At 58.7% G+C, this 54,792-nt stretch carries 57 protein-coding genes and 1 pseudogene; 38 read left to right on the top strand and 20 right to left on the bottom strand.

The features are described from left to right. Positions 1–7: 7 nt before the first annotated feature. Positions 8–850: a hypothetical protein gene (locus AC3WK5_RS15160; protein ID WP_256585158.1), complete on the top strand. Its 843-nt coding sequence runs from the start codon at positions 8–10 to the stop codon at positions 848–850. A 258-nt stretch (positions 851–1,108) separates the two neighbouring features. Here the strand turns inward: AC3WK5_RS15160 and AC3WK5_RS15155 are convergent. Continuing rightward, positions 1,109–1,276: pseudogene (locus AC3WK5_RS15155) on the bottom strand (IS4 family transposase); the annotation flags it as partial. A gap of 98 nt (positions 1,277–1,374) precedes the next feature. On the opposite strand from AC3WK5_RS15155, the gene AC3WK5_RS15150 reads away from it, so the two are divergent. Then, positions 1,375–1,776 (top strand): VOC family protein, encoded by a 402-nt coding sequence (locus AC3WK5_RS15150; RefSeq protein WP_103315916.1) that lies wholly within the window; start codon positions 1,375–1,377, stop codon positions 1,774–1,776. A 270-nt stretch (positions 1,777–2,046) separates the two neighbouring features. On the opposite strand, the gene AC3WK5_RS15145 is transcribed toward AC3WK5_RS15150, so the two are convergent. Further along, a complete protein-coding gene (locus AC3WK5_RS15145; RefSeq protein WP_103315915.1) occupies positions 2,047–2,607 on the bottom strand; it encodes a hypothetical protein in 561 nt (186 codons plus the stop codon). Between the two features lie 87 nt (positions 2,608–2,694). On the opposite strand from AC3WK5_RS15145, the gene AC3WK5_RS15140 reads away from it, so the two are divergent. From AC3WK5_RS15140 to AC3WK5_RS15130, 3 genes are all read left to right on the top strand, one after another. Beyond that, on the top strand, positions 2,695–3,735 hold the full coding sequence (locus tag AC3WK5_RS15140) for a hypothetical protein (RefSeq protein WP_103315914.1): 1,041 nt from the start codon (positions 2,695–2,697) through the stop codon (positions 3,733–3,735). 449 nt (positions 3,736–4,184) lie between these two features. Next, positions 4,185–4,583 carry a hypothetical protein gene (locus AC3WK5_RS15135; RefSeq protein ID WP_146039821.1) on the top strand — a complete coding sequence of 133 codons (399 nt, stop codon included), beginning with the start codon at positions 4,185–4,187 and terminating at the stop codon, positions 4,581–4,583. A gap of 230 nt (positions 4,584–4,813) precedes the next feature. Further along, positions 4,814–5,257: an RDD family protein gene (locus AC3WK5_RS15130; RefSeq protein WP_103317398.1), complete on the top strand. Its 444-nt coding sequence runs from the start codon at positions 4,814–4,816 to the stop codon at positions 5,255–5,257. An 86-nt stretch (positions 5,258–5,343) separates the two neighbouring features. Here the strand turns inward: AC3WK5_RS15130 and AC3WK5_RS15125 are convergent, their stop codons facing one another. The 5 genes from AC3WK5_RS15125 to AC3WK5_RS15105 all read right to left on the bottom strand — a co-directional run bounded on the left by AC3WK5_RS15125 (position 5,344) and on the right by AC3WK5_RS15105 (position 9,445). Continuing rightward, positions 5,344–5,484, bottom strand: a complete 141-nt coding sequence (locus AC3WK5_RS15125; RefSeq protein WP_177474919.1) for a hypothetical protein — start codon at positions 5,482–5,484, stop codon at positions 5,344–5,346. Continuing rightward, positions 5,481–6,479: an NADP-dependent oxidoreductase gene (locus AC3WK5_RS15120; protein ID WP_103317396.1), complete on the bottom strand. Its 999-nt coding sequence runs from the start codon at positions 6,477–6,479 to the stop codon at positions 5,481–5,483. The genes AC3WK5_RS15125 and AC3WK5_RS15120 overlap by 4 nt, the downstream gene beginning before the upstream one ends. Positions 6,480–6,547: 68 nt before the next feature. Further along, positions 6,548–7,417, bottom strand: a complete 870-nt coding sequence (locus AC3WK5_RS15115; RefSeq protein ID WP_103317393.1) for an alpha/beta fold hydrolase — start codon at positions 7,415–7,417, stop codon at positions 6,548–6,550. 84 nt (positions 7,418–7,501) lie between these two features. Next, positions 7,502–8,290, bottom strand: coding sequence for an SDR family NAD(P)-dependent oxidoreductase (locus AC3WK5_RS15110; protein ID WP_103317390.1), 789 nt, complete (start codon positions 8,288–8,290; stop codon positions 7,502–7,504). 54 nt (positions 8,291–8,344) lie between these two features. After that, the gene (locus AC3WK5_RS15105; RefSeq protein ID WP_103317420.1) at positions 8,345–9,445 is read right to left on the bottom strand and encodes an alkene reductase; all 1,101 of its coding nucleotides are present in this window, start codon (positions 9,443–9,445) and stop codon (positions 8,345–8,347) included. A 148-nt stretch (positions 9,446–9,593) separates the two neighbouring features. Between AC3WK5_RS15105 and AC3WK5_RS15100 the strand changes: the two genes are divergently transcribed. Then, complete coding sequence (locus tag AC3WK5_RS15100) at positions 9,594–10,181, top strand: TetR/AcrR family transcriptional regulator (protein ID WP_173859952.1); 588 nt, start codon at positions 9,594–9,596, stop codon at positions 10,179–10,181. Positions 10,182–10,401: 220 nt separating this feature from the next. On the opposite strand, the gene AC3WK5_RS15095 is transcribed toward AC3WK5_RS15100, so the two are convergent. After that, on the bottom strand, positions 10,402–11,250 hold the full coding sequence (locus AC3WK5_RS15095; protein ID WP_103317387.1) for an AraC family transcriptional regulator: 849 nt from the start codon (positions 11,248–11,250) through the stop codon (positions 10,402–10,404). 178 nt (positions 11,251–11,428) lie between these two features. Between AC3WK5_RS15095 and AC3WK5_RS15090 the strand changes: the two genes are divergently transcribed. The 5 genes from AC3WK5_RS15090 (at position 11,429) to AC3WK5_RS15070 (ending at position 14,253) form a co-directional block, all read left to right on the top strand. Next, positions 11,429–11,827 carry a DUF3224 domain-containing protein gene (locus AC3WK5_RS15090; protein WP_103317385.1) on the top strand — a complete coding sequence of 133 codons (399 nt, stop codon included), beginning with the start codon at positions 11,429–11,431 and terminating at the stop codon, positions 11,825–11,827. Between the two features lie 6 nt (positions 11,828–11,833). After that, a complete protein-coding gene (locus tag AC3WK5_RS15085) occupies positions 11,834–12,091 on the top strand; it encodes a hypothetical protein (protein WP_103317383.1) in 258 nt (85 codons plus the stop codon). A 39-nt stretch (positions 12,092–12,130) separates the two neighbouring features. Beyond that, positions 12,131–12,589, top strand: a complete 459-nt coding sequence (locus AC3WK5_RS15080) for a GNAT family N-acetyltransferase (protein WP_103317418.1) — start codon at positions 12,131–12,133, stop codon at positions 12,587–12,589. Positions 12,590–12,780: 191 nt separating this feature from the next. Next, positions 12,781–13,365 (top strand): eCIS core domain-containing protein, encoded by a 585-nt coding sequence (locus AC3WK5_RS15075; RefSeq protein ID WP_103317380.1) that lies wholly within the window; start codon positions 12,781–12,783, stop codon positions 13,363–13,365. A 111-nt stretch (positions 13,366–13,476) separates the two neighbouring features. After that, a complete protein-coding gene (locus AC3WK5_RS15070; RefSeq protein WP_103317377.1) occupies positions 13,477–14,253 on the top strand; it encodes a tetratricopeptide repeat protein in 777 nt (258 codons plus the stop codon). Here AC3WK5_RS15070 and AC3WK5_RS15065 read toward each other — a convergent pair. Beyond that, the gene (locus AC3WK5_RS15065; protein ID WP_103317375.1) at positions 14,227–14,880 is read right to left on the bottom strand and encodes an HAD hydrolase-like protein; all 654 of its coding nucleotides are present in this window, start codon (positions 14,878–14,880) and stop codon (positions 14,227–14,229) included. The two genes, AC3WK5_RS15070 and AC3WK5_RS15065, sit on opposite strands and share 27 nt — an antisense overlap. 412 nt (positions 14,881–15,292) lie before the next feature. On the opposite strand from AC3WK5_RS15065, the gene AC3WK5_RS15060 reads away from it, so the two are divergent. Next, the gene (locus AC3WK5_RS15060; protein WP_103317373.1) at positions 15,293–15,679 is read left to right on the top strand and encodes a hypothetical protein; all 387 of its coding nucleotides are present in this window, start codon (positions 15,293–15,295) and stop codon (positions 15,677–15,679) included. 77 nt (positions 15,680–15,756) lie between these two features. Here AC3WK5_RS15060 and AC3WK5_RS15055 read toward each other — a convergent pair whose 3' ends face one another. Next, a complete protein-coding gene (locus AC3WK5_RS15055) occupies positions 15,757–15,918 on the bottom strand; it encodes a DUF2986 domain-containing protein (protein WP_081013843.1) in 162 nt (53 codons plus the stop codon). A gap of 110 nt (positions 15,919–16,028) precedes the next feature. After that, on the bottom strand, positions 16,029–16,769 hold the full coding sequence (locus AC3WK5_RS15050; protein WP_054597963.1) for a Mut7-C RNAse domain-containing protein: 741 nt from the start codon (positions 16,767–16,769) through the stop codon (positions 16,029–16,031). A gap of 181 nt (positions 16,770–16,950) precedes the next feature. Here AC3WK5_RS15050 and AC3WK5_RS15045 point away from each other — a divergent pair, with 181 nt between their 5' ends. The 5 genes from AC3WK5_RS15045 (at position 16,951) to AC3WK5_RS15025 (ending at position 22,049) form a co-directional block, all read left to right on the top strand. Continuing rightward, entirely contained in the window at positions 16,951–17,682 is a 732-nt protein-coding gene (locus tag AC3WK5_RS15045; protein WP_103317370.1) for a GntR family transcriptional regulator, read from the top strand. A 137-nt stretch (positions 17,683–17,819) separates the two neighbouring features. Further along, a complete protein-coding gene (locus AC3WK5_RS15040) occupies positions 17,820–19,103 on the top strand; it encodes an MFS transporter (RefSeq protein WP_103317368.1) in 1,284 nt (427 codons plus the stop codon). A 28-nt stretch (positions 19,104–19,131) separates the two neighbouring features. Continuing rightward, positions 19,132–19,977, top strand: a complete 846-nt coding sequence (locus tag AC3WK5_RS15035; protein ID WP_103317365.1) for an amidohydrolase family protein — start codon at positions 19,132–19,134, stop codon at positions 19,975–19,977. A gap of 157 nt (positions 19,978–20,134) precedes the next feature. Beyond that, positions 20,135–21,466 (top strand): MFS transporter, encoded by a 1,332-nt coding sequence (locus AC3WK5_RS15030; RefSeq protein ID WP_103317363.1) that lies wholly within the window; start codon positions 20,135–20,137, stop codon positions 21,464–21,466. Between the two features lie 148 nt (positions 21,467–21,614). Beyond that, complete coding sequence (locus tag AC3WK5_RS15025; RefSeq protein WP_103317361.1) at positions 21,615–22,049, top strand: GFA family protein; 435 nt, start codon at positions 21,615–21,617, stop codon at positions 22,047–22,049. Between the two features lie 191 nt (positions 22,050–22,240). Here AC3WK5_RS15025 and AC3WK5_RS15020 read toward each other — a convergent pair whose 3' ends face one another. Then, the gene (locus AC3WK5_RS15020; protein WP_103317359.1) at positions 22,241–23,173 is read right to left on the bottom strand and encodes a LysR family transcriptional regulator; all 933 of its coding nucleotides are present in this window, start codon (positions 23,171–23,173) and stop codon (positions 22,241–22,243) included. A gap of 97 nt (positions 23,174–23,270) precedes the next feature. Here AC3WK5_RS15020 and AC3WK5_RS15015 point away from each other — a divergent pair, with 97 nt between their 5' ends. From AC3WK5_RS15015 to AC3WK5_RS15005, 3 genes are all read left to right on the top strand, one after another. Further along, positions 23,271–24,269 (top strand): cyclase family protein, encoded by a 999-nt coding sequence (locus tag AC3WK5_RS15015; protein WP_103317356.1) that lies wholly within the window; start codon positions 23,271–23,273, stop codon positions 24,267–24,269. A 31-nt stretch (positions 24,270–24,300) separates the two neighbouring features. Next, positions 24,301–24,729, top strand: coding sequence for a RidA family protein (locus AC3WK5_RS15010; protein ID WP_218275938.1), 429 nt, complete (start codon positions 24,301–24,303; stop codon positions 24,727–24,729). A gap of 657 nt (positions 24,730–25,386) precedes the next feature. Beyond that, complete coding sequence (locus AC3WK5_RS15005; RefSeq protein WP_103317351.1) at positions 25,387–26,787, top strand: XAC2610-related protein; 1,401 nt, start codon at positions 25,387–25,389, stop codon at positions 26,785–26,787. Between the two features lie 124 nt (positions 26,788–26,911). On the opposite strand, the gene AC3WK5_RS15000 is transcribed toward AC3WK5_RS15005, so the two are convergent. The 4 genes from AC3WK5_RS15000 to AC3WK5_RS14985 form a co-directional block, all read right to left on the bottom strand. Beyond that, positions 26,912–27,448, bottom strand: coding sequence for a P-loop NTPase family protein (locus AC3WK5_RS15000; RefSeq protein WP_103317348.1), 537 nt, complete (start codon positions 27,446–27,448; stop codon positions 26,912–26,914). Positions 27,449–27,613: 165 nt separating this feature from the next. Beyond that, complete coding sequence (locus tag AC3WK5_RS14995) at positions 27,614–28,096, bottom strand: GNAT family N-acetyltransferase (RefSeq protein WP_177474917.1); 483 nt, start codon at positions 28,094–28,096, stop codon at positions 27,614–27,616. 187 nt (positions 28,097–28,283) lie between these two features. After that, on the bottom strand, positions 28,284–28,829 hold the full coding sequence (locus AC3WK5_RS14990) for a DinB family protein (RefSeq protein ID WP_103317346.1): 546 nt from the start codon (positions 28,827–28,829) through the stop codon (positions 28,284–28,286). Between the two features lie 224 nt (positions 28,830–29,053). Further along, complete coding sequence (locus tag AC3WK5_RS14985) at positions 29,054–29,839, bottom strand: helix-turn-helix transcriptional regulator (RefSeq protein WP_103317411.1); 786 nt, start codon at positions 29,837–29,839, stop codon at positions 29,054–29,056. 133 nt (positions 29,840–29,972) lie between these two features. Between AC3WK5_RS14985 and AC3WK5_RS14980 the strand changes: the two genes are divergently transcribed. From AC3WK5_RS14980 to AC3WK5_RS14970, 3 genes are all read left to right on the top strand, one after another. Continuing rightward, positions 29,973–30,836: a carbon-nitrogen hydrolase family protein gene (locus AC3WK5_RS14980; RefSeq protein WP_103317344.1), complete on the top strand. Its 864-nt coding sequence runs from the start codon at positions 29,973–29,975 to the stop codon at positions 30,834–30,836. A 94-nt stretch (positions 30,837–30,930) separates the two neighbouring features. Beyond that, complete coding sequence (locus AC3WK5_RS14975) at positions 30,931–32,040, top strand: polyamine ABC transporter substrate-binding protein (RefSeq protein WP_103317342.1); 1,110 nt, start codon at positions 30,931–30,933, stop codon at positions 32,038–32,040. An 81-nt stretch (positions 32,041–32,121) separates the two neighbouring features. Further along, on the top strand, positions 32,122–33,246 hold the full coding sequence (locus tag AC3WK5_RS14970; protein WP_103317408.1) for a DmpA family aminopeptidase: 1,125 nt from the start codon (positions 32,122–32,124) through the stop codon (positions 33,244–33,246). A 210-nt stretch (positions 33,247–33,456) separates the two neighbouring features. On the opposite strand, the gene AC3WK5_RS14965 is transcribed toward AC3WK5_RS14970, so the two are convergent. Beyond that, the gene (locus AC3WK5_RS14965; protein ID WP_103317340.1) at positions 33,457–33,960 is read right to left on the bottom strand and encodes a VOC family protein; all 504 of its coding nucleotides are present in this window, start codon (positions 33,958–33,960) and stop codon (positions 33,457–33,459) included. Positions 33,961–34,098: 138 nt separating this feature from the next. Between AC3WK5_RS14965 and AC3WK5_RS14960 the strand changes: the two genes are divergently transcribed. Further along, a complete protein-coding gene (locus tag AC3WK5_RS14960) occupies positions 34,099–34,635 on the top strand; it encodes a dihydrofolate reductase family protein (protein WP_177474915.1) in 537 nt (178 codons plus the stop codon). Between the two features lie 111 nt (positions 34,636–34,746). Here AC3WK5_RS14960 and AC3WK5_RS14955 read toward each other — a convergent pair whose 3' ends face one another. Then, positions 34,747–35,736 (bottom strand): fimbrial protein, encoded by a 990-nt coding sequence (locus AC3WK5_RS14955; RefSeq protein WP_103317335.1) that lies wholly within the window; start codon positions 35,734–35,736, stop codon positions 34,747–34,749. Between the two features lie 319 nt (positions 35,737–36,055). Between AC3WK5_RS14955 and AC3WK5_RS14950 the strand changes: the two genes are divergently transcribed. Next, positions 36,056–36,427, top strand: a complete 372-nt coding sequence (locus AC3WK5_RS14950) for a DUF6124 family protein (RefSeq protein ID WP_103317333.1) — start codon at positions 36,056–36,058, stop codon at positions 36,425–36,427. 106 nt (positions 36,428–36,533) lie between these two features. Here AC3WK5_RS14950 and AC3WK5_RS14945 read toward each other — a convergent pair whose 3' ends face one another. Both AC3WK5_RS14945 and AC3WK5_RS14940 read right to left on the bottom strand, forming a co-directional pair. Continuing rightward, on the bottom strand, positions 36,534–37,247 hold the full coding sequence (locus tag AC3WK5_RS14945) for a cupin domain-containing protein (RefSeq protein ID WP_103317331.1): 714 nt from the start codon (positions 37,245–37,247) through the stop codon (positions 36,534–36,536). Between the two features lie 69 nt (positions 37,248–37,316). After that, the gene (locus AC3WK5_RS14940; RefSeq protein WP_103317328.1) at positions 37,317–38,174 is read right to left on the bottom strand and encodes a GNAT family N-acetyltransferase; all 858 of its coding nucleotides are present in this window, start codon (positions 38,172–38,174) and stop codon (positions 37,317–37,319) included. 242 nt (positions 38,175–38,416) lie between these two features. Between AC3WK5_RS14940 and AC3WK5_RS14935 the strand changes: the two genes are divergently transcribed. The 13 genes from AC3WK5_RS14935 to AC3WK5_RS14875 all read left to right on the top strand — a co-directional run bounded on the left by AC3WK5_RS14935 (position 38,417) and on the right by AC3WK5_RS14875 (position 54,693). Continuing rightward, positions 38,417–39,889: an aldehyde dehydrogenase family protein gene (locus AC3WK5_RS14935; RefSeq protein WP_103317325.1), complete on the top strand. Its 1,473-nt coding sequence runs from the start codon at positions 38,417–38,419 to the stop codon at positions 39,887–39,889. A 530-nt stretch (positions 39,890–40,419) separates the two neighbouring features. After that, positions 40,420–41,088 carry a haloacid dehalogenase type II gene (locus AC3WK5_RS14930; protein WP_019689732.1) on the top strand — a complete coding sequence of 223 codons (669 nt, stop codon included), beginning with the start codon at positions 40,420–40,422 and terminating at the stop codon, positions 41,086–41,088. Between the two features lie 55 nt (positions 41,089–41,143). Then, the gene (locus AC3WK5_RS14925) at positions 41,144–42,418 is read left to right on the top strand and encodes an NAD(P)/FAD-dependent oxidoreductase (protein ID WP_103317321.1); all 1,275 of its coding nucleotides are present in this window, start codon (positions 41,144–41,146) and stop codon (positions 42,416–42,418) included. Between the two features lie 94 nt (positions 42,419–42,512). After that, positions 42,513–44,150 (top strand): ABC transporter substrate-binding protein, encoded by a 1,638-nt coding sequence (locus AC3WK5_RS14920; RefSeq protein WP_054597944.1) that lies wholly within the window; start codon positions 42,513–42,515, stop codon positions 44,148–44,150. 48 nt (positions 44,151–44,198) lie between these two features. After that, positions 44,199–45,155 carry an ABC transporter permease gene (locus AC3WK5_RS14915; protein WP_054597943.1) on the top strand — a complete coding sequence of 319 codons (957 nt, stop codon included), beginning with the start codon at positions 44,199–44,201 and terminating at the stop codon, positions 45,153–45,155. After that, entirely contained in the window at positions 45,152–46,027 is an 876-nt protein-coding gene (locus tag AC3WK5_RS14910; RefSeq protein WP_054597942.1) for an ABC transporter permease, read from the top strand. Before AC3WK5_RS14915 ends, AC3WK5_RS14910 begins: the two co-directional genes overlap by 4 nt. 1 nt (position 46,028) lies before the next feature. Next, positions 46,029–47,870 (top strand): ABC transporter ATP-binding protein, encoded by a 1,842-nt coding sequence (locus tag AC3WK5_RS14905; RefSeq protein WP_103317319.1) that lies wholly within the window; start codon positions 46,029–46,031, stop codon positions 47,868–47,870. Next, positions 47,867–48,175, top strand: a complete 309-nt coding sequence (locus AC3WK5_RS14900; protein ID WP_054597940.1) for a (2Fe-2S)-binding protein — start codon at positions 47,867–47,869, stop codon at positions 48,173–48,175. The genes AC3WK5_RS14905 and AC3WK5_RS14900 overlap by 4 nt, the downstream gene beginning before the upstream one ends. Next, positions 48,157–49,548, top strand: a complete 1,392-nt coding sequence (locus AC3WK5_RS14895) for an FAD/NAD(P)-dependent oxidoreductase (RefSeq protein ID WP_054597939.1) — start codon at positions 48,157–48,159, stop codon at positions 49,546–49,548. Before AC3WK5_RS14900 ends, AC3WK5_RS14895 begins: the two co-directional genes overlap by 19 nt. Then, positions 49,545–50,699: an NAD(P)/FAD-dependent oxidoreductase gene (locus tag AC3WK5_RS14890; RefSeq protein ID WP_103317317.1), complete on the top strand. Its 1,155-nt coding sequence runs from the start codon at positions 49,545–49,547 to the stop codon at positions 50,697–50,699. The genes AC3WK5_RS14895 and AC3WK5_RS14890 overlap by 4 nt, the downstream gene beginning before the upstream one ends. Further along, on the top strand, positions 50,696–51,853 hold the full coding sequence (gene argE, locus AC3WK5_RS14885) for an acetylornithine deacetylase (RefSeq protein WP_103317315.1): 1,158 nt from the start codon (positions 50,696–50,698) through the stop codon (positions 51,851–51,853). The genes AC3WK5_RS14890 and argE overlap by 4 nt, the downstream gene beginning before the upstream one ends. 276 nt (positions 51,854–52,129) lie before the next feature. Continuing rightward, a complete protein-coding gene (locus tag AC3WK5_RS14880) occupies positions 52,130–53,587 on the top strand; it encodes an NAD-dependent succinate-semialdehyde dehydrogenase (protein ID WP_103317311.1) in 1,458 nt (485 codons plus the stop codon). A gap of 26 nt (positions 53,588–53,613) precedes the next feature. After that, a complete protein-coding gene (locus tag AC3WK5_RS14875; RefSeq protein WP_054597935.1) occupies positions 53,614–54,693 on the top strand; it encodes a tartrate dehydrogenase in 1,080 nt (359 codons plus the stop codon). The last annotated feature ends 99 nt before the right edge of the window (positions 54,694–54,792 follow it).

The following is a 54,792-nucleotide window of genomic DNA, read 5'->3' as shown; positions in this document are numbered from 1 at the left end:
AGTTTTTTTGAGTGCTGCCGATAATGATTTACTGGCCAGTTATTCAGGAATGGCTAATAACAGGGAGGACGTTATCTTGGTCGTTTCAATAAACTCAAATACACTTTCGGGCTTGCAGGTTTCCAATGTGACGGTGAGCCAAAATGAATCGCTAACTAAAAGTCAGGCGTCAACTGAAAGCGCTGCTGTTGACAGTCGGAAAGATACCAGTAGCCTTTCTTCACTCTCTCTGCAGTTGAGTGAGAGTGCCGCGGGTGCGGCGGTAAGGGACTCGAGTTTGAGCAGGAAAGAGCTTGGCATGAAAGCGAGTGAGCTTTTGAGCAAGATTTCCGGTGATGGTTATTTTGCCAACAAAAAAGCCAATGATGCTGAAGTGCCTGGCACTCAGAACCCTGAGTTGTTGGTACGTGCGAAAAATGCAACGCAATTTGTAAATGACAGTGGTAAAAACCCATTTGCGGGCATGTCGAGCGATCAGCTCTCATTGATTATCTATGATGACAGTGGGAATTTTACGACTAATGAGCGCCGCGCGGCGTGGAGTGAGTCATCCGATCAGGAATATGCCTGGCGGCAGAAGGTTGTTGCCAATTCGATCGCGGAATATAACGGAACCGGGAAACTGACGAAATTCTTTACTGCAGCACTTGAACACTACAAGGATTTACCCGCTATTGAGCAGGCACAATACCCTAATAGTTATGAGGCGAAGTTGCAGGGTTGGATAGCACTCGATTTCAACTACAAGACCAATTCCGTTGAAGGTAAGGGCAGTGCTCAGGACGTGATGGACAAGGTCTTGAATCTCGACAAGCAGACGTTTGATGACGCTGGTGCAGATGCGGCTTGAGTGCGGCACGCACCCATGATTGAGCCTGTCCAAACAAATGTATGGTCAGCCCGTCTCCTGCAACCCCATCGGCTGTATCCGGTAAAACTGGCTTGCGCTAATGTATCCGGGTTCGTTGTGAGCGCTGCCTCAGCGGCGCTCGGCCCTCGATGAGTAGCCACTCCCGACTGTCCTAAAAAAGCCCTCAGCCTCTTAAGCTGATTTTTTTGACAGGTTTTCAGTCGGGCCGTTTACTGTCATCAGTCAGTGACGTCGCAAAACCGGATTCGCTGCTGCCATGACGATCAACTGAACGGCGATGTACTGACAGGCTGGCTTGAAACGGATGTCCGACGGCGCTCGGGCAAAAACCTCTGCGGTCCGGCTCGCTTCCCGGCGAATCAAGTTGTAGGGCAACAACAAGCCCCAGACCTCCTGATAAAAAACGAAAAGGGGACACCCATTATTGCTGGAGGTCCCGTCCTGAAAAATGTTTACACCTGTTTCAGGACTAGACATTTCGAATATATTTTTTTGGAGAAGACATGTTCAGTCACATTCAGATTGGCGCTCGTGACCTCGCTACCATGATCACTTTCTACGATGCGGTTCTCACGACCTTGGGGTTGGTGCGTATGCCTGATGAAGATGACGATGGCCCTGCTGGAGCAGGCTGGCGGCTCCCAGGAAGAAAATGGCCACAATTTTTCGTTCAGTTGCCCTTTAACGGATTACCGGCTACGTGGGGGAACGGCACACAAGTCAGCTTTGCAGCCCACTCACAAAAACAGGTGCAAGCTGCCTGGGAAGCCGCGATGGCGATGGGCGGCAAGGACGAAGGAGCGCCGGGCTTACGGCCACAGTATTCGGAAGACTACTTTGGCGCGTATTGCCGCGATCCCGAGGGTAACAAACTGTGCTTTGTCCATGCAGACAATATGGTGTGATACACCAACGCCCTAAGCGCTGGATCAACAAGACGTATTGCCCGGACGGGGCGAACGTTTCGCCCGCGCAGCGGAGGCAGGAAGAGTTTCCCCGGCCGTGATTACCAGCATCATTGCGTTGGTCCTGCTGGTTTGGGCAACCTATGCTTCGGCGGGCCCCTTCGTGTGGGTCGGCACTGAACCGAAAATGGGCGTCCCCTTTTTGCTATTTGGCGAGCATTCTCGCCTAAATGGGTGTCCGGTTTCATTAGACCACTACAATTCGCCTCCTTAATGCGTCGACATCACTGCCGGCCTGACCGGAAGCTCGGAGTATTGTGGGTGCTGTTTCACGAAGGTTCGAACCGACTGTTCCTGCCTGTCCGCCACACACACGGCAATGCTGGGGTGGTCGACCGTACAGGTTGCTAGTGCAAGAATGCCGCAGTTCTTGACGCCATAGATGGCTGCTGGGTGCGCAGCGAGTGGGCAGCCGTACGTCATCTCGCCCAAGTAATTGAGTTGGCCATTCGTCACGGTAAAGCGCAGGGGTTTTGAGTAGGGCCCCATGAGGCCGCGACGCGAGCCAAGGTCACTCACCTCATAGGTGCCTGCGGGCAGCCATGCCGAGTAATAATCCTTAGGGGCCCAGCCGTAGGTTTTGCCGGTATTCACGTCGCGAAAGCTGATCCAGGTGCCATAGGGGCCGCCCTCGATCAGTGCACCCAGGACGAGGCCTGCGTTTTCTGCGGAATAGACTTTTGAGTCCAGGGCCATTTCGGGCGGCAATGCCGAGCAGGCACTCACTAAGGCTGTGACTCCAATCACAAACAGCTGACTTATCTTGTGCATTCAATCCTCGGTCCATCGAAACAAAATGTGGCTTTCCTATTATGATGCAGTACTTCTCAACTCAAGCGTTAAGGATGACACCCCTCTATGAGTAGTTTTTTTACGGGTCGTGTATTGGGTGCCGTGGCTTTCGCATTGATCTTGAGCGGCTGCAGTGTATCGGGCAGTTACCCGGACGCAACCGAGCTAGACGCCGCCAAGCTACGTTTTATCAGCGACATGAGTAGTGCCACTTTGAGCGTGCTCGATGAGCAGCACTGCGGTGGGCAAACCACGGGCATCCTCAATAACTTGTTCCTCGCCAATACTCGCAGGCGAGTGGACATGTCGATGCCACCGGTCTCTGATAAAACGCCTTATCTGGAAATCCGGCTGTCCCCGAATAAAGAGCTGCTGCTGCATTTGAATACCCAAGGGACAGGCTCGGTGTGTGGCATGGCCTTCACCTTCACGCCGCAAAGTGGCGCTGAATACGAGTTGACGTTCAATCGCGCCGGCAGTCAGTGCATGACAATGCTTAAACGTCTGCACCAGGTGCAGGGCCAAGTGGCGCGCTCACCAGTCCCGCTGGTGAATAAAGGAATACCAAGCTGCATGGGCGCTAACGCCCTGTTCCCTGTGCCCGCAAAAGGCCTGCCGGCCACCCCGGAACGTGACGGATTGATTGAGCAGATTGTCTCGCAGAGTATCATCACGGAGATGAAACCCGGGGCCACTTCTCTAAGCGAGAGCGCCCAGGTCGAGGCCGTCGATCTGGTGGTCAACAAGCGCAAACAGCAGATGAACCTTGATCTGCCGGATGCCTATTGGGTCCAATATCGACAGAACGTCTCGACTTACCTGGTTCAAACGCAAGGGATAAAGGCCAACGCGTTTGATCAGTACAAAGTTGAGTACCGCACGCGCCTCTCCCGATTGGATACGCCCTCCATCAAGGCGCTGGTGCCTGATACTCAAGCAACTGACGTCACCCAGGCGCTGGCCACTAACGGTGCCATGTTGCAGTACTACCACCGGCTCAATGAACAGCTGCAAAAGGAGGTGATGGCGAATAACTGGGCGCGCATGGCCGAATTGGACAAGCGTTATGGAGTGTGCGAACGATACGCACAGTGCTGGCAGAATTGATGATTGAAAGTGGAATGGAATATCTATGGAGAACGCATGTAAATCCGTCACGCCCTTGTCTTGATCCACCTGGCCGCCGTGTTGCTGTTTTGGCAATACGCGACGCCAGTTGAACACGCGTATGAGCGTGGACGGTGACGTAGTTGACCAGTGATTAGTGATTCAAGGACGCCACGGATGCACATACCCCCCCGCCCTTCAGAGCAGCAGGTAGGTTCTTGCGAAGCTCCTCGCGGGTATCAGACTTGGCTGAATTGATATCGTTCTTCCCCTTCACACACTCGATCACCCCCCTCAGTTTGAAAGGAGGATCAGTTCGGCAGTCGGTGTCGGTTTGGGTCTCATCCATTTTTTTTTTGGGGGGGGGGGGGGATGGTTCAGATGTGGGATGGGCTTGCCTGGTCCTTGGCAAACTGCGATTCAAGGATGCACGAAAAGGGGATTGGGCAGTGAAGATTCGTCGATCTCTTGAAAAAAGGATGAAAGCTATAGAGACCTCAGGTCGAGGGCGCTTTCATGAGGGTGCTGAAGAGGGGGAGGTATTACTTTCTACTAATCTAGAAGATGGCAGGCTAGATGTATATGTGGATGGTTTTTCCTTTGGGAAAAATGAAATCGTGGATAAAATATTGTTTGCTGACATTTCTAGCATTAACAGCCACCTGAAGGTAGAGTTGTTTTTGAACGCTGGGCGCTCAGGGGATTTGGATTTTTATGTTCCTTTAGATATAGAATATGGCTCATCTCATTTGTCGCTTTCTCTACCGTTCTTGACTTACTCTAATGTTATGAATATTTTGGTTGGTCTTAGAGAGGACTGGATGAAACAATCCTCTTCTAATGGATAGTTGCTGCAAAAAGGTCGTGTGATCGGGGCTGTAGATGATATTCCGGCAGTATCACCACTTGCTCGGGATGGTTTGCGCGAAGACTTAGCGGCACGAACTGGTATTCCTCAAGATCTAGACATTAAAAGGGGAAGGATTTATTTATTGATAAACGATTTAGTCGTTGAAAATAAATCTGTCCGCTTTTTGGTCCGTTTTTTTTGTGTTTTTTTTAGATGGTGGAGAGCTTGATGCGTAATGCTGAATCCAAAGCATTGAAGTCATTATATGATTTGGCCAGTCCGGGCAAACGCCTGACCGGATATTTTATTGATCTGTCTATTGTGTTTGTTCTGATGTTTTTGAAAGGGTTGATTGGTTATAAACTCATGGCGAGTAGCTCCTACAGCGTCGCGCTTTTTTACAGCGTGATAAATAATATTCTGCTGGTTCTCGCGATCAGCTATTTTCTGTTTTGTGATGCTCTACCGAACGGCCAGAGTGTGGGTAAACGGTTGTTGAAGATGTCCGTAGTAGGATTTCCTGTGAATACGAAGTGCACGATTTTTCAGTCGCTTTTACGAAACGTTCCGAAAGTGATATTTAGTATTTTAGACGCAGTCTTTGTGTTTTTCGGGTTTAGGCGACGTCTCGGCGATATGCTTGCCATGACCATGGTGGTCAATGTCAAATAAATTGATTTCGGTATGGCTATGATGAGAGAAGGGGGCGGATTTATTTATGGATAACCGAGTTTTGTCTGTCTAGTCCTGAAATAGGTTTACACCTGTTTCACTTCAACGTCCGGTTGCAGCTCTTCCTGTTTCTGCAACTCTGGCGAAGTCACCCCGGATGATGACTGCTGAAGTGGCAAACGTTGCGCAGCCTCTGCGGTCGACTCATCGATAGGTGGCGTAGTCATTTGATCGTAACAACGACCTTGCCCTTGGCTCGTCCCTGCTCGACGTACTTCAATGCCTCTGCCGTAGATTCAAAGGGGAAGGAGCGGTCAACTACAGGTTTGATGATTCCGGCCTCAATGAGCGCGGTGATTTGTTGCAGTTGGGCGCCATTTGCGCGCATGAATACGAACGCGTAGCTGACGTCCTGCTTGCGTGCCTTGCGCCGAATACCGAGGCTCAGCAGGCGCATGACTTGCTGCAATGGCCAGGACAACCCTTGCTCCTGCGCGAACTGCGCAGTGGGTGGCCCTGAGATGGAAATGAGCTGGCCACCGGGCTTGAGGACCTTGAGTGACTTCTCCAGTACGTCTGCGCCGAGGCTGTTCAACACCACGTCGTAGTCGTGCAAGACACTGTCGAAGTTCTGCTGTGTGTAGTCGATCACCAGGTCGGCCCCCAGCGCCTTCACCCATTCGACATTCGCGGTGCTGGTGGTGGTCGCGACAAAGGCGCCGAGGTGTTTGGCAAGTTGGATGGCGAGGGTTCCGACACCGCCGGAGCCGGCGTGGATCAGCACTTTCTGGCCCTTTTTCAGTTGGGCGGTTTCGACCAGTACTTGCCAGGCGGTCAGTGCGACCAAGGGGATGGAAGCGGCTTGTGCCATGTTGGTATTGGCAGGTTTCAGGGCGATCGCGTTTTCGTTCACGGCGATCAATTGAGCGAACGTCCCGATCCGCGCTTCGGGCGGGCGAGCGTAGACTTCATCTCCCGGTTTGAAGCGTTTCACGTGCGAGCCAACTTCAACCACGACGCCCGCCAGGTCATTGCCCAGTACCAGCGGAAATGAATAGGGCAGGATCAGTTTGAATTCGCCTTTGCTGATCTTCGAATCCAGCTGGTTGACGCTGCTGGCGTGTACCTCAATCAAGACGTCGTGGGCGTCCACCGCGGGGGCGGGCACTTCGCCAATGCGCCCGGTGTTCTTGCCATAGCGATCAATTAAAAATGCCTTCATCGTTGTGCGGCTCTTGTCGGTTGGAATGAGGGTGGGCGGAGCGTTTGCGGCGTTGTTGCGCCGCGTTATCAGGCATCAAGGAACGCCAGTGCCTTGGTCACAAAGTCAGCGTAGTGCTGGAAAATACCGCCGTGCCCGGCATCTTCATAAATGACCAGTTGTGCGTTGGGAATGCGGTTGGCAAGCTCAATCGAGTTAACGCTGGGCACCATGATGTCGTTGTCGCCGTTGACGATCAGCGTCGGCATCCACAAGCGGCCGAGGTTTTGGGGCGCCTGTTTGCCCCACGCGGTGATGGCTTTCAACTGCCGCAGGAAAGCGCTGGGCGTCGGGCCTTTGTCGCGATTTTTTTTACGTTCTTTCAAGCGTTGCAAATACTGCGATGCGGCTCGACGGCCATTGGTCGTCGACGTGAAGAACAGGTAGAACTTGGGATCCCGCAAGGTCAGCAAGCCCTTGATCATCAATGGCCACGTCACCGAACCGACCTTGTCGATACCGGTGCCGCCGGCCGGCCCGGTGCCGGCGAGAATCAATCGGCGCACCAATTCGGGTGCCTTCAGGGCGATGTCCTGGGCGACGAAGCCGCCGAGTGAAAAACCCAGCACGTCGACGGTCTCGAACCCCAGCGCACGTATCAGCTGGATGGCATCGTCAGCCATTTCGCCGACCGTCAGTGGCGCGGTTCCACCAGAGCCGCCGATGCCGCGATAGTCGGTGGCAATGATGCGCCGTGTTTGTGCCAGGCCATCGATGATCCCGGGGTCGAAGTTGTCCAGCACCGCGCCCCAATGGTTGAACAGTACGAGGGGCACGTCGGTCGTGGGGCCGATATCGCGATAGGCGAAGGGAATGCCGTTGACCGTGATCGACTGGTTCGCCGCGTTGATGAACGACGTCTGCGAGCCAGCGGGGGTATTTGTCTTCGTTGGATTCATTTCTACTCCGAACAGCGGGCCGGATTCGATGCAGCGTCTGGCACGCCTGCATCGAATCCGGCGCGAATGCTCGCTACCAGAAGATCACTGTTGAGTGTGGTAGCGCTGGGCAACCGCAGACTGGCGGATTTGCCCCAGCAGACCCTGACGTGCGATTTGCAGGTCATCCCAGCGTTCAGCTTCTTGCAGCGGCGGGATCGTCACCGGTTCGCGACGATCGAAGCCGACCAGTGCGGCATCCACCAGATCGTCCACTTCCATGATTTCGTTCAAGGTGTTGATGTCGACGCCGGAGCGATCCCAGATTTCCGTGCGGGTGGCCGCCGGCAGCACGGCCTGCACGTAGACGCCCTGAGGCGAAAGTTCCAGGCTCAGGCCTTGGGAAAGGAATAGCACAAAGGCCTTGGTCGCACCGTAGACCGACATGCCGAACTCCGGCGCAAGACCCACCACCGAACCGATGTTGATGATCGCACCGTCGCCTGCTTTGGCCAGGCGTGGGGCGATGGCGCTGGCGAGCCGCACCAGCGCTGTGGTGTTGAGGGCGACCAGTTGCGCAACGCTGTCGGTGCTTTGGTCGATGAAGTTGCCGGACAGCGCGGCGCCGGCGTTATTGACGAGGATGCCGATACGGGCGTCGTCGCGCAGGCGGGACTCAACGGTTGTCAGCTCGCTGAGCTGGGTCAGATCCGCCGGAATCACATCGACGGCGACGCCGTGTTCGCTGCGCAATCGGGCTGCAAGTGCGTCCAGGCGTGCCTGGTCGCGGGCGACTATTACCAGGTCGTGACCGCGTTGAGCGAAGCGTTCGGCGTAGACGGCGCCAATGCCGGTGGAAGCGCCAGTGATGAGAACAGTAGGGCGAGTGCTCATGGGGTCATCTCTCTTTCAGTGTGTGTGAAAACAGAAAACGCGGTCATTGATTGCTCAGCTCGCGGTGGCGCTCGATTCAGCCAACGTCGGGTAGTCGATGTAGCCTGCCGAGCCGCCGCCATAGAGGGTGGCGGGATTGAAAGCGGACAACGGCGCGCCGCGCTTGAGGCGTTCCACCAGATCCGGGTTGCCAATGAACGGGCGACCGAACGCGATCAGATCGGCCTGGTCTTCGGCGAGCCGCGAAGTCGCCAGGTCCAGGTCATAGCCGTTGTTGGCGATGTAGGTGTTTTTGAAGCGCTGGCGCAGGGCGCCGAAATCGAATGGCGCCACGTCACGCGGGCCACCGGTCGCGCCTTCGACCACGTGCAGATAAACGACGCCGAGGGCGTCGAGTTGATCAACGACGTAATCGAATTGCGCCTGCGGATCGCTGCTGGAAACGCCATTGGCCGGCGACACCGGCGACAAGCGCACACCGGTGCGATCCACGCCGATTTCATTGACGACGGCTGCCGTCACTTCGAGCAACAGACGCGCACGATTTTCAATCGAGCCGCCGTAAACATCGGTGCGCACGTTGGCGCTGTCCTTGAGGAATTGATCCAGCAAATAGCCGTTCGCGCCGTGAATCTCCACGCCATCGAACCCGGCGGCGACAGCGTTTGCCGCGGCCCGGCGGAAATCGGAGACGATCCCCGGTAGTTCGCTGATGTCCAGTGCGCGCGGCTCGGAGACGTCTTCAAAGCGGTTGTTGACGAATACTTTTGTGGCGGCTCGCAGCGCAGAAGGGGCCACGGGTTCGGCGCCGTTTTCTTGCAGATCAACGTGCGACACACGGCCGACATGCCACAGTTGCAGGAAGATTTTTCCGCCCTTGGCGTGGACGGCATCGGTCACTTTGCGCCAGCCATCTATCTGCGCCTGCGTGTAGATCCCGGGGGTGTCCTGATAGCCCTGACCCTGTTGGGAAATCTGCGTGGCTTCGCTGATCAGCAAGCCTGCGCTTGCGCGTTGGCTGTAATAGGTGGCCGCGAACTCGCTTGGCACAAAGCCTTCGCCTGCGCGGTTGCGTGTCAGTGGCGCGAGGACGACACGGTTCGACAGCGTGAGGGCGCCAAGCGTGTAAGGGGTAAACAGATTCTGGTCGGTCATTTGGTATTTCTTCCGTGCCCGTTGATGAAGATCGTTGTGCGTGCAATTAGGATGATGATCGAAATCTAAACTGTCAACGATTTTGATTATGACCAACATCTATGTATCATTGGGCGCATGATTTCCCAGTGGACATGAGGTATTGCACGTGAGAGTGACCAAGGCCCAGGCGCAGGCCAATCGGGAGCACATCGTTGAAACGGCCTCTGAGCTGTTCCGTGAGCGCGGCTTCGACGGCGTCGGTGTATCGGATCTCATGGCGGCTGCCGGTTTCACCCACGGAGGTTTCTACAAGCATTTCGGTTCGAAGGCCGACCTGATGGCCGAAGCCTCTGCCTGCAGTCTTTCCAAATCGCTGGTGGGCGCGGAAGCGCTCGATGTTCCGGGCTTCATCGACGTCTATGTGACGAGGGAGCATCGGGACGGACGTGGCAGCGGTTGCACCATGGCCGCGTTGTGTGGCGATGCGGCGCGTCAATCGGACGATGTGAAAGCGACGTTTGCCGAAGGGATCGAGCACATCCTGCAAACACTGGGGGACAAATATCCGACCAGGCCGGATGCCGCTCCGGGTGAGGACAGAAAGAAAATGATCGACCTGCTGTCTCGTGCTGTCGGTGCGATTATTTTGTCGCGTGCCTGCCCGGATGATTCCGCGCTGGCGGATGAGATCCTTGAGGTGTGCCGCGCTGAAATGTTTGCTTCGTTGCCGGTCAATGAAGCGGAAGCGGGGTAGAGGGGCGGCTCATTCAAAGCATGGTTTTCGGTAGAACTTCGATTTTGATGCGCGGACCTGAAAGTCAACTTTTGGGTGTGGATTCAACCGTCTATGCTTTGGCGGGCCCCTTTGTGTGGGGCGGCACTGGACGAAGCAATCGGTTCATCGTGATCAGTTCAGCACTTGGAGTACCGATGACGGTGCGAGTGAGATAAGTCCGCCTGGGGGGAGGGGAGACTCACCCCGCATCAGCGTTCCACAACAAAGCCGTATATGTCTGGACATATTTTGCGGGTGCCAGACCGACCATCCGGGTGAAGTCCCTGATGAAGTGTGCCTGATCAAAATAACCCAGCTTGAGCGCGAGATCCGTCCCCGGCCTGGCTTCGCCGCTCTGCAGCAGGGTCAGTGCTTCATGTAGCCGGTATCGGGCAATCACCCACTTCGGACTTACGCCAACGTAGTGGGCAAAGAGGCGTTGTAACTGCCGCTCGCTAACCCTGGACAACTCACTGAGTTGTGCCACCGTTGTCAGTCTGTTGTCCGACGCGATTTGGGTGATGAGGTCATTGAGCAGTTGTACACGCTCATCGGGTTGCGGCAAGCAGGGACTCAGCAACGCTTCTGATTGCTCGCACAGGCTCGCCATTCCCGGACATTCGATTTGCTCGGCCAACCTGTCGACCGCCGCCCCAAAAACTTCAGAGGCCGGGAGCGATCGGTTGGCCAACCGGCTGACAGGTCCGCCGAGAAATGGCTGGAATGCAGCGGGACGAAACTTGATTCCAAACGCCCAGCTGTTGCCAGACAGCGTCTTGCTGAAGCGGGAGCGACGGGGTCCCCACACATGGACCTGACCCCTTTCCACAACGAGATGCACATTGGGGTGAGGCAGGGTTTCCTGTTGCTGTGCAGGCTGATCGCTGAGATTCCAGCTGACATGCCAATAATGCTCAACCCAGGGTGCCAGCTGGACTGAGGGTGCCTCGCGAATGTGAGTGAACTGAGGGCTCGTCAATCGCTGATTAAGGACGCCTCGTGCGGGCTGCAGGATAACAGTAGAGGCTGGTCGTGTTTTTCCAATCATCTTCGGTCGCCATCTGCTCCAATACAAATCAGGGACAGGTCCGACTGTGTGGACCGGTCAAATAAGCCGCTGATCTCGGCATAGGCGGACTGTAAACAGTCGAGGGATTAGCGTCGACAACAACTGCGTCAGGTATAGACCGTACGGCATTACCTGGATTTTTAATGGAGATGACAGCATGCAAGCCAAGGGAACATTCGATGTCCAATTACCCGTCCACTCCGTTGCGGCCGGTACCGAGGCCGCTCAACTGAGCAGAAAGGCCATACACAAAACGTTTCAGGGAGACTTGGTGGCCAGTAGTCTGGGAGAGATGCTTGCCTCCCTCTCGACAGTCCCGGGATCTGCCGGCTATGTGGCAATGGAGCGGGTTGAAGGTAATCTGGCGGGAAGGGCGGGCAGCTTTGTGTTGATGCATTTTGGAACGATGAACAGAGGCCAGCGAACACTGACCATTCAGGTCGTACCTGACTCGGGTACCGGTGAGTTGGAGGGACTCAGCGGCACGATGGAAATAGATATCCGTGATGGGCAGCATTTCTATCTGTTCAACTATCAACTCATGCCAACGCGCTGAACAGTGATGAAGCTCAAACGCATCATCCTGATATCGGTCATCACCGCATTGACGTTACCAGCCGCCGTGCTGGCTTTCGTGAAACCGCTCCGAGTCGTTGCCCCCTTGCTCGTTCCGGAAGTAACTTGCCCGCTTGCCAATATCTGCATAGACAGCGTGGCGCTATTGGCCGACAGCTCAACAACTGTACGCTGCGGGATATGCAACGGCAGTGGCATGCCGGCCTGGGTGCACGAGACATCTGGGATGCAGCGCGCAGTGTGAATTGAAAAACTGGAGAGACTGTGAATGGACGTTATTCAGATGCTGCGAGTGGATTGGCTCGATACACAAATGGACAAGAGCGACGTTATGGCCGAATGGCTTTATCGGGAATTCAGTTATGAATTTACGCAGCAATCTCTTTCAAGTTGGCAACAAGAGTTCTCCGATGGACAGCGTGATGGCCATTGGAAGTGCCTGATCGCAACGGAACGAGACCAGTTGCTGGGCGGCGCTACACTTGCCAGTAACGACCTTTCTGACCGGCCGGATCTAGGCCCGTGGCTTGCGTGTGTGTTCATCACACCTGACGCTCGAAGGAGAGGGCTCGCAGGGCAGTTAATCGAAGGCATCTGTGACCATGCAAGAGACACTGGATTCACGACCTTGTACTTGCACACCCACAACCAGAGCAATTATTACACCACGCTTGGCTGGGAAGTGTTGGAGCGCTTTGAGGCTTGGGGGAAAGAGCAATACCTTATGTCACGGAGTTTATAGTCAACGCCGACTTCACATTTCCGCTGCGTGTTTTTTATAAGCAGCAAAACTCTGATAGGACGCCTGCGTTTTCACACAGCCTGGCCCACAGCAGTCATCGAAAAGAGACCGATAGGGATACGCTAAAGTTATGCAGGTCGTCGATCAATGGTGATCGACTGTGCGCGCTGCGTCTGTCCCTGGAGGACCCAATGCCGCCTATCACCACGTGCCTGGTGGCGCTGTTTGTTTTTTGCCTGACTCTTGCAGTGCCAGCCCAGGCCAACACCTGCCCAGCTGGCGAGAAACAAGTGTGCCTGGACGGCTGCATCTGCCTGCCGGATCTGGGGCAGATGCCTGATGGCATCGACCAGATCGCGGCACCTGCCCTGGCGTTGTGGCTGACCCAAGCCCGTGCTGAAGCGGCCAACGCCAATATCCAACCCATTCCGCCGCACATCCGGGAGCAGCTGCTGCGCTGGTACGACCCCAGCGTCCTCGATGCCGCGCGCTACACCGTTAGCGACAACGGTCAGCTCAGCACCGCCACTGCCATGCTGCAAAACCCCGATGTTGGTGCCGTGACGCTGATCGACATCATCCTCTTCCGGGACGCTCAAACCGCAGAACAGGACGTCGCGCTCTGGGCTCACGAACTGAAGCATGTGCAGCAGTATCAGGAATGGGGGGTAGAAGGATTTGCCCAGCGCTATACACAAGACTTCAATGCTGTGGAGGCGCCGGCTTATGCCATACAGGCTGAAGTCAGACGGTCGGTGCGGGAAGGGACTCACTGAAGATTATCCGCAAGCTGGAGCCTATGCAGCGGGAACTTCAGGGTACTCGCCAGGTCAGTTGGGAGCTGTTTTACGGCAGTGCCGTCCAAGATCAGTCGAGTCCGCCCCCTGATGCCAACCAAGAGTTTTCTGCCGGGTCTTATCCTGGTGTTCTGCGCCGTCGCATCGCTTTGTTCGGTGGCTGCCGAGCGAAGAGCGCCCTCGCAAAGTAACAGCGCATCAACCACCCTGATCGAAACGGCCTCGCGGCAGTATGGCGATGGCCAGTTGGACCAAGCCGCCGCGACGCTGGAGCGTGCCCTGCATATCCAGCCGAACAACCCCGCGACCCTGCATTACCTCGGTGTATTGCGTCTTCAGCAGGGTCAGTACCAACAGGCTGAAACGTTGGCGGTGCGCTCGAATATGCGGGTTGGTGGCAACATCGCATTACGCAACCGCAACTTCCAATTGATCCAGGCGGCGCAGCAAGCCCAAGCCTCGAATACCCCACCCAACGCCAAAGCGGATCAGGTCGCCGTACAGAAGGGGCTGGAAGAGGAGACCCAACGGCGCCGCGAAGCAGAAATGGCCGTTGCTGAACAATCCACTCTGGATGCTGGGCGCGACGCTGGCAACTTCGCTTACACAAAGGCAGATGGGGTATCGGATTCACCGACGGCTGGCAGACCTCGGCCCGAAGGACAATTGCAAATGACTTCCGTCGAGACAGAGCCAGAGCCCGAGTACGAGTACGACGAGGTCGAGATTCCCCGCGGCCATTTGCCGCCTCCGGGTAAGTGCCGAATCTGGTTTCCTGATCGCCCGCCAGGGCATCAACCCGCACCCGGCAGCTGCAAGAAGCTGCGACATCGGGTGCCGTTAGGGGCTTACCTGGTGCGCGGTTGAGTTTCTGAGTGCCAGTCGCCGTAATTCGCTGACATCGGCGAACCACTCATGGGATTGAAGTGTGTCGAATGCATCATGTGTCCCATATCCCCAGGCAACCGCGCCAAAAGCGATACCGGCAGTCGCTGCGGCTTCACCATCCGTAGGTTGGTCGCCGATGTAGATCACGTCCTCTGGTGCCACGCCGAATTTGCGCATGACACGACGCAAGCGAGACGCCTTGCCGAAAATCGAGGCACCGCACTCGAAGGCCTGGATATGTCGACAACTGGAGCCCAGAATTTGTGTGACATTCTCTCGGGAATTAGAAGACACCACGGCCAGAATCAGTCCCTTCTCGTCAAGATCGGTCAGGGTAGTGGCGATGTTCTCGAAGAGCGGGATCGAGCTTCGATGTTTCTTCATCAAGCCCATGAAGGTTCGCGCTACCAGAGGCAACTTCCAGCGGGGCATTCCGATATGAGCCATGATCTCCCGAGGCCCCTGCTTGCGCAGAGAGTCCAACTCTTGCGAGTGAATCCGACGGAATGCGTGCTTGTCAGCGACCTGGTTGAACACCGTAACAAAGAACGGAAATGAATCAGCGAGCGTGCCATCAAAGTCGAAAATGACAAGTCGGTATGACATGTAAAAGCTCCTCCCTGGAGTGTGCTAGCCGAATACAGACGGCTGCTTGTGCAGGGCGATCAAGTCGCCCGATTAACTGGGAGGGCGCATTATCCCTGCTCCGGAATCGGTACGGAAGGAGGGCGAGGTTAACGTTTGTAGAGGGGCTGCTTCTGGATCTGAGTGTGTAAAAACGCTGGCACGTTGAAGCTCATTTCTGCGCCTGCTCCAGTAAGCCTTCGGATCAGGAAGTGGGTCGCATCCCTCTATTGTTTGAGGGGGCCGTCAGCTATTTATGCAGTGGCTTGCTAGAACTTTTCCCTATTTACCGGTCTATGTGAATACGCACATTAAGCTCGGTAAGCGCGACCCGAAGGTTTCCCGCAGCCAAATGGCGACATGTCCAATTGTCAATCAGAGGTTGTCTTCGCCCATGAAATCTTATGTCCCACGGATGGTGCTTCTCAGCCTGTTCGCGTTTGCGGCAGTGGGCTCGGCATCAGCATCACAGATGAAGACCTCAAACCCTGTTTTCGCAACTGAAGTCGCAGCCGTTCAGGCTCCGGTCCAGGCTGCCGAAAACCCTTGGCCGAGCTTGGCCAGTATGGCCGGCAAGCAGCCAGGGCCGTTGCTTGCCCATGACGACCGATACTGGCGTGACGGCCGTTGGCACGATCGTAGAGAAGATTGGCGCCGAGACGAATGGCGTAGAAACGAGTGGCGTAGAGAACAGGAGCGCCGGGAAGCCGAACGTCGTCGTGATTGGGAGCGCCATCATGAGCACCGCTACGATGACGATCAGCGCTACTATCGTCGCTAATACGTAGCCACGGGATAAGTCCGCCGAAAGCACTGCCTGCTGATGTGTAAATCCAGGTGGTGCTTAAGCGACACAGATCAGCTCTCGGAAGAAGTGATTGAGTCGAGAGTGGATTCAGCCGCCAGCTTCAATCGGTCGGCTTTGCAAATGTATTTAGACTTGCTTTTCGGTGCCAATTTGGCGCTGGCCTTTTTGGCGTTAGCCTTTAATAACTGATTTATTTTTTTACGACGATTCATCTTTTCTACTCGGCTTGTACGTTTTCGAATGATATCAGCTTAAATATCGGGTCAGAGCCTTGCGGTGCACACTTGAGCGCTTTTGTCCGTTATCTGCCCGATGCGCTCGGCTATCGGTCCAGCAGAGGTGCCAGCAGGGCACACATGCCGCGCCAGTGCGAACCCTCCCAGTAAATTCGTTGGCAGGCGTCGCAGCGCAGGAAGTGCGAATAGAGGGCACCAACGCGTGGCGGCACCAGTGGCCGGGCCAGTTCCGGGCTGATTTCGTGCAGCGGCAGGTTGCAATGCAGGCACAGGCTGAAGGGCCGTGCGCTACGCGCCAGGTCGAGGCGCTCGTACACTTCGCGCAACTGCAGCGACGGTTTCAGGGCATGCACGTAACAGCCGTGGCTGATGATCCGCCGCTTGAGCAGTTCGCGGTCGCGGGTTAGCACGATGCGCCCTTGCTGCGCCGCGATCTCGGCGATCTCGCTATCTTCGAAGCGATTGTCGTAGAGCGTGTCGAAGCCGCTCATGCGCAGCAGGTTGGCCAGCCCGCCAAGGTGCGCATCAGCGACGAAGCGCAGCACCCGTAAAGGTTGCGCACGAACCTTTAGCAGCGGGCTGATGTCCAGCGTTTCGAACTTGGGATACACCGCCAACCGGTCACCGTCGAAGATCACCCGCTCGAGGCCCACCGACTCGCCGTTGAGCAGCACCAGCTCGACCTCGGTGTGCGGTATGCCGAGCGCCTCGATCATGTGCTTGACCGTCGCCCCGCGCGCGCACTCGCAGGTAAAGGACTGCCGCCGCCGTTCGGCCGGCAGGAAATCGTTGAGCTCCTCGTAGAAGCGGAAGGTTGCACGGGTCATGCTCAACAGTATGGCAGGGCTGCGGGATGGGCGAGTCCAGTCCGGAGATCTACTCCGGCAGGTCCCATCCACCCACCGTTCGTCCGCCAGGTTCGGTAACCCTTATTGACAGAAAAATGCATCAGGAGAATACTCGGCCAATATTCATATATATGACTAGATAACAAGGTGAATAAAGTCGATGAATTCCCTGTCCAGTGATGTCCGCCTACCGCTTTATCAACGCCTGCGTGATCAGTTGGCCGAACAGATTGCCAACAATCGTTGGCGTCCGGGGGAGGCCATTCCCACTGAAGCTGCGCTTTCAGCGGAGTACACACTGTCCACTGGCACCGTGCGCAAGGCGGTCGACGCGCTGGTCAGTGAGGGCATCCTGGAGCGTCAGCAAGGTCGAGGTACCTTCGTTCGTCGGCCTCAGTTTCAATCATCGCTTTTTCGATTCTTCCGCTTCCAGACCGCTGCGGGTGAACGCCAGGTCCCGGAGAGTCGCATTCTGTCTATCGAACCGGTGGCCGCACCCTCGGCGGTGGCCCAGGCGCTAGGGCTGCCAATCGACGCGCCGGTCATTCGCATTGTCCGCGTTCGTCTTCTGGATGTTCAGCCGGTACTTGCCGAAGAAATCTGGCTGCCTCGCAGCCGGTTTCAGCCGCTACTGGAGATCGACCTGAATCGAAAAGGGCCATTGCTTTACCCGATTTACGAAGAGCTCTGCGGTCAGGTCGTCGCCTCTGCCGAAGAAGCACTCACCGCCGAGTCGGTAAATGACGTGCATGCGCGGTTATTGAAAATACCGGTCAACAGTCCCGTGGTGGTGATCGAGCGTCTGGCGCGTGACTACGCCGGTACGCCTCTGGAGTGGCGGCGCTCCCGTGGGCATGCCGAGCATTTCCGTTACAGCGTGGACATTCGCTAGCGCATTGCCTGGATAGCGGATCGCTCACCGGCGAATCGATCGCTGGCGGATTCATCGTTTTGTTTGCCATGACTGGCCTCGCAGCGGCGCGGTTCGCTCTCGGCTGCCTCATGTTCCACCTATAAGGATAAGAAATCATGTTCAGCTGGTATCGCCAAGTCACTCCTCGGGAGCGCAAAACGTTTTGGGCCTGCTTCGGTGGATGGTCGCTGGACGCACTGGAAGTACAAATGTTCGGCCTGGCGATCCCGGCGTTAATTGCCGCTTTCGCCCTGACCAAGGGCGATGCCGGGCTCATCAGCGGCGTCACGTTGGTCACTTCGGCCATTGGCGGGTGGGTAGGGGGGACGTTGTCCGACCGCTACGGCCGCGTGCGTACATTGCAGTGGATGATTTTGTGGTTCTCCTTCTTCACCTTTCTGTCCGCCTTCGTCACCGGGTTCCAGCAGTTGCTGATGGTCAAGGCGCTGCAAGGCTTCGGCATTGGCGGTGAGTGGGCGGCCGGCGCGGTACTGATGGCCGAAACCATCAACCCGAAATACCGCGGCAAAGTGATGGGCACCGTACAAAGTGCCTGGGCCGTAGGTTGGGGGGTGGCGGTCGGGGTTTTTGCGTTGATTTATTCGTTCGTACCGCAAGACATGGCCTGGCGTGTGATGTTCATCGTTGGCTTGTTGCCGGCGCTCCTGATCATCTGGGTACGGCGTAATGTCGAGGAGCCCGACAGCTTCCAGCGTCTGCAAAAAGAACACGCCATCGCGCAAAGTTTTTTCAAATCCCTGGCCGGTATTTTCCGTCCTGAACTGATCCGCGTGACACTGTTCGGCGGGCTGTTGGGCCTGGGTGCACACGGCGGGTACCACGCGGTAATGACGTGGCTGCCGACATTCCTCAAGACCGAACGCAACCTGTCGGTGCTGAATTCTGGCGGCTACCTTGCCGTGATCATCCTTGCCTTCTGGTGTGGCTGCGTCGTCAGCGGATTCTTGATCGACCGTATTGGCCGTCGCAAAAACATCGTGCTGTTCGCCCTGTGCTGCGTCGTGACCGTGCAGTGCTACGTGTTCCTGCCCCTGACCAATACCCAAATGCTCTTCCTCGGTTTTCCGCTCGGCTTCTTCGCAGCGGGTATTCCGGCCAGCCTCGGTGCACTGTTCAACGAGCTGTACCCGGCGGACGTGCGCGGCGCTGGCGTGGGTTTTTGCTACAACTTCGGCCGAGTGCTCTCGGCGGTATTCCCGTTTCTGGTCGGCCACATGAGTGACTCCATGTCACTGGGCTCGGCCATTGGCATCGACGCCGGGATCGCTTACGGCGTGGCCGTTATCGCGGCCCTTTGCCTGCCGGAAACCCGTGGTCGCAGTCTCGACGCTGCAATCCCGTCCGTCTCGGTGAACGGCCGCGAAAGCGCCCGAGCGTGATGATCATTACTTGCGATAGATGAAACCCATGCCTGATACCTGTTCAACATCGATCACTGGCATCGATTCCCATGCTCATGTCTTTAGCCGGGGGCTGAAGCTGGCCGCTACACGGCGCTACGCCCCTGACTACGATGCCACGCTCGCGGAGTATCTGAATCACCTGGGTGCCCAAGGCTTGAGTCACGGCGTATTGGTGCAGCCGAGCTTTCTGGGCACCGACAATAGCTACCTGCTGGCGGCGCTGAGGCAAGTGCCGGAGCGGTTGCGAGGAGTGGTCGTGCTGGAGCCGGGCGTTAGTCGTGCCCTGTTGAATGACATGGCTCACATCGGCGTGGTCGGCGTTCGCTTGAACCTGATGGACAAGGCGTTACCTGATTTTCGCGATCGCGCCTGGAGAGAATTTTTCAGCCACATCGCTGATCTTGACTGGCATGTCGAATTGCATCGGGAGGTAAAGGATCTGCCGGCACTGATCCATCAATTGACGCCGATCGGTTTGAAGCTGGTGATTGATCACTTCGGACGGCCGGATGCCCGTTTGGGAATTGATCAGCCAGGGTTTTCCGAGTTGCTCGAATTGGGATCGAGAGGGTCGATCTGGATGAAGGTATCGGGAATTTATCGTTTGGGAGGTACGCCGCAACAAAACCTCAATTTCGCCCGATCGGCATTACCGCTGCTGGAGCAAAGTTTCGGCCTCCACCAACTGGTATGGGGCAGCGACTGGCCACACACGCAGCATGAGAAAAGCATCGGTTTCGGCACAGTGATCGATCAGCGGCAAGCCCTGGAGTGTTCGATGCAACTTAGCCATTCGTTGCTCGTGCAAGCACCTCAACGGTTATTCGGTTTTGCAAAACGCGAAGGCTGAAACTCACCCACGCATTTGCAGATGACTCTTCATCCCACCCACGTGTAACGAAAACGTGCAGAAAGCCTGAAGCGCGACGTTGCAGTCAAACCTCTCGTGCCGCATCGAGAGGTTCTGCGCAAGAGCAGCCTATTACAACTACAAGAGAGCGGTTTCCATGAACAAGCCATCCAGTACTGACATTGAAAAATCGACCATGCGCAAATTGGGGATTCGCCTGATCCCCTTTCTCGTACTGTGTTATTTCATCGCCTACGTTGACCGGGTCAATATCGGCTTCGCTGCACTGACCATGAACCAGGACATCGGCCTGACAGCCAGTGCCTTCGGATTCGGTGCCACGCTGTTTTTCGTCGCTTATGTACTCTGCGAAATGCCCAGCAACATGGCCATGGAGCGTTTCGGTGCCCGCCGGTGGATCGCACGCATCATGATCACCTGGGGCATCGTCGGTTTCTGTTCGGCATTTGCGGTCGGGCCGATATCCTATTCGATTTCCCGATTCCTCTTGGGGGCAGCCGAAGCCGGCTTCTTTCCCGGCGTCATTCTTTACCTCACGCAATGCATCCCCAAAGCGTACATGGCTCGTATCGTTGCGCTATTCATGGTGGCGATACCACTCTCCAACTTTCTCGGTTCACCGGTGTCGGCACTGCTGTTGCAATTGGACGGTCTGGCCGGATTCAAGGGATGGCAGTGGTTACTGATGCTTGAAGCCATTCCCGCCATCACCCTGGGATTGCTCGCGCTGAAAGTGTTGCCCAATCGCCCAAGCGAAGCGAAATGGTTGACTCAGCAGGAACAGGATTGGCTAGGCGAGCAACTGACTAACGATAAGGCCGCGCGCGACAGTGGCATTCCTCAGCACGCTCACAGCATCAGCGGCACCCTCAAGGCCGTGTTTACCAACAAATATGTATGGGTGCTTTCGATTATCTACATGGGCAGTTCGGCAACCAGCAACACGCTGTCGTTGTGGATGCCGCAGATCCTGAAATCCTTCCATCTGACCAACATGCAAACAGGTCTGATGAACATGATTCCGTTCGGCATGGCCGCAGCGTTCATGATTTACTGGGGACTGCGTGCAGACAAGAGCGGGGAGCGGATCAAGAGCACTGCTATTCCGCTGGCCGTTACTGCGGTGAGCTTCGCTGCCACGCTGTTCACGGACTCCCTGACCATTACGCTGGTACTGCTGACGCTCGTATTGATGGGTAACTATGCGATCAAGGGGCCGTTCTGGGCGCTTTGCTCCGAATCCCTGCCGCCGGCGACTTTGGCCACCGGGATTGCAGCGATCAATACTTTTGCCCACTTGGGTACGGGCGCCATGAGTTCGGTAATCGGTGTACTGCGTGATCAGACCGGGAGCTTTCCAATTGCACTGATGCCACTCTGCATAGTGACCGCTATCGGTTCGCTATTGGTGTTTCTGATTGGCAAACAGAACGCTCGTGCGAAGCAAGTCGCTACGGTCGGCAGTTGACCCATTGCTTCTGAGGAGGCTCGAAATGGGCGAGCCTCCTCGTTGTGTATGTTCCAGTTTAAGGCCAGTAACATAACGGCCACCCCTTTTCCGGTACCAACGCTTGAACCGGCAGAATACCGATGAATCGTTCTTCAAGGAGATATCCATGACAACAGGGCAGTGTCTTTGCGGGGCTGTACGCTTTTCCCTCGGGGTTGAACCACGATTTTTTTATCGATGCCATTGCAGCCTGTGCCGCAAGCAAACCGGGGTCGGCCATAATCTCGCCACAGTGGTCAAAGCTCGCGACTTTCGATGGGAAGAAGGGCTAGGTGCGGTCACCAGTTGGCGCAAATCCAGCGGGTACAGAAATGACTTTTGCTCACGATGTGGCTCGACCGTGCCTAATGCTCTTCGCGAGACGCCTTACTTCTGGATTCCGCTTGGACTTCTCGATGGCGAACTGAGCATGGAGTGTATTGGAGATTTCTGCACCGATGACGCTATGCCATGGGATGAACAACGCTCGGGAAAAAGTCATTGCTCAACCCCGGACTCACTTGGGTTTTTTCTGCAGGAGCTCCAGGTCGACAATGATTGATTCAGGCGCTTGGTCGGCATAGGGACTGTGGATTCAACCGGCCGATGCAACAGATTGGCTAAATCGCTCAGCGGGCGTTTCGGCGTTTAGTGTTTTTCGAGGGGGCGATTTAATCGGCATATCTCGCTCATCGAAAACAGGTGTAGCGTCAGATTAAGACGAAAGGTGATTTAACCTTGACTGAAACAGGGTCAGTCCAGCAGTGCCATTGCGCCTATGGACGTGCTCGTCGGCGGTAGCGCTTCCAGTGCACTGGCGAGGAAATCGACAAAAACCCGGACTTTCTGCGACACATGCCTATGGCTGGCGTACAGCGCATAGATCGCGCGCCGAGGCATCGAGTGCCCGGGGAGCAGTTGCAGTAACTGGCCACTGTCGAGCAAGGGCTTGGCGATGAACGAAGGCAAGGCACCGATGCCCAGGCCGGCCAGCAACATGTCGCTGAGCATCAGGCTGTTGTCCACCGCAAGGCGCACTGGCAGTTCCAGGCGGCTACTGCCTTGCGGGCCTTGTAGGTGCCAACTGCCGGGATGCTCGGCCAGGCGATATGCCAGGCAGCTATGCTCTCGCAGGTCGTCGACGCTATGCGGCGTGCCGTTGGCCAATAGGTAAGCCGGTGCGGCACAGATCACTTGTTCAACTACGCCCAGGCGTCGGGAGATCAGCGAGGAGTCTGGCAGGTGGCTGCGAATCCGAAGCGACACATCAAAGCCCTCGCTGACTACGTCCAGCAGGCGGTCGTCGAGGGTGAGCTCGACCTTCAGCTCTGGGTAGCGCTGCATGAATGCCACCAGGATCGGCGACAGCACCTTGAGGCCAAACGACAGCGGCGCGTTCACTCGTAAACGACCGCTGGGTTCACTGGCGCCGACTTGGGTTGCACGTTCCAGGGCTTCCAGTTCGTCGAGCAGGTGGCAGCATTCGTTGAAATACGCCTGCCCAGCCTCGGACAGGCTCATCCGGCGGGTGGTGCGCAGTAGCAACAAGCTGCCCAAGCGTTCCTCCAACTGCCGCACCTGCTTGCTCACCGCCGCTGTGGACTGTCCCAGGTCGAGAGCGGCCAGGCTGAAGCTGTCGCGCTCGACCACGCGGCGAAAGGTACGCATGGCCACCAATACATCCATATTGTTTCTCCTGGGTTGAAACTCAATCAATGAAGCCGCTGATTATCTATGATTTATAAGCCAATAACATGATCGCTCCCCCTTAAGGAGTCATGTCATGTTGCGGTATGAGTGGATCAAAAATCTTACCGGGCTGGCCGCCTTGTCTGTGCTCAGTTCCCTGTGCAGCGCTGGCACGCTGGCTAAGCCCGAGGTGGGTATCAGCCCCTGGGGGCAGAAGGACGAGATCGGGCGCCTGAACCTGATGACCCCTCAGTCGCAAGCGGCGATCATGGCCCGGACCAATGGTGCCCAGGCCTACGATCTGGCGGTGGAATACTTCGTCGGCATGCCCAGCTGGCAAGCGGCGGGTGACCCGCCCTACCAGATGTGGATGACTCACACCCCCCACGGCAATGTGATCGCCGACCCGATGAAGGTCGGAGAGCCGATGAACGAGCACGTCAGCTATAGCGGCTCGGCGGTGTCCATGTATGCCCACATGGGCACCCATATAGACGCTCTCAACCACTTTGGCCTAGACGGCAAGATCTGGAACGGCTTTCGTGCCGATCAGCACCTGGGCGACCGTGGCTGGAATGTCACTGGAGCAGAAAAACTGCCACCGATCATCGCCCGCGGGGTGATGATCGACGTCCCTGCGGCCAAGGGCCTGGAGCAACTGGCGGATAGCTACCGCATCACCCGCAGCGATTTACAGCAGGCGCTGGCCAAGCAGCGAGTGACGCTGGAGAAAGGTGACGTCGTACTGATCCGCACCGGACGCATGCATGACTACGAGCACGCTCAAGCCTACATGGCCAACCCGCCAGGCCTGAGCCTGGATGCGGCGAAGTTCCTGGTGGAGGACGGCGGCGCCATGGTAGTCGGTGCCGATAATCTTAGTTTTGAGACTTTCCCTTCCGAGGTCGATGGCAACTACCTGCCGCTGCACACCTATCTGTTGGCCATGCAGGGCGCACCGATCATTGAGTTGGTGAATTTGGAGGGCTTGTCCAGAGACCGCGTTTACCAATTCGCCTTTGTGGGGGCCTCTTTGAAGCTGCGCGGAGCCGATGCGGCGCCGATTCGCCCAATGGCCCTGCCCGTCCACTGAGCACGCGGCGTTACTTATTCAGGAGATCACCATGTCAATGCACTCAGCACCTTCACATCCGCTTACCTTGTCCAACCCGCCGGGGCTGTATGACCCCAGCGCCAACGGCTACTCCCATGTGGCCCAAGTGGCTGCCGATACCCAGCTAGTGTTTATCGCCGGACAAGGCGGGGAGACCGCCGATGGCCAACTTTCGGCTGACTTTTCCGATCAGGTACGCCAGGCTCTGGCCAACCTGCAGACGGCCCTGCGTTCGGTCGGCGCCGAGGTCGGCCAGGTGGCCAAGCTGACGGTGCTGATCGTCGATCACAGTCATGCGCGCCTTGGGATTTTTGGCGCGCAATTGCAGCAACTCTGGGGCTCCTCGCCAACACCGGCCTGTACCCTGATACCGGTACCACGGTTGGCCCTGGATGGCATGTTATTTGAAGTCGAGGCAGTGGCTTTGCTGCCCGCCTGAACCTGGCCGGCCCGGGGCATATCAATTATGCACGCGGGCCTGGCGGCTTCGGCCCCGCTTATGATCGCAGGCAGACGCGGCAAGCTTCGGGCGGATGGCTCGGGTAGCTTGTCAGACGGGTCGCAATGTCTGCTTTTGGCTGTGGATTCAACCGGTCGATGCAACACTCCTTCTGCTTACACAGAATTTAGTCGTGTTGCATCGACCGGTTGAATCCACACCCCAAAGCCGCCTATTACATTCAATGGCCAATGAAGAGTGGTGGTTACTTGATCTGAAAGATTCCAGCAATTGCATTCAAGGCTTTCCTGCCGTCAGATTCATAAAGACCATGTAGCAACCTCTGCTCGCTGAGACGATGCAGACGGAAGTGGTTGTAGAACGCCTGACCCAATCTCTGGTTCTCGAATGCACCGCTGTCCCAAAGTTCTAAGAACTCATCATAGGTCGCTCTCTCAATTTCCGGTCTTATTCTACTTTTCAATGCGGGCCTCAATTGATGATGAGCGCTGGCAGGATTCTACAAAGCCTGAACTGACGTTGACAGACCTGAGGGCCTACATCGTGAGCATCTCGGGTTAATGGCGTGACGCAATTACCATAAGGTGGAGTATGCCGTTACACTGCGGCCCCGAAAATTAAGCAAGGAAGCTTTGGATGCGTTCGCTCGTCAACGGTGTGCTCCTCTCCATGGCCTTGGTAGCCCCGGTCGTGGCCGCACCACTGTCATTTGCGGTAAATGACCCCAGTGGTAAGTACCTGGTGGAAGTGCTGTTCCCGGAGCCACCGGAAGACTCCCATCAACTGGCGCGAGCGCTCATCACTTTGCGCGACAAAAACACGCTCGAAACCCTGCAGCAATTGCAGACCCAGGCCGGTAACGTGCCTGCAAACCACAATGACAAAGCCGACGCGTGGTTGCTCGGGCCCTACGGCTTGTTGTACTTCGCCGATTTCAACTTCGATGGTCGTCAGGATCTGGCAATTCGCAACGGCACAGATCCCAAGGTGGATGGCCAAGCGCATTTCGATGTCTATTTGCAAGAGCCGCAGCAAACCCGATGGGTCCTCAATGCTGCCTTAACGGACCTGGCGAAGGAGAGCAACGGGATGTTCTCGGTCAGCCCAACTGACGGCATTCTGCATTCGCAAACTGACCGCGGCTGCTGCTGGATGCGCGTTACCCAATGGAAAATGCGCGACGGCGAGTTGGTCCGGCTTCACTCGTACACCCAGGAAGAAGTCCCTCCGACCGAGTTTGGCGAAAATTCCAGCATGCCCCGCGGCTATATGCTGCGCACCACCGGCGACTGGAAAGATGGTCAGTGGCACGAACAACCCAGCCTGGAAGGACCGGTCATCGAAGATTCTCAGAGTCTCGTCGGAACCCTCAACGGCAAAATCCCGGTAGAGATCTGGTACCAGGATCAGGGGGCGGTCCTCATTGGTGAGGTGCGGTACACCAAGGGTGGCAGCGGTGAGCCGATCAAACTGGTGGGTTCTCGGGAAGCCTACGGCGACGATAGTTTTGTCTACCTTCACGAATATGCTGACGATGGTCGTCGGACGGGTATCTGGCGGATAACGCGGCAAACCATCGAACCCCACAACTACACCGGCACATGGGTCAGCGGCGCCAAGGGTGACGACCGCGAACTGGCGATCCTGCTACACGATGAATACCGTGAACCGGACTACGACAAACTCAACGAAGTCGACCGTGACCAGCGCAGCGGCCATTACCAGATGCGCCGGGACTTTCTGGGGCGCGACGGAGATCTGGACTTGAAGATCCTGCCTGACCGCGATGCCGAGGGGAGAGAAGTGGCGGAGTTCACCGTGACATTGAAGGACGCTGTGACCTTGAAAGACATCGTGACCGAGCATCACATCGTGCCCATGGAAACCGAAAACCTGATCATTGTGCGTGAGCCGCAAGCGTCCAAGATAAATGGCCCGTATCACATACAGCTGGTGAAAAACTTCGCGGTCATCAACTACAACGCTGAGCCGGATTCTCAGAAGATGCTGACGGGGATGTACCGGAAGCAGCCTTGAGTAAAACCTGTGTAGTCCTGAAGCAGGTGTAGACCTTATTCAGGACGGGACACACTCTTGAACCCCAGGCACTGGGCTAACGCTAAATGCGCGGATCGACTGTCGGGATGGTGAAAGTTCGCCTCTACTCAAGGCAGATTTCAGGCGTTGCGGGCAAGCTATCGAGAAATGCGGCAATCTGCCGGTTACCGCGCAAGTGCACCGTAGGAATTTCCGGGCCTATGGACAAGCGCACGCTCTCGATACCTGAGCGGTAACCGCGATCGAAATTCCACACGAAATTCAGGAAGGTCAGGAACGCTCGGTCGAGCTTCTCTTTACAGCCCGCCGGGAGGTCAGGGCGAGGGCGGTTCATTACGCTGCGCAAGATCACTCGGGCGAAACAGGTAAGTCGCGAAGTATCGAGCCAGATGATCAGGTCGGTACGGGGCAGGCGAAGGTCAAAGGTTCGCCGCGCGTAGTTGCCTTCACAAATCCAGGCGTCCGGTGCGATCGCTTCGCGAACCCGTGCGCGGAACTGTTCGGCGTCGGGTTCGACCCAGCCAGGCTCCCAGAACAGCGTGTCCAGATGGACCACGGGTAGGTTCAGGCGCTTGCCGAGGGCGCGGGCTAGGGTAGATTTGCCGCTACCGGCATTGCCCAGAATTACAATCCGTTGCATGGGGACTTCCTGTCGCGAAAAAGCCGGCGATTGTGCAGGTTTTGAACGTCCAGTTAAAGGCTGGTGGGAGGGGGCGACCGCACCGTGGGAACGAATGTTGTGTTGCATCGACCGGTTGAATCCACAACCCCATGTGGACGTTCAGTGAGCAGACACGCTTGTGAGTTAGTTTTGGATAGTCCAGAGCATTGTCTGAACCATGATATGCGGGTGACTTTCTAAAGGTTCCCATTCATCGATGAAAGAAAAACCCTGCTTCAGATAGAAGTTTGAGGCTCTCGCATTGTCGGGAGAGACGTCCAGAAAAACGCGATCATGCCCTTTCCCTATCGCGCGAGATTTCACTGCCTCAACCAGCTGAGTTGCCACGCCAGAGCCACGTGCAGTGGGTTCAACCCACATTCCGATCAAGTTATAGCGATTTGCGTCACTGACCACGGCACCGATCATTCCCACCGTTTTGTCTTCCTTGATAGCCAGCCAGAATTCCGTTCCGGCTGACGAGGCTCGTTCTTTCCACTGTTCGTCACTGTAATTGGCGGCAGTTTGGTAACTCACACCAAACGCTGTCGGAGTGTCCAAAAGCGCGGCGAGACGGACTTTCTTCAAAAGCATCCAGTCTTTTGCTTCCGTCGATCGAATGTCCATGATCTTCCTAAAAATTAGCGAAACTTCAACCTCTCACAAGGGTGTCGAGGGAGCAACCGGGTTGTCGTTGCGCAATGGCCGTTCTTGACCGTTTACCGTCATTCTGGATCGGCAACCAATCCGGATGGCTGCGCTGTTTCGCCGACCCGATCAGCTGTGAAAATACCTGGTCTAGCGCCAGGCTTTTCTACTGTGTGCAGTGCTCGGATGGAATGAGTGCGACCAGATCCGTATCACCTATGTCGACACCCGCTTGTGAAAGCAAGGTAGTCACTTGTCCGCGGTGATGCGTCTGATGGTTGAAGAAATGCATGACCAAACCATAAAAGTTCCTGTCAGCGGGTATTCCCTTCATGCTTGTGTAATGGAGGGTGTGATCCAGATCCGGCTCTGCAATTGAGCGAGACCACTCGACAATGTTCTGGTCGAGCCACACTCGATGTGCCGAAAGTTCTCGGATATTCGAGAACAGCAACTGATCGAGGCTTTTGAGGGCAGGAAGCTGCTGAATCGGTTCCAGCGCCGAGTAGTTCGCTGGGTGCTTGGCGAATCGCTTTAGCCAGACAGTGTCGCCGGCCACCAGGTGGTTCAACGTCCCGAGAATTGAACCAAAGAATGCTTTCCTGTCCACGGAGAGCTCTTCATCCGGCAGGCTTCTGGCGGCCTCATAAATCTTTGCGTTCATCCACTCGTTATAGGTCGCCATCAGGCAGATATGACCGGTTCGGTTCATCATGCTCATCCTTTCAATGAATACTTGATAAGCGATCCACGCTCATCTTGAATCCTGGTCCAGTGTTGGGCTTTGTTATTTTGGGGGCAACAGGGGGAGGGGCGCTCTTTCTTGATGCTTGCATGTGGCTCGGTAAATGTCTTCATTTGGCCGATTTCTGCCTATCGCGAAGTCATTCAGTCTTCGCGCAATTACACCTGATTTTGAGAGACAGGTAGGCGTTTTCAGCTCTGAGCGTTCAGAAACAGTGAGAACAGCTCGGACTGAGATTTAATGCCGAGTTTGCTGTACATGTGCTTGCGGTGGACCTTTACAGTCTCGGCGGAAATCCCCAGCTTGCGCGCGATCTCCTTGTTTGAGCAGCCGCTGAGCATTAGCCGGCCGACTTCCAGTTCGCGGGCGGAGAGCGGGGTATCCAACTGCTGGTCAGTGGAGTCCAGCCAGCTTTGCCAGTTTGGCGTCGCCGACACGTTCTGCTCCAGCACCTCCCGCTCGAACGCCATGCGCTGACGCATCAGGGCGGCAACCCAGGACTGGATGAGTGTGAGCAGGGCTATCTGCTCTGGACTGAAGCGGGCCTCACTTCCCAGCGACAGGCTGAGGGTGCGTTTCGCGTCGAGTTGGACGTTGATATGGACTTCGTCGGCAACGACATTGAGGCGGAAGTAGCGTTGGTAGTAGTCGGTTTGTTCGAAGCATTCCGGCGCCACATCGGCTAGCCACAACAAGCCGTTCTGCGGTGTCTCTCGGTTGGCCAGGTAAAAGGGGTCGAGTAGATACAGGCCTTTGAGGTAATCCTGAAAGAGCGGGTCCGGCCCGCCATCCTTGCCAGGGCTTTCTGCGAGCACCCGCGGCCGGCCATTGCTGAAAATCAGCACGACCCAACTGTCCACCGGTATGTATCTATCCAGCAGACGCACCAAGGCCAGCCAGAAATCAGGACGGTCGAGTGCCTCAATCAGCCTGCCAATCGCCTGGTGCCAGGCCATATCCTGCAATGTAATGCTCACGTTTCTACCCATACGGGGTTACCCCATCGATGTGATTACTTTCCGTGTTATGGCTCTCCATACTCCATCCAGCCCTGGCGAGTGCTGTTCAGTTTGGCGATTGCGAGCCCACATACACGTGAAAGGATCACCGATGAAGATTGAACTCGTACAACTTACTGGTCGCGATGGCGATACCGCTTATAACCTAGAGCGAACCTTGCAGGCTATCGCTACCTGCGCAGCGGATACCGATCTGCTGATATTTCCAGAGACCCAGTTGATGGGATTCGCCAGCGCGCAACAGCTCGCCGAAGTTGCCGAGCCCCTGAACGGGCCAAGTGTGCAGGCCGTGCAGCGTGCTGCACGCGAACGGAACGTCTCGGTGGTGGTTGGAATGGCTGAGAACGACTCCGGCACCTTCTACAACACCTCCCTGCTGGTAACCCCACAAGGGATCGCCTTGAACTATCGCAAGACTCACCTTTGGCCGTCGGAACGCGGCCTGTTCCAGCCGGGAGACCGCTATGCCACTGCGATTTGGAAGGGAGTCCGTGTCGGCATCCTGATTTGCTACGACATTGAGTTCCCGGAAAGCGCTCGAGCCCTCGGCCAACTCGGCACCGAGTTGATCCTGGTCACTAACGGCAACATGGATCCCTACGGCCCTGTCCACCGCACCGCGATCATGGCTCGCGCTCAGGAAAACCAGGCATTCACGGTGATGGTGAATCGAGTCGGCGACGGCAATGAAGGCCTCGTTTTTGCCGGTGGGAGTGCAGCGATCGATCCCTTCGGGCGCACGCTCTTCGAAGCGGGGCGGGCAGAGTGCCGTCAGGTTGTCGAGCTGGACCTCGATCTGCTGCGCTCCGCCCGCCGAGACTATGACTACCTCAATGACCGCCGCCTGTTCCTGACTGGCGAACAGATTGAACACGCTGATGGTCGCCGTGAACTACTGATCCCCTGTGCCCCGCGCGAGGGGGCGTCTCGCACGAAAACGGTTCTTCAACCTTGATGCTGATTTCAGCCCTGCCATAACAATAATTCACACACTAGCAGGAGCGGCGCGCGCGTCCACGGACCCGCCGTTAACGCTCTGGAGCACCCCGATGAAATCGACTCGTTATATGCAATTCGCGTTGGCCTCGCTTCTCAGTGTCGGCCTGGTCGGCGCCAGGGCCGACCAGCCCGCCACCCCCACCGTGCACATCTACAACTGGTATGACTACATCGCCCCGGACACGGTGAAAAACTTCCAGAAAGAAGCAGGCGTCAGCGCTGTGTACGATGTGTTCGACAACAGCGACGTCATGCAAAGCAAGCTGATGGCCGGCCGAAGTGGCTATGACGTGGTGGTCGCCACGGGTGACCTGCTACCGAACCTGATCAAAGCAGGTGTGCTCAAGAAACTGGATCGCAGCAAGTTGCCGAACTGGTCTCACCTCGACCCGGACATCCTCGCCAAGGTGCAGAGCAACGATCCCGGAAATAGCTATGCGGCCCCTTATCTGTGGGGTACGACTGGCATCGGCTATGACGCGGACAAGGTTAAATCGATACTCGGCCCAGATGCGCCAGTTAATTCTTGGGACCTGATTTTCAAGGAAGAAAATCTGGCCAAACTGAGTCAATGCGGTGTGGCCATGCTGGACGCCCCTAGCGAGATCATTCCCATCGCGTTGCACTACCTTGGACTGCCCTACAACAGCCAGAACCCGGAGGATTACAAAAAAGCCCAGGATCTGCTGCTGAAACTGCGTCCCCATATCGTCTACTTCGATTCTTCCAAGTTCATCTCTGATCTAGCCAATGGCAACATCTGCGTCGTGCTGGGCTGGGCTGGTGGTGTCGCCGATGCGCAAAAGGCCTCCGAGCTGGCTGGCAACCATCGCAACCTCGTCTACAGCATTCCACGCGAAGGTGCTCCGGTGTGGGTGGAGAGTCTGGTACAGCTCAACGATGCGCCGAACCCGGAGCAAGGGTTAGCCTTCATCAACTACATGCTGCGCCCCGAAGTCATCGCTGAGTCATCCAACTACCTGAGCTATCCAAACGCCAACAAAGATGCCACCGCGCTTGTCGAGAAGAAAGTCCGCGACAACCCCGGGGTGTATCCGTCCAAGCAAGTCCTTGACACGCTATTTCCGCTAGAACCACTCCCGCTGAAGATGGAGCGCGTGCGCACCCGCGCGTGGAACACGGTCAAGACCGGCGCTTGATTGGCAGACTCGGCTCTGCTGATGACTAGCCAAGCCCCTTCATGCAACAAATGAAACAAGAGAGAGACCATGAAAGAGACGATGAAGCCACGTGCCCGCGACCTGAACATTCAGTTCGGCCAACTGCAACCCGGCCCCCTCAATGCCATCACCGATGTGCCCGGCGTACGGGTCGGCCACAGTAATGTGCGAGGACGCACCGCCAATGGCCGCGACATCCTGACCGGTGTCACCCTGATCGAACCTCGTGCCGGTTCCACCAGCCAGCAACCGTGCTTTGCCGGCGTCCATGTGTTGAACGGCAACGGCGACGCCACCGGTCTGGAATGGATTCGCGAGGCAGGTCTTTTGACCAGCCCCATCGCCTTCACCAACACCCACAGCCTGGGCGTGGTGCGCGATGCGCTGGTTGTGCTGGACCGTGAACAGCAGCCTGATGACGGGCGCCTCTACTGGAACATGCCGGTGGTGCTGGAGACCTTCGACGGCCTGCTCAACGACATCAACGGCTTCCATGTGAAGATTGAACATGTGGCCGAGGCCCTGCGTTCGGCCAAGAGCGGGCCGGTAACGGAAGGCTCCGTCGGGGGCGGTAGCGGCATGATCTGTCATGAATTCAAGGGCGGCATCGGCACCGCATCACGGCGTTTGAGCAGTGCTCAGGGCGGCTGGACCGTTGGGGCCATCGTCCAGGCCAATCATGGCATCCGTAACGAACTGCGCGTCGACGGCTACCCGGTCGGACGCTATATGGAACAGGCCGACTCGCCGTTCCTCAAAGCGTCGCTGCCGCACCCGGGCATGGGCTCGATAGTCGTTTGCCTGGCCACCGACGCGCCGTTGCTGCCGCACCAATGCACGCGTCTGGCGCAACGTGCCAGCCTCGGCCTCGCCCGCACCGGCGGCGGCAATGAAGACCACAGCGGTGACATCTTCATCGCCTTCGCCACCGGTAATCAGCATGTGCCGCCGGCCGCTTACGAGAGTAAGCGTGCGCCGACTACCGACAACCTGAGCATGGTCAACAACGACCACATCAGCGAGTTGTTCCTGGCCGCCACCGAAGCGGTGGAAGAAGCCATCATCAATGCCTTGCTGGCCGCCGACACCGCTGAAGGCAACGGCCATGCCGTGCCGGGCCTGGATTCCGAGACGCTGCTCAAAGCCTTGCATCGGGCCGGCTGGCGGGGAGCGGCGAATGACTAACTGATCTCGCGGTATTGAGGTGGTGTGATTGTTTCGCGTTCATGCCACCTCGAGCACATTGATTGCATCGTCAGGTTCCAGGGAAAACGTCGTGACCCAGGGCTCACACGACGTTTAAGTGAGAGCTGTCGGGCAGACCCGCGCCATAAATCGTACGTTGCCGCACAGGCAACCGCCGATGAATCGTTCCTTGCAGCGTCTCGTCTGAAATCAAGCGGCCGGAGTGTCGACCGGGTAACCCGCGAGTGCCGCTTCGATTGCCGCGATGTCTATCTTGGTCATTGTCATCATGGCGTCGAAAGCGCGCTTGGCCGCCGCTCGATCGGGGTTGGATATCGCGGCGCTCAGGACACGGGGCGTGATCTGCCACGACAGGCCCCATTTGTCCTTGCACCAGCCACATACGCTTTCCTGGCCGCCGTTTGCGACAATCGCGTTCCACAAGCGGTCAGTTTCGGCCTGGTCGTCGGTCGCCACCTGGAATGAAAAAGCCTCGTTGTGCTTGATCCCCGGCCCTCCGTTCAACCCGAGGCAAGGGATGCCCATCACCGTGAACTCGACCGTTATCACATCGCCTTGCTTGCCCGCCGGATAGTCGCCAGGCGCGTGATGGACGGCGACGACCGCGCTGTCCGGGAATGTTCGGGCGTAAAACTCTGCAGCATCCTGCGCAGTGCCGTCGTACCAGAGGCAAATCGTGTTTTTGCTGACCATTTTGCTTCTCCAGAATCAGGTCTGATACGTTCACTCCAGCCGCGTAGTCAGCTGCGCTGAACGTTGGCAAATCAACAGGCAAACCCCAAGTATTGTTCAAAGCGCTGATTTTTCAAAAAACGGCCAAAGGAGATTTTGATGGCCACGGCACATGTTTTCATCGCCACCAGTCTGGATGGTTTTATCGCCCGACCTGATGGTGACATCGACTGGCTGTTGCAGCGCGATGATCCGGCTGAGGATCATGGCTACTCAGCCTTCATCGCCGATAAGGATGTGATCGTGATGGGGCGGGGAAGCTATGAGAAGGCGCTGACCTTCGACACATGGTTCTACGACCGGCCCGTCGTGGTGCTTTCTGAACAGCTGGCCGGTTCGGCGGTGCCCGAGGCACTGACGGGCGAGTTGCGTTTCTCCAACCTCAAACCCAGGGACTTGATGGAAGAAATGGCGAGGCAAGGCGTGCGTCGGGTCTATGTCGATGGCGGGCAGTTGGTGCAATCATTCCTGCGCGAAGGGTTAATCGCCGATATGGTGATCACCACTGTTCCTGTGCTGATCGGGGCGGGAAGGCCATTATTCGGGGGCCTTGAGCAGGACATTGATTTGAAACTGGTATCCAGCCGCTGCTTTCCTTCGGGGTTGGTGCAGTCCACTTATCGGTTGAACCCATGACCCGTCCGTGTGGATGTCCGATCCAAGGCTAGGGGGCGCGTGAAAAAAGGGAGACCCATTAGGTAGTATCAAGTCAAGGCCAATGGGTGTCCCTTTTTATTTCTTGATTCGTTACAGGTAATTCACGATGAACGTCACTTCGGTATTCGCGGTGCCGGCTTCCAGTTTGCTGTCGGCCAGACGGTAGTAAGCGGCGGACAGCGGGATGGTGAAGTCGGTGCCTGTGGTGTTGAAAGCGCTGAAGGGGTACGCGGTATCCAGCGCGATGGGCGTCCCTGCCTCATTCATCAGTTGCAGGCCTATGCCTTTGGCCGTCGAGCCGGCATTCAGTGCGACGATGCCCTTTTGCGCATCGATGACTGGGGTGGTGGTCTTGAGTGAATAAGTCACTTTCTGGATGCCGTGCTGGCATTGGTTGAGGGCGATGTTGAATTTGATCGTCCGAGGGGTATCGCCGCTTTTGCTGAACTCCTCCAGGCGATAGTCGTCGCCCATTTGAACCGACACTGCCGGGGTCTGGCAGGAGGCCGTATTCAGGGCAATGGGGTTGATCAGATAAAATTTGTTAAACACCGCTCCACCGGCCTGGTATTGGCCCAGATAGCCAGCGGGAACACTGTTTTCCGATGCCAATTCACTCGACTTGATGATTTCAAGTCGGTAGTTCTCGGCGCGAACGCCCCAACCTGAGCCAGCAGAAAGGTCCATACGTGCCACAGCCAGGTAGTCTGTGTCTGATGCGGCTGCTGACATTGGGGTGGCTATTCGGAATGAGAGCCCAGTTTTACCCAAAGGAAAGGTAGTGCCACTGGTGATGCTACCCAGTGTTGGGTTCAGGACAAAGCCATAGAGTGACGGACCGTCACAATTGAACCACTGAGCCGGCGTGCTAATGCTCTCCTGATAAATAACAGTGCCGATGGGTGCATCCTGAGGGACTGTCAGGCCTTCCGTCAGTTTGCTCCCGTAGTTCATGGTGATGGTCTTGGAGGTACCGTTTAAGGTGCAGTTCGCAGGTGCTCCCGACGAAAATACAATCGCCATCGCGGCAGCGACGCTCAGCAGCGAGCGCAGTCGGCTCTGCGTTCTTGAAATTTTCATATGGATGTCGATACAGGATGGCGGAGGGGCGGCCACTCTGGGGGTTGCTAAAGGCCGCGAACATAAGGCACTCCTTAAAACGTCGGTGACCTCTTGACAAACAAGGCGCCGATTTGAGCTGTTTGGCGGGAGAGGCCATCGGTTCAGTCCTAGGAAACGACTACAAATATCAGGCGCTCAAGAGAATTTTCCGACAACTTTTCAAGGTTGCCGGGTGGGAAGGTGAATGGATAACCTCCGGGTGTCGCTGCCAATTCAGCGACCGGGCCTGGAAACCCGATGAGCGAAAGGGCTCCAATCCGTAAAAAGGAGCTTAACCATGCACAAGGTCACCCCCAATCCACCAGAAACCCCAAGCACTTCCCCTTGCGCTTCCACCGACTCCAAAAAACTCCACGACGCCGCAGAGCGGGCGCTGGATCATTACCTCAAGCCGCCGTTCGACAAGGGCAACCTGCCCGATAAACGTCCCTCCAACATCTTCGCGGTCATCCCCGATCTGGATAACGAAACCCTGCTGGCCCACGCCTCGGAAACCCTGGCGTCGCTGAATGTGCTGGCCAGCGATCTGGCGTTCGAGCTGGAAGGCACGCGCCGGCATGTGGCGTTGGCGATTCAGCAGATGATTTCGTTGGGGGAGTTGTTGGTGAATCGGGCGCTGGATAATTACGATCAGCCAGAGGCGCCGTAGTACCGCGTTGTAGCGAGGCGGCTTGCCCCGTCGGCCGGTCTGCGTTGGCTCGCGACCGGTCGGTGGGTTCGGTGCCGGCGCGGTTGCCGGCGTTGTGCCGTGGGGCTTATTTCACGGCGTAAAACTTGCGGACATACCGGGTGCTTTGCCAGGCGCACGGTGCGCCTTGCGGTACGAACACGGTGTCGCCGGTGTTGACCGTCAGGCTTGTACCATCGGCTGCTCGCAGGGTGACGCTGCCTTCGATCAGGTGCATCAGCTCGTTGAGTTTATGCGGCCGGCCATGGCGTTCGTAGGGGGTCGAATCCCAGACGCCGACGCGCAGGTCGGTGATGCTGTCTTCAAAGGCATTGCGTGAGCGGCACTGCGGGGTAGGCCCGATCAGTATTTGTGGTTCCGGCGCGGCCGAAGGGGAGAGCATCGCTAAGCGGTCCAGCGCTGTCAGCCCTGGTGTCGGTTCAGTGTTGGGGCTGATGACGGCGCAGAATGCCCAGCACGTCTCGGCTTGCGCCTCGATTCGCAGCGTGGTCCCACGACCGATGACCGCGCTGGCACCGATCCCCAGTTCCAGCGTCTGTCCTTTGGATTTCAACACGACGTGGCCGGCGTGGACCACGATCACTTCGGTGTGCGGGAAATCATTGATATCGAGTGATTCGCTTGTGTTCACGGTCCCGGCGCAGATGCCATCATGCCCGGTGTAGGCGACCTGACGATATTCCTTGAAGGGGTCGGCAGCGCTCAAGGACGTTGCCTTGAAAGACGTGGCGACACGGCTGCCGTCGGCGCGAGCCAACAGCAGAACGGTAGGTTGAGACATGCGGGTGACGCTCCATGCAAATGTGGGGTGGAGGATGTTGGAGAGCGGCGGCTACTTTGCGCGCGGTTGTCAGCCAATGGCCTGGGTGACAAGTGCGAACTGTCGGACGCCGTTGACCGCTTGCGGCGGTGTGCCCCGTGCCATTTGCGCCACGGTATCGACCTGCTTGAGACCGACCGAGTCCAGCCATTCGCTCAAGCCACTGTCCGCCGGAATGTCGATGCGCACGAAGGCCTCCGGTACGTGGGCCAGCAACACGGCGATCAGGTGTTTGGCCTGTTCGATGTTCTCGGCGACCACCGGGCCAAGGCCGCGACCACGGCCATAGGGACGCAGCAGGGCGAAGGCGCACACCTGGCCATCGCGCTCGATGACAGCTGAATGCTCGACCACATCGAACAGCTCGTTGAGCACCGTTTGCCGGTCCAGCCCGGTGCCGGCATTGGCCAGTTCCAGCACGCGGGCCTTATCGGCCTCACGCAGCGGGCGACAGCTTTCACCGTTGGCCAGCGGCACAGGTGTAACGGTTTGCGCCGGGCCCTGGTGTTGCTGAATCCGCCCGAACTCGACAAAGCCCTGACTCGCGTAAAGCGGCGCACCGGCAAGGGTCGCGTTGAGTACCGGGGTGCGTGACTGGCACGCATCAAGTGCCTGTTCCATCAACTTGCGACCGATACCCTTGCCTTGATAGTCGTCGCTGACGATCACCAGGCCGATGGTGGCGAAATCGCCTTGGGGGCAGGCGAACGCCGTGCCGATCAGACGCTCGCCATCGAGTGCCACAACGCCGTCGCTGAGGCGCAACACCATGGCCCAATCATCCAGGCGATGGGGCCACTTCAATTGCACGGACAAGGCATGGGCCGAGGGCAGGTCGGCGGTCGTCATCGGGCGATAGACATAAGCAGAAGGGTGCGGGGCGGACATGGCGAGTCTCCGTTGGACAGTGTGCGCAATCAACCGGCTGTGCGGCGCGATGGTGCCTGTATCCCATCTGCGCGAAGGCCTGACAAGAGGGGCTGGAACATTCGGCAGATTCCGCACGCCCGAGGCCACAAGACCACACTTACTACTTATTTGCCCGGCAAGGTCGGCAGCAAATGCTTGGGCTTTTTTTCTACGATGGAAGCCTGAGTTCACGACTCGCCGTCCCTTTTCTGGAGAGCTCCATGGATAGCTTCGATCCTCGCCTTATCGCTGTGCGCAGCGCTCATTTCATTGCCGGTAAATACCGCGATGCTCAACCGGGACTTGAGGTGGTGCGGCCGTCGGATGGCCAGGTCTATGCCCAGTTGCCGGTCGCCGATGCCGATCTGGTGGATGAAGCGGTCAACGATGCCTGGCAGGCGTTCAATCGCAGCGACTGGGCCAGCCGCCCACCCCGGGAGCGGGCGCGGGTCATGCGCCGTTGGGCCGATCTGATCGAAGCGGACGCCGCTGTCCTGGCGCCGCTGGAAGCGGTGGGCTCGACCCGTCCCCATAAAGATGTGATCGCCTGGGATATTCCCTACGTCGCCGAGGGCATTCGGTTCTTTGCCGAGCTGGCCGACAAGCACGGCGGTCATGTGGCTGCCACCCAGACCGATCGACTGGGCATGCAGATCGCCGAACCCTACGGCGTGATTGCCGCCATCGCACCGTGGAATTTCCCGTTGAGCATGGCCTCCTGGAAAGTCGCGCCGGCACTGGCCGCAGGTAATGCCGTGGTGCTCAAGCCTTCAGAGCTGACGCCGTTTTCCAGCCTGCGCTTTGCCCAGCTGGCGTTGCAGGCGGGCATGCCGGCGGGGATCTTCAACGTGATTCAGGGCGATGGCCGCGTCACGGGCGATGCCTTGTGCCGTCATCCACGGGTGGGCAAGGTGACCTTTACCGGTTCCACCGCGACCGGCTCGAGCATCATGTCCACCTGCGCGCTGGTCGGTCCGAAACCGGTCACCCTGGAACTCGGTGGCAAGAGCCCGCAGCTGGTCTTCGGCGATGTGCCGGATATCGCCAAAACCGCTCGCACGGTGGCCATGGCCATTACCGGTAATGCCGGGCAGGTGTGCGTGTCCGGGTCTCGGCTGTTGATCCAGCGCTCGATCATGGAACCGTTTATCGCCCACTTGCGGGCGTATTTCGAGGAGCTGCGCCCCGGCCCGACCTGGTCGTCCGAGAGCACGCTGTCGCCGATCATTTCCCGGCTGCAGGCCAGCCGCATCGATGGCATCGTCCAGCGCTCGCGTCAGGCCGGCGCCGAAGTGCTGACCGGTGGCGGGCTGTTCGAGGGGCTCGGTGGCGCCTATTACCAGCCAACTTTGCTCACCGGCCTGGACCACCAGAACCCGGCGATCTGCGAAGAAATCTTCGGCCCTGTGCTGACGGTGCAGGCGTTCGATGATGAAGAACAGGCGCTGAGCCTGGCGGCGCATGCGACTTACGGTCTGGCGGCGGGTGTGCACACGGCCGACATCAACCGTGCCTTGCGTCTGGTTCGGCGCCTGGAAGCGGGGACGGTGTGGGTCAATCGTTACGGACGCAGTAACGACTACATCCTGCCGACCGGTGGCTACAAGCGCTCCGGCATTGGCAAGGACCTGGGGCGCGAAGCGTTCGAAGCCAATTTGCGCTTCAAGAGTGTGTTGATCGATATCGTGCAGTAAAGCGCAGCGCTAAACACCTGTGAAGAGTGGGCAAAACCCTAATACCTGTCAGTCAAGTGCAATCCATGTGGGAGCGGGCTTGCTCGCGAAAAGGGCGTGTCAGGCGACACTAATGTTATCTGGCACACCGCCTTCGCGAGCAAGCCCGCTCCCACAGGTTCTCGACAACCTCCGGATCTTCAACAAGCTTCAATCCGCACCCAAACGGGCGCTTCCTCAGGGAAGCGCCCGTTTTCGTTCTGCTTGGCGCAGGTTCTGCGGTCAATCCGTTTGCACTTGAGCCTTGCGGCGTTATAAAGGCCCATAAGAGCGCATGAATACGGGGTTTGCCCAAGGCTGGAGCGACCCGCAAAGTCTGCTGAGGGCGGGCGCTAAAACGGTGGTTTGTATCGAGCAGAGGTCGCTTTTAACGCCATCTGCTGATTTCACGGTGGTGTAATGACGGTGTGCTGCAGCGATGCATCACGGCTCCCGGAACGGAGCGAATGCTTGTCACGCCATGACCTCAACGAACTTCAGGACCGCACTCAATGAGCTTTCTTCGCCCCAAATTCATTACGTTCGACTGCTACGGTACGCTGACCAATTTCCACATGGGTACGATGACTCGCGAGCTGTTCGCCGATCGCGTGGTGCCCGAGCAGATGGAGCAGTTCGTCAAGGACTTCTCGGCCTATCGCCTGGACCAGGTCATGGGTGACTGGAGGCCGTATGACGAAATCCTCAAGACCGCGCTGGCGCGGACCTGCAAGCGTTGGGGCATTGAATACCGTGACGAAGGTCAGCTGTATTACGACGCCGTGCCGACCTGGGGCCCGCACCCGGACGTACCGGCCGGCCTGTCGAAAATCGCCGACAAAATCCCGCTGGTGATTTTCTCCAACGCCAGCAACAGCCAGATCATGTCCAACGTCGACAAGCTCGGCGCACCGTTTCACAAGGTTTTTACCGCCGAGCAGGCACAAGCCTACAAACCGCGCCTGGCCGCGTTCGAGTACATGCTCGACAACCTCAATTGCGGGCCGGAAGACATCTTGCATGTGTCGTCGAGCTTCCGTTACGACCTGATGCCGGCCCACGACATGAAGATCAAGAACAAGGCCTTCGTCGCCCGTGGTCACGAAGTCCCGGCCAACGCTTTCTACGAGTACCGGCAGATCACCGACATCGGCGGGCTGGCCGCGCTGGTCGGTCTCTGAGTCGTCACGGCAACGGCATTCTCACGGCAGTCTTTTTGGTAGAGGCGGGTTAGACATGGGCAGTGAATCCTACTGGCTCGACACTGCACCGGCGTTCACCGGTGCTCAGACCGGCGCGTTGCCCGGGCAGGTCGACGTGGCCATCGTCGGGGGTGGTTTCACCGGCCTGGCGGCGGCTCGGGCGCTGGCCTTGAAGGGCGCCAGTGTGGTGGTGCTGGAAGCCGGCAGGGTGATCGGCGAAGCCTCGGGTCGCAACGGCGGTCAGTGCAATACCGGCGTGGCACAGGATTACGCCGGCCTGAGCGCCAGCCTCGGCGCGGACAAGGCGCGGGCCTATTACAAGGCTTACGAGAGTGCCGTGCACAGCGTGGTTTCGCTGGTGGAGCAGGAGCAGATCGCCTGCGACCTCAAGCGTAACGGCAAGCTCAAGCTGGCCGCCAAGCCGATGCACTACGAGGGCCTGGCACGGACTTGCGAATTGATTCGCCGGGAGGTCGATGCCGATGTCGAGTTGCTGACCGCCGAACAGATCCGCGCTGAAGTCGACTCGGCCCAGTTCCACGGAGGATTGCTGCAGCGTAACGGTGTGCAGATGCATGTCGGGCGCTTCGGCGTCGGTCTGGCCGAAGCGGCGGCACGGCACGGTGCGTTGATCTATCAAGACACGCCGGTGACGGACTGGAAAGCCCAGGCCGGCGGCTATCAGGTCAACACCGCCAAGGGTTCGCTGCACGCCGGGCAGGTGCTGCTGGCGACCGGCGCCTGTCAGCACGGCGGGTTGGGCTGGTATCGGCGGCGGATCGTACCGGTGGGCAGTTTCGTGATCGCCACCGAGGTCCTTCCGCAGAGCCTGATCGACCAGTTGCTGCCTGGTCGGCGAGCCTATGTCACCAGCCGGATGATCGGTAACTACTTCCGCCTGACCCCGGACAACCGTCTGCTGTTTGGCGGCCGTGCGCGGTTTGCCATGTCCGACAGCGTCTCCGACGCCAAGAGCGGCAAGGTGCTGCGGGCGGCGATGGTGCAGATGTTCCCGGCGCTGGCCAAGGTGAAGATCGATTACTGCTGGGGCGGGCTGGTGGACATGACCTCCGATCGGTTGCCCCGTGCCGGCCAGCACGGCGGGGTTTATCACTCCATGGGCTACAGCGGCCATGGGGTGCAGATGTCGGTGCACATGGGCCAGGTGATGGCCGACGTGATGGCCGGCAAGGTCGAGGCCAATCCCTGGCGCGAACTCGACTGGCCGGCGATTCCCGGGCATTTCGGCAAACCGTGGTTCCTGCCGCTGGTGGGCGCTTATTACCGGTTCCAGGACTATTTGCATTGAGTTGATGTTGTGGCTTTACCGTCGTTTGCGTTTCCAGGACGTTCCGGTCAACCGGAACACTCGAGCCTTCTCTTTATCGACAGGTACAACAGATATGACTGATAACAAGATCGACTCCAAACTGATCTCCGGCCAGGAAAGCCTGAGAGTCTTCGAAGGCCTCAATCGCGGCATGTCGCGCCGCAACGCGTTGCAATTGCTCGGTGTCGCCGGGGTGGCTGCAGCGGGCGCCGGCAGCCTGTTCGGCGCCGCTGGCAAACTGTTCGCCGACGAAGCCGCAAGCCCCGGCAAAGGCAAGCCGGGCGGACGGATTCGCGTCGCCGGCATGTCCAGCTCCACCGCCGATACCCTGGACCCGGCCAAGGGTGCGCTGTCCACCGACTACGTGCGCCACTATATGTTCTACAACGGCTTGACCCGTTTCGACAGCCATCTGGTGCCGCAACTGGAGCTGGCCGAGCGCATCGACAACACTGATGCCACGCTGTGGACCATCACCCTGCGCAAGGACGTGACCTTCCACAACGGCAAAACCCTGAGCGCCGCCGACGTGGTGTTCTCGCTGTCGCGACACAAGGATCCGCTGACCGGTTCCAAGGTCATGCCGCTGATGGAGCAGTTCGCCGAGATCAAGGCCACTGGCCCCAATGAAGTACAGATCCGCCTGAGCGCGCCGAACGCCGAACTGCCGTCGATCCTGGCCGTGTCGCACCTGCTGATCGTTCCCGAAGGCACCACCGACTTCAACCAGGGCATCGGTACCGGGCCGTTCAAGGTCAAGGAATTCAAACCGGGCGTGCGTTCGATTGCTGCGCGCAATACCGGCTACTGGAAACCGGGCCTGCCTTACCTGGACGAGATCGAGTTCATCGCCATTGCCGACGAGCCATCGCGGGTCAACGCGCTGCTGTCGGGCGACGTGCACATGATCAACGAGGTCAACCCGCGCTCCACCACGCGAATCAAGGCCAGCGCCGGTCACCGCGTCGTCGATGCACCCTCGGGCAACTACACTGACTTGATCATCCGTCAGGATCAGATGCCCGGCAAAAGCGCGGAATTCACCCAGGCCATGAAGTACCTGATGGACCGCGAGCAGATCAAATCCGCAGTGTTCCGTGGTTTTGCGGTGGTCGGTAACGACCATCCGATTGCCCCCGGTTCGCGCTACTACAACGCTGACCTGCCGCAGACCGTCTACGACCCGGAGAAAGCCAAGTTCCTGCTGAAGAAGGCCGGCATGGACAGCATCAACATGCCGCTGGTGGCATCACCTGCGGCGACCGGTTCGGTGGACATCGCCGTGCTGCTGCAGCAATCGGCGAAACAGGCCGGGCTCAAGCTCGACGTCAACCGCCTGCCCAGCGACGGCTACTGGTCCAACCACTGGATGAAGCACCCGTTGAGCTTCGGCAACATCAACCCGCGGCCGAACGCCGACGTGATGTTTTCGCAGTTCTTCCAGTCGAGCGCGCCGTGGAACGAATCGGGCTGGAAGAACGACCAGTTCGACCAGTTGCTGATGCTCGCCCGCGCGGAAACCGACGACGCCAAGCGCAGCAAGATGTACGCGGACATGCAGACCCTGGCGCATGACCACTGCGGTATCGGCATCCCGGTGTTCATCAGCAACATCGACGGCGTCGACCAGCGCGTCAAAGGCTATGGCAGCAACCCGTTGGGCGGCTTCATGGGCTACATGTTCGCCGAGCAGGTCTGGCTGGACGCTTGATGCGCCGATGAGGTTTGTGCCGTAGCAACATTGCAGGAGAACAGGGCGATGAATAGCAACACACTGTGGTTGATCGGCCGGCGTATGGGCGCCGCGATCGTGACCTTGTTGATCGTGTCCATGGTGGTTTTCGCCATCACGGCGGTACTGCCGGGGGACGCGGCACAACAGGCCCTCGGGCAGTTCGCCACGCCGGAACAGGTGGCGGCACTGCGGCTGAAACTGGGGCTCGATCAGCCCGGTGTGTTGCGTTACTTGCACTGGTTGATGAGCCTGCTCAGCGGCGACATGGGCCTGTCGGTCTCCAACGCTATGCCGGTCAGCGACTTGATGGCCGGTCGGGTGCCCAACACGCTGATGCTGGCGGCCGCCACGGCGCTGGTGTCAGTGCCGGTGGCGCTGATTCTGGGCATCGGTTCGGCCATGGGCCGGGGCGGGCGCATCGACAGCTTTCTCAGCTTTGTCACCCTGGCGATGGTCGCCGTACCGGAGTTTTTGGTGGCAACGCTGGCGGTGCTGATTTTTGCGGTGAACCTGGGCTGGTTGTCGGCGCTGTCCTATGCCAGCGACATCACCTCACCGTTGCAATTTCTACGCACGTACGCCTTGCCGGTGATGACGCTCTGCTGCGTGATCGTTGCGCAAATGGCGCGCATGACCCGGGCGGCGGTGATCGATCAACTCGACAGCCCTTATGTGGAAATGGCCCGGCTCAAAGGCGTGAGCCCGGTGCGGATCGTCCTGCGCCATGCCTTGCCCAATGCCATCGGGCCGATTGCCAATGCCATCGCCTTGAGTCTGTCCTACCTGCTGGGCGGGGTGGTGATCGTCGAGACGATCTTCAACTATCCCGGCATCGCCAGCCTGATGGTCGATGCGGTGACCAACCGTGACATGGCGCTGGTCCAGGCCTGCACCATGCTGTTTTGCACGGCGTACCTGGGGTTGGTGCTGATTGCCGACCTGTGCGCGATTCTTTCCAATCCAAGGCTGAGAAACCAATGAACAAGCTCATTGTGAAATCGATGCCTGTGACCCCCGACCTGTCGGTTGGCAAGGTGTCAAACGGGCCATCCTGGCTGGGTCTGGTCGGGGCTGCGATGTGTTTTATCTGGTTGCTGGTGGCGGTCTTCGGCCCGTGGCTGGCACCGCACCCGGTCGGTGAAGTGGTCTCTGATAATGTCTTCGACAGCCTGAGTGCAGCGTACCCCTTCGGCACTGATTACCTGGGCCGCGACATGCTCAGCCGAATCCTCGTCGGTGCTCGATTCACGGTTGGCCTGGCGCTGGTTGCCGCCGTGCTGGCCAGCGGTCTGGGCACCAGCTGCGCACTGTTGTCGGTGGTCTCGCCGAAATGGCTGGATGAAATCATCAGCCGCTTGATGGACGCGTTCATTTCGATCCCGAGCAAGATGCTGGCGCTGATCATGGTCTCGGCCTTCGGTTCTTCGGTGACGTTGCTGATCTGCACTGCGGTGCTGAGTTTCACCCCCGGCGCGTTCCGCATTGCTCGCAGCATGGCGGTGAACATCGAAGCGCTGGAGTACGTGCAAGTGGCCCGAACCCGTGGTGAACGCCGGCTGTATATCGCCTGCGTGGAAATCCTGCCGAACATGCTCAACCCGGTGCTGACTGACCTGGGGCTGCGTTTCGGTTTCATTGTGTTGTTGCTCAGCGGCATGAGTTTCCTCGGCCTGGGCGTGCAACCGCCGGATGCCGACCTCGGGTCGCTGGTGCGCGAGAACATTGGCGGCCTCAATCAGGGCGCGCCGGCCATCGTGATTCCGGCGCTGGCCATCGGCACCCTGACCATTGGCGTGAATCTGTTTATCGACAGACTGTCGTCCCGACGTAGTCGACGTACGGGGGGGCATTGAGATGAGTGAATTGATTCGGGTCCAGGACCTGCGCGTGGTCGCCTGTGGCGAACGCGGCGAAGTAGAAATCGTCAAGGGCGTGAGCTTCTCCCTGGAAAAAGGCGAAGTGCTGGCGCTGATCGGTGAGTCGGGCTCCGGCAAGACCACCATCGCCCTGGCGCTGCTCGGTTACGCCCGGCGCGGTTGCCGGTTGGCCGGCGGCGTGGTGCAGGTCGGCGAACACGACATGCTGGCGTTGAGCGAACGCGAACTGCAAGGCCTGCGCGGGAACCGTGTGTCGTATATCGCGCAAAGCGCTGCGGCGGCGTTCAACCCGGCGAAAAAACTCATCGACCAAGTGGTGGAGGGCGCGTTGATTCATGGCCTGGGCAACCGGACCGTGCTCGAAGCCAAAGCCATCGAGCTGTTCCGCGACCTGGCCCTGCCGGACCCTGAACACATCGGCCAACGCTACCCGCACCAAGTGTCCGGCGGGCAATTGCAGCGGGTGATGGCGGCCATGGCGCTGATCAGCGATCCGTTGCTGGTGGTGCTCGACGAGCCGACCACCGCGCTCGATGTGACCACTCAAATCGACGTGCTGCGCGCTTTCAAGCGGGTGGTACGTGAGCGTGGGGCGACGGCGGTCTACGTGTCCCACGACCTGGCCGTGGTGGCGCAAATGGCCGATCAGATTGTGGTGCTCAATGGCGGCCAGATCTTCGAACAGAGCGCCACCGCACCCTTGCTCAAAGGCCCGGCCCATGAATACACCCGTAGCCTGCTGGCGGCGGCGCGCCCGGATACGACGATCCGCCCGCCCTGTGGTGTGGCCGAAGATCAGCCACTGCTGACCATCAAAGGTTTGACCGCCGGCTACGGCAACAAAAACACCCAAGGCATGCCGTCGATCCGCGTGCTGGAAGACATCGACCTGACGGTACGCAGGGGCCAGGCCATCGGCGTGATCGGTGAATCGGGTTCCGGCAAGTCGACCCTGGCGCGGGTGGTGGCCGGGTTGCTGACGCCGGCGTTGGGTGGCCTGACCTTTGATGGTCAGCCACTGGGCGGCAGCCTGTCCGAGCGTACCGATGAACAATTCCGGCGCATTCAAATGGTCTTCCAGAACGCCGACACCGCGCTCAATCCGATGCACAGCATCAGCACCATTCTGAGCCGGCCGCTGAAAATGTATTTCGGCCTCAAGGGTGCCGCCTTGCGCGAGCGTATCGGCGAATTGCTGGACCTGGTGCGCTTGCCGCGGAGCCTGGCCGAGCGTCGGCCGAATGAACTCTCCGGCGGGCAAAAGCAACGGGTCAACCTGGCTCGCGCACTGGCGGCCAAGCCGGACCTGATCCTCTGCGACGAAGTGACCTCGGCGCTGGATACGGTAGTCGGTGCGGCGATTCTTGAACTGCTGCGCGACCTGCGTCAGGAGCTGGGGGTGTCGTATCTGTTCATCAGCCACGACATCTCCACCGTGCGCGCGCTGTGCGACGACATCGTGGTGATGTACAGCGGCTACAAGGTTCAGGAGGGCAGTCGGCAGTCGTTTGCCCAGGCGCCTTTCCATCCGTACACCGACCTGTTGATTCATTCGGTGCCGGAACTGCGTCAGGGCTGGCTGGAGAACTGCGGCACCACCTGCGGCACGCTGCCGCCGATCGGTGCCAAAGCCAACGTGCCGGAGCTGTGCACGTTCCTCAATCGCTGCCCGGTACGGGTCGACGGTTTGTGCAATCGCACCGCGCCAAACCGCCGGACGCTTGTCGGCAGCAGTGAAATCCTTTGTCACCACGACAGTGCCGAGCTGCTGAAAACCCAGCAGGATTTGAACAGCATGATTCAGGGAGCCTATGCATGAAGGGGCGTTTTGTGAGGCTGGCCGAGCAGGGCCGGCCGACCGTCAAATTGACGGTGGACGGCACACCCATCGAGGCGTTGCAGGGCGACACGCTGATGGTCGCGTTGCTGACCCAGGGTTCGGCGTTGCGTCAGTCGGAGTTCGATTCGGGCCGGCGGGCCGGTTTCTGCCTGATGGGCGCCTGTCAGGATTGCTGGGTCTGGACCCGCAGCGGCGAACGGCTGCGTGCCTGTTCCAACGAAGTCCGTGAAGGGCTGGATATCATCACCACACAACCGGAGGCGATATGGCCACTGCACGGCTGAGCACTCATCGAGTGGTGATCGTCGGCGCCGGGCCGGCCGGCATTCGCTGCGCCGAAACCTTGCTGGCGGCGGGCTGCAAGCCGATCCTGATCGATGAAAATCGGCGCGATGGCGGGCAGATCTACCGTCGCCAACCAGAAGGATTTACCCGCGATTACGCGACGCTGTACGGTACCGAAGCGGCCAAGGCCAAAGACTTGCACCAAAGCTTCGACCGCTTGCGCGGGTTGATCGACTACCGCCCGGACACGCTGGTGTGGAACCTTACACCGGGGCAACTGTGCTGCGTCAGCCAGGGCAAACACTCGACGGTTGATTACGACGCGCTGATCCTCTGCACCGGCGCCACCGACCGCTTGATGCCGATCGAAGGCTGGCAACTGGCGGGCACCTACAGCCTCGGCGGCGCGCAGATCGCGCTCAAATCCCAGGCGGTGTCGATTGGTCATCGCGTGGTGTTCATGGGCAGCGGGCCGTTGCTGTACCTGGTCGCCAGTCAATACCTCAAGGCTGGTGCCAACGTGGCGGCGGTGCTCGACACTTCGCCGCTGAGCAAGCGCATCGGCGCCTTGCCGAAACTGCTGGCGCGCCCCGGAGTGCTGTTCACCGGGATGAAACTGTTGGCGCAGCTGTACCGGGCGAAGATCCCGGTGCACCTGGGGATTTCTCCGTTGCAAGTGCTGGGCGATGCCCAGCGCGGTGTCAGTGGTGTGCGGGTGCGGACCGCCGAAGGCAAGACGTTGACGGTGGAGTGCGATGCCGTGGCGCTGGGTTATCACCTGCGCCCGGAAACCCAACTGGCGGATCTGGCCGGTTGCCGTCTGCGCTTCGATGAAGCGTCCAGTCAATGGTGGCTGGCCACCGATGAAGAAGGCCGGACGTCGGTAAATGGCGTGTATGCCGCCGGCGATGGCTCGAAAATTCGTGGCGCGGATGCTGCCGAGCACGCCGGGCGCCTGGTGGCCATGGCGCTGCTGGAGGATCTGCACCAGCCGGTGGACGCCGGGTTACGCGACGAACAACGCCGCGCCCTGGCGCTGATGGACCAGTTTCGTCTCGGCCTGGCCCAGGCGTTTCCCTGGCCTGCCGAACAAGCCAAGGCCTTGCCCGACTCGGCCATTGTCTGTCGCTGCGAGATGATCAGCGCCGGCGAATTGCGTCGCACCGTCAGCGAAAAGGGCGCCTGTGAAGTCAATCGGGCCAAGGCGTTCAGCCGGGTCGGCATGGGCCGCTGCCAGGGCCGTTATTGCTCCCAGGCGGGAGCCGAGGTGATTGCCGCTGCGGCCGGCGTCAATGTGCAACTGGTCGGCCGCCAGCGTGGTCAGGCGCCGGTCAAACCGCTTTCGATGCTCACCGAGGAGGTGTCGCCATGACGCTACAGAAAGCCGATGTGGTGATTGTCGGGGGTGGCCTGATGGGCTCGGCGACGGCGTTTTTCCTGCGCCAGCGCGGGCAGTCGGTGATCTTGCTGGAGCGCGACCAGATCGGTCAGTACGCCAGCGGCGTGAACTTCGGCAACGTCCGGCGCCAGGGGCGATTCCTCGGGCAACTGGAATTGGCCAACCGTTCCTGGGCGTTGTGGAAACGCCTGCCGGAGTTGATCGACGACGACCTTGAATTCATCGCCAGCGGGCACATGCGCGTGTGCTACCGCGAAGACGAAATCGCCGAACTGGAGGCCTACGCCGCCGCTCCCGAGGCGGCGCAACTGGACCTGAAAATCTATCGCGGCGCCGAACTGCACAAGCGTTTTCCGTTTCTTGGGCCGGATGTGAAGGGTGGCTCCTATGCACCTCACGACGGCCACGCCAACCCGCGTCTGGCAGCCCCGGCGTTTGCCCGCGCCGCACGGCGCCTTGGTGCACGGATCGAAGAGCAGACCGAAGTCGCCGAAGTGCAAAAGGTTGGCGGTGAGTTCACCGTCACCACCACCGATGGTCGCCAGTTCAGCGCCGAACAGTTGCTGATTACCGCCGGTGCCTGGGGCCAGAAGCTGTCGGCGCAGTTCGGCGAACCGGTGCCGCTGGACACTCACGGCCCGCAAATGGCCGTGACCGAGCCGGTGCCGTATGCCTTGCCAACGGTGATCGGCGTGTACACCAAGATTCCCGAGGAAGTGATTTACTTCCGGCAGATCCCGCGCGGCAACATCGTCATCGGCGGTGGCTACCGCAGCAAGCCGGACATGCTGAACCGTCGGGCTCAGGTCGAGCCGCGCAGCATCCTCAACCAGATCCAGCAGATGCGTCGCCTGCTGCCGGGTGTCGGCAACCTGAACATCATCCGCGTCTGGAGCGGCATCGAAGGTTACATGCCCGATTCCTTGCCGGTGATGGGCCGCAGCGGCACGGTCGACGGGTTGTTCTACGCGTTCGGCTTCTGCGGTCACGGCTTTCAGCTTGGCCCGGGCGTCGGCGACGTGATGGCCGAACTGATCAGCACCGGCAGCACCCGCACGTCGATTGAGCCGTTCTCCATTCGCCGGTTCGCCCTTTCAGCCGAGCAACGGAGCAAGGCCTCATGAAACCCCGTGTACTGGATATTCTCAAACGGCTGATGGCCTTCGATACCGTGTCTTCGGAGTCGAATATGGCCTTGATCGAGTACGTGCGCGACCTGCTGCTGAGCAAGGGCATCGAGTCGCTGATCGTCAAGGATGAAACAGGCAAGAAGGCCAATCTGTTCGCCAGCACCGGCCCTAAGGAGATGCCGGGGATTCTGCTGTCCGGGCACACCGACGTGGTTCCTGCAGCGGGCCAGGCCTGGACCGTTCCGGCGTTTCAGGCGACGGTGCAGGAGGGGCGGATTTACGGTCGCGGCAGCTGCGACATGAAGGGCTTTATCGCGTTGGCCATCGACGCCATGCTCGACGCCGCCGACCATTCGTTGAGCCGACCGCTGCAACTGGCGCTGTCCCATGACGAAGAGACCGGCTGCGTCGGCGTGCGGCGTTTGCTCGACGTGTTGCACCTGGCACCAGTGCGGCCATTCCTGTGCCTGATTGGTGAGCCGACCAACATGCAGTTTGTGCTCGGGCACAAGGGCAAGGGGTCTTATCGCACGTACTGTCGGGGCCTGGAGGCGCACTCATCGCTGGCACCGCGCTCGGTCAACGCGATTCATGTGGCCTGCGATTTCATCGCGGCACTGCGTCAAAGCCAACAACAATTGCAAGAGCAGGGCGCTCAGGATGCGGACTACGACGTGCCTTACAGCACGGTGCATGTCGGGCAGATTGTCGGCGGCAAGGCGCTGAACATCGTGCCGAACCTCTGCACCCTCGACTTTGAAGTGCGCAACCTGCCGGCAGACGATCTGGATCAGTTCCTGGCGCAGATGCAAGAGCGTGCAGAAGTGATCGTGCGCGAGGCCAAAAAGCTCTCCAGCGTGGCGGACATCGAGATCGAAACCCTTAACGTCTATCCAGGATTGGAGACGCATCCGAGCGTCGAGGCGGTGCGCTTTCTAAAGAACTTCGCTGCGCCGGATACCGGCACCGCCAAAGTCTCGTTCGGCACCGAAGGGGGGTTGTTCAAGCAGCGCCTGGATGTGCCGGTGGTGGTCTGCGGACCGGGCTCGATCGAACAGGCGCACAAGCCGGACGAGTTTATCGAGATCAGCCAGATGGAGGCCGGGGAGCGGTTTCTCGAGGGGTTGCTCGGTTCCCTGAAGCAGTAATCAGGTCTTGCGGGCAAATGGAGATCAAATGTGGGAGCGGGCTTGCTCGCGAAAGCGGTGTGTCAGGCACCATCAATATCGCCTGGACGGACGCCTTCGCGAGCAAGCCCGCTCCCACAGGGTTTTGTGTTGGTCTGAAAGGCCATGAATCTCCTCGGTAGAGCCTGCCGTCCCACCGCGATTTTCAGCATCCGACGCTGCCCTCAAGGCGCTTTCAGCATCCTCTTCCGAGGCACCTCCCTAGACTGGCAAGTGTCTCGAATCAGGACCTCGACCATGCTCAAGAATCGTTTGAAAGACCCAAGCCTTTTGGCAGAACTCGCCTACATCGACGGGCAGTGGATCGGCGCCGACAACGCCGCGACGCTGGACGTCATCGACCCGGCCAACGGCCAGTTCCTCGCCCGTGTACCGGCGATGCAAGGCACGGAAACCCGCCGCGCAATCGACGCCGCCGAAAAAGCCTGGCCAGCCTGGCGCGCCCGCCCGGCGGCCGAGCGTGCGGCGCTGCTGGAGCGCTGGTATCAGGCGATGATCGACAACCTCGATGACCTCGCGTTGATCATGACTTGCGAGCAGGGCAAACCGCTCAACGAAGCTAAAGGCGAAATTCGCTACGGCGCCGGTTTCGTCAAATGGTTTGCCGAAGAGGCCCGCCGGGTTTACGGCGAAACCATACCGGCCCCCAGCGGCGACCGCCGACTGCTGACCCTCAAGCAACCGGTGGGGGTCTGCGCCGCCATCACCCCGTGGAACTTCCCCAACGCGATGATCACCCGCAAGTGCGCGCCGGCCTTGGCGGCGGGTTGTCCGATCATCGTCAAACCCTCGGATCTGACGCCATTGTCGGCACTGGCCCTGGCAGTACTGGCCGAGCGCGTCGGCATCCCGGCCGGGGTGTTCAACGTGCTGACCGGAATGCCCGCCGGCATCGGCGAAGAGCTGACCGGCAACCCGAGCGTACGGAAGATTTCCTTCACCGGCTCGACAGCGGTCGGCCGCTTGCTGATGCGCCAGAGCGCCGAGCACATCAAGCGCTTGAGTCTGGAGCTGGGCGGCAATGCCCCGTTCATTGTGTTCGACGATGCTGACCTGGAGCAGGCGGTGGCGGGCATCATGCTCAGCAAGTTTCGCAACGCAGGGCAGACCTGCGTATGCGCCAACCGCATCCTGGTGCAGGACGGCATCTACGAGCGCTTCGCCCAGCGGCTGGTGGAGGAGGTGGGCAAGCTCAAGGTTGGTAACGGCCTCGACGCCGACGTCACTATCGGCCCGCTGATCAATCCGGCGGCGGTGAGCAAAGTCGCCCGGCATATCGACGATGCCCTGAGCCAGGGCGCGCGCTTGCTCTGCGGCGGTATTCCCGAGGGCGACAGTCAATTTGTCCAGCCAACGGTACTCGGCGATGCCCACGCCGGCATGCTGCTGGCCAACGAAGAAACCTTCGGCCCGGTGGCGCCGTTAATGCGCTTTACCGAGGAGGCCGAAGCACTCGCGCTGGCCAATGCCACGCCTTATGGACTGGGCGCCTACTATTTCACTCAGGACCTGCGCCGCTCGTGGCGTTTCGGCGAAGCGCTGGAGTTCGGCATGGTCGGTCTCAACACCGGGATCATTTCCATGGAAGTCGCGCCGTTCGGCGGCATCAAGCAGTCGGGCCTCGGCCGTGAAGGCAGCAAGTACGGCCTGGATGAATACCTTGAAGTCAAAGCCTTCCACATCGGCGGGCTGTAACTCACAGACACGGGGAGCCACGATTGATGAGCAAGACATTCAGAATCGCCGCGATTGCCGGCGATGGCATCGGCAAGGAAGTCCTGCCCGAAGGGCTGCGAGTCCTGGAGCAGGCGGCGAAGAAATGGCAGCTGGAGTTGAGCATCGAGGTGCTCGACTGGGCGCACTGCGATTACTACCTGGAGCACGGGCAGATGATGCCCGACGACTGGTTCGAACAGCTCAAGGGTTTTGACGCGATCTACTTCGGCGCCGTGGGTTGGCCGGACAAGGTGCCGGATCACATTTCCCTGTGGGGTTCGCTGCTGAAGTTTCGTCGGGATTTCGACCAGTACGTGAATATCCGCCCGGTGCGGTTGTTCCCCGGCGTGCCGTGCCCATTGGCCGGACGTAAACCGGGGGACATCGATTTCGTGGTGATTCGTGAAAACACCGAGGGTGAATATTCCTCGGTCGGCGGCAAGATGTTCGAAGGCACCGAGCATGAATTCGTGCTGCAAGAGTCGGTGTTCACCCGACGCGGCGTCGACCGGATTCTCAAGTTCGCCTTCGACCTGGCCCAGACCCGGCCGCGCAAACGCCTGACGGCGGCGACCAAGTCCAACGGGATTTCCATCAGCATGCCGTACTGGGACGAGCGCACCGCGTTGATGGCCGCGCAGTACCCGGAGATCACCTGGGACAAACAGCACATCGACATTCTGTGCGCGCGTTTCGTGCTGCAACCGGACCGCTTTGATGTGGTGGTGGCGTCGAACCTGTTCGGCGACATTCTCTCCGACCTCGGGCCGGCGTGTGCTGGCACCATCGGCATTGCGCCGTCAGCGAATCTCGACCCGGAACGGCGTTTTCCGTCGCTGTTCGAACCGGTGCATGGCTCGGCGCCGGATATCTACGGGCAAAACATCGCCAACCCGATTGCGATGATCTGGTCCGGGGCATTGATGCTCGATTTCCTCGGTAACGGTGATGAGCGCTATCGCGCGGCGCATGACGGGATTCTGCAGGCGATCGAGCGGGTGATTGCCGAGGGGCCAATCACGCCGGATCTGGGCGGGAAGGGCTCGACTCAGGATGTTGGAAAGGCGATTGCTGACAGACTCTGAACCTACCACCGACCAGTGTGGGAAGGGCCGGGCGACGTTCGCTTGCTCGCGAAGGCGGACTTTCAATCGATATTGATGTCGCCTGGCACACCGCTTTCG

It is taken from the genome of Pseudomonas sp. FW306-02-D09B, from assembly GCF_058782685.1.
Note: the sequence above shows the minus strand (reverse complement) of the source record. Positions and strands in the feature narration are given on the sequence as shown.

Excerpts from the sequence above, each read along its gene's own strand:
- AC3WK5_RS15150 (WP_103315916.1), top strand. The coding sequence starts at position 1,375 with ATGTTCAGTCACATTCAGATTGGCGCTCGTGACCTCGCTACCATGATC.
- AC3WK5_RS15145 (WP_103315915.1), bottom strand. The coding sequence starts at position 2,607 with ATGCACAAGATAAGTCAGCTGTTTGTGATTGGAGTCACAGCCTTAGTG.
- AC3WK5_RS15140 (WP_103315914.1), top strand. The coding sequence starts at position 2,695 with ATGAGTAGTTTTTTTACGGGTCGTGTATTGGGTGCCGTGGCTTTCGCA.
- AC3WK5_RS15130 (WP_103317398.1), top strand. The coding sequence starts at position 4,814 with ATGCGTAATGCTGAATCCAAAGCATTGAAGTCATTATATGATTTGGCC.
- AC3WK5_RS15125 (WP_177474919.1), bottom strand. The coding sequence starts at position 5,484 with ATGACTACGCCACCTATCGATGAGTCGACCGCAGAGGCTGCGCAACGT.
- AC3WK5_RS15120 (WP_103317396.1), bottom strand. The coding sequence starts at position 6,479 with ATGAAGGCATTTTTAATTGATCGCTATGGCAAGAACACCGGGCGCATT.
- AC3WK5_RS15115 (WP_103317393.1), bottom strand. The coding sequence starts at position 7,417 with ATGAATCCAACGAAGACAAATACCCCCGCTGGCTCGCAGACGTCGTTC.
- AC3WK5_RS15110 (WP_103317390.1), bottom strand. The coding sequence starts at position 8,290 with ATGAGCACTCGCCCTACTGTTCTCATCACTGGCGCTTCCACCGGCATT.
- AC3WK5_RS15105 (WP_103317420.1), bottom strand. The coding sequence starts at position 9,445 with ATGACCGACCAGAATCTGTTTACCCCTTACACGCTTGGCGCCCTCACG.
- AC3WK5_RS15095 (WP_103317387.1), bottom strand. The coding sequence starts at position 11,250 with ATGATTGGAAAAACACGACCAGCCTCTACTGTTATCCTGCAGCCCGCA.
- AC3WK5_RS15090 (WP_103317385.1), top strand. The coding sequence starts at position 11,429 with ATGCAAGCCAAGGGAACATTCGATGTCCAATTACCCGTCCACTCCGTT.
- AC3WK5_RS15085 (WP_103317383.1), top strand. The coding sequence starts at position 11,834 with ATGAAGCTCAAACGCATCATCCTGATATCGGTCATCACCGCATTGACG.
- AC3WK5_RS15080 (WP_103317418.1), top strand. The coding sequence starts at position 12,131 with ATGCTGCGAGTGGATTGGCTCGATACACAAATGGACAAGAGCGACGTT.
- AC3WK5_RS15075 (WP_103317380.1), top strand. The coding sequence starts at position 12,781 with ATGCCGCCTATCACCACGTGCCTGGTGGCGCTGTTTGTTTTTTGCCTG.
- AC3WK5_RS15070 (WP_103317377.1), top strand. The coding sequence starts at position 13,477 with ATGCCAACCAAGAGTTTTCTGCCGGGTCTTATCCTGGTGTTCTGCGCC.
- AC3WK5_RS15065 (WP_103317375.1), bottom strand. The coding sequence starts at position 14,880 with ATGTCATACCGACTTGTCATTTTCGACTTTGATGGCACGCTCGCTGAT.
- AC3WK5_RS15060 (WP_103317373.1), top strand. The coding sequence starts at position 15,293 with ATGAAATCTTATGTCCCACGGATGGTGCTTCTCAGCCTGTTCGCGTTT.
- AC3WK5_RS15055 (WP_081013843.1), bottom strand. The coding sequence starts at position 15,918 with ATGAATCGTCGTAAAAAAATAAATCAGTTATTAAAGGCTAACGCCAAA.
- AC3WK5_RS15050 (WP_054597963.1), bottom strand. The coding sequence starts at position 16,769 with ATGACCCGTGCAACCTTCCGCTTCTACGAGGAGCTCAACGATTTCCTG.
- AC3WK5_RS15045 (WP_103317370.1), top strand. The coding sequence starts at position 16,951 with ATGAATTCCCTGTCCAGTGATGTCCGCCTACCGCTTTATCAACGCCTG.
- AC3WK5_RS15040 (WP_103317368.1), top strand. The coding sequence starts at position 17,820 with ATGTTCAGCTGGTATCGCCAAGTCACTCCTCGGGAGCGCAAAACGTTT.
- AC3WK5_RS15035 (WP_103317365.1), top strand. The coding sequence starts at position 19,132 with ATGCCTGATACCTGTTCAACATCGATCACTGGCATCGATTCCCATGCT.
- AC3WK5_RS15030 (WP_103317363.1), top strand. The coding sequence starts at position 20,135 with ATGAACAAGCCATCCAGTACTGACATTGAAAAATCGACCATGCGCAAA.
- AC3WK5_RS15025 (WP_103317361.1), top strand. The coding sequence starts at position 21,615 with ATGACAACAGGGCAGTGTCTTTGCGGGGCTGTACGCTTTTCCCTCGGG.
- AC3WK5_RS15020 (WP_103317359.1), bottom strand. The coding sequence starts at position 23,173 with ATGGATGTATTGGTGGCCATGCGTACCTTTCGCCGCGTGGTCGAGCGC.
- AC3WK5_RS15015 (WP_103317356.1), top strand. The coding sequence starts at position 23,271 with ATGTTGCGGTATGAGTGGATCAAAAATCTTACCGGGCTGGCCGCCTTG.
- AC3WK5_RS15010 (WP_218275938.1), top strand. The coding sequence starts at position 24,301 with ATGTCAATGCACTCAGCACCTTCACATCCGCTTACCTTGTCCAACCCG.
- AC3WK5_RS15005 (WP_103317351.1), top strand. The coding sequence starts at position 25,387 with ATGCGTTCGCTCGTCAACGGTGTGCTCCTCTCCATGGCCTTGGTAGCC.
- AC3WK5_RS15000 (WP_103317348.1), bottom strand. The coding sequence starts at position 27,448 with ATGCAACGGATTGTAATTCTGGGCAATGCCGGTAGCGGCAAATCTACC.
- AC3WK5_RS14995 (WP_177474917.1), bottom strand. The coding sequence starts at position 28,096 with ATGGACATTCGATCGACGGAAGCAAAAGACTGGATGCTTTTGAAGAAA.
- AC3WK5_RS14990 (WP_103317346.1), bottom strand. The coding sequence starts at position 28,829 with ATGAACCGAACCGGTCATATCTGCCTGATGGCGACCTATAACGAGTGG.
- AC3WK5_RS14980 (WP_103317344.1), top strand. The coding sequence starts at position 29,973 with ATGAAGATTGAACTCGTACAACTTACTGGTCGCGATGGCGATACCGCT.
- AC3WK5_RS14975 (WP_103317342.1), top strand. The coding sequence starts at position 30,931 with ATGAAATCGACTCGTTATATGCAATTCGCGTTGGCCTCGCTTCTCAGT.
- AC3WK5_RS14970 (WP_103317408.1), top strand. The coding sequence starts at position 32,122 with ATGAAGCCACGTGCCCGCGACCTGAACATTCAGTTCGGCCAACTGCAA.
- AC3WK5_RS14965 (WP_103317340.1), bottom strand. The coding sequence starts at position 33,960 with ATGGTCAGCAAAAACACGATTTGCCTCTGGTACGACGGCACTGCGCAG.
- AC3WK5_RS14960 (WP_177474915.1), top strand. The coding sequence starts at position 34,099 with ATGGCCACGGCACATGTTTTCATCGCCACCAGTCTGGATGGTTTTATC.
- AC3WK5_RS14955 (WP_103317335.1), bottom strand. The coding sequence starts at position 35,736 with ATGAAAATTTCAAGAACGCAGAGCCGACTGCGCTCGCTGCTGAGCGTC.
- AC3WK5_RS14950 (WP_103317333.1), top strand. The coding sequence starts at position 36,056 with ATGCACAAGGTCACCCCCAATCCACCAGAAACCCCAAGCACTTCCCCT.
- AC3WK5_RS14945 (WP_103317331.1), bottom strand. The coding sequence starts at position 37,247 with ATGTCTCAACCTACCGTTCTGCTGTTGGCTCGCGCCGACGGCAGCCGT.
- AC3WK5_RS14940 (WP_103317328.1), bottom strand. The coding sequence starts at position 38,174 with ATGTCCGCCCCGCACCCTTCTGCTTATGTCTATCGCCCGATGACGACC.
- AC3WK5_RS14935 (WP_103317325.1), top strand. The coding sequence starts at position 38,417 with ATGGATAGCTTCGATCCTCGCCTTATCGCTGTGCGCAGCGCTCATTTC.
- AC3WK5_RS14930 (WP_019689732.1), top strand. The coding sequence starts at position 40,420 with ATGAGCTTTCTTCGCCCCAAATTCATTACGTTCGACTGCTACGGTACG.
- AC3WK5_RS14925 (WP_103317321.1), top strand. The coding sequence starts at position 41,144 with ATGGGCAGTGAATCCTACTGGCTCGACACTGCACCGGCGTTCACCGGT.
- AC3WK5_RS14920 (WP_054597944.1), top strand. The coding sequence starts at position 42,513 with ATGACTGATAACAAGATCGACTCCAAACTGATCTCCGGCCAGGAAAGC.
- AC3WK5_RS14915 (WP_054597943.1), top strand. The coding sequence starts at position 44,199 with ATGAATAGCAACACACTGTGGTTGATCGGCCGGCGTATGGGCGCCGCG.
- AC3WK5_RS14910 (WP_054597942.1), top strand. The coding sequence starts at position 45,152 with ATGAACAAGCTCATTGTGAAATCGATGCCTGTGACCCCCGACCTGTCG.
- AC3WK5_RS14905 (WP_103317319.1), top strand. The coding sequence starts at position 46,029 with ATGAGTGAATTGATTCGGGTCCAGGACCTGCGCGTGGTCGCCTGTGGC.
- AC3WK5_RS14900 (WP_054597940.1), top strand. The coding sequence starts at position 47,867 with ATGAAGGGGCGTTTTGTGAGGCTGGCCGAGCAGGGCCGGCCGACCGTC.
- AC3WK5_RS14895 (WP_054597939.1), top strand. The coding sequence starts at position 48,157 with ATGGCCACTGCACGGCTGAGCACTCATCGAGTGGTGATCGTCGGCGCC.
- AC3WK5_RS14890 (WP_103317317.1), top strand. The coding sequence starts at position 49,545 with ATGACGCTACAGAAAGCCGATGTGGTGATTGTCGGGGGTGGCCTGATG.
- argE (WP_103317315.1), top strand. The coding sequence starts at position 50,696 with ATGAAACCCCGTGTACTGGATATTCTCAAACGGCTGATGGCCTTCGAT.
- AC3WK5_RS14880 (WP_103317311.1), top strand. The coding sequence starts at position 52,130 with ATGCTCAAGAATCGTTTGAAAGACCCAAGCCTTTTGGCAGAACTCGCC.
- AC3WK5_RS14875 (WP_054597935.1), top strand. The coding sequence starts at position 53,614 with ATGAGCAAGACATTCAGAATCGCCGCGATTGCCGGCGATGGCATCGGC.